Genomic DNA, 53,379 nt, shown 5'->3' with positions numbered 1-53,379 from the left:
CTTGAGACTGGGCCACGAGGTGACCGTGCGCCCGCGGACCGCGTCCGCCTCGATGAGCGTCCACGGCGCGTGGCAGATGGCGGCGACCGGTTTGCCCGCGTCGAAGAAGCCGCGCACGAAGCTGACGGCGGCCGGGACGGTGCGCAGGAAGTCGGGGTTCGCGACGCCGCCGGGAAGCACGAGTCCGTCGAAGTCCTCGACCGAGACCTCCGGCAGCGTGGCGTCCACCGCGAACGTGTCCCCCTTGTCGAGGTGGTTGAAGGCCTGGATTCGCCCTGGCGAGGTGGAGATGAGCCGGGGGGTGCCGCCTGCCTGCTTGACGGCCTTCCACGGTTCGGTGAGTTCGATCTGCTCGACGCCCTCGGGGGCGACGAGGAAGGCGATGGTATCCATGGTCGTCGCGTGCCCTGAGGGAGCGGATCTATGCCCAATAAACCCCTAGGGGGTATATAGTGAGGGCACGAGTTCCCGAGCTGTGAGGAGAGTTCGATGACCGTCACCACGTATCAGGTCGAGGGTATGACCTGTGGCCACTGCGTCAGCTCGGTGACCGCCGAGGTGGGCAAGGTGGCAGGCGTGAGCGAGGTGCGGGTGGACCTGGCGAGCAAGGCCGTCACCGTGACGAGCGCGTCGCCGCTCGATGACGCCGTCGTGGGCGCGGCCGTCACGGAGGCGGGCTACGAGCTCGCCGGTCGCCAGGACACCATCATGCTGGCCCAGGCCGGCGGCTCGTGCTGCGGCTCGGGCGGCTGCCACTAGCGGTCCTCCCCGGGACACGGCCTGAAGCGGGGGCGGTCCTCTCCAGGAGCGGAGGGGCCGCCCGCGGCCCACGCGCGGTGCGTCAGGCGGTCGGGGCGTCCGGTGTCCCGCGGCGGCGCAGGACGTGGTCGAAGGCGCACACCGCCGCCGCGCCCACGGCGTACCAGAACAGGTCGGGCGGGTTGAACGTGCTGCCGAGGACCGGCGCCAGCACCCGCGGCAGGTCCAGCAGCTGCGCGAACTCGATCGCCCAGCTCGCCCCCAGCGCGACCCCCGCCGCCCACACCGGCCGCACCCGTGGCGCGACGAAAACCACGATCCAGTACAGCAGCACCGTGTAGAACGCGTCCCCCGCGTACTTCGACAACGGCCTGGTGGCCAGCCCGAGGATGATCGTCAGGGCGGCGAAAATCGCGATGCGGGTCCGTGGCATGCGATTACGCTAACGGTTGTTATGAGCGCAACACTTGTCGCAAAAGATCTCGTCGCGGGTCACGGTGAGCGGGTCCTGTTCTCCGGTCTGGACCTCGTGGTCGCCCCTGGCGACGTCATCGGACTCGTCGGTGTCAACGGAGCGGGCAAGTCGACACTGCTTCGCCTCCTTGCCGCGATCGACCGGCCGGAGCACGGTTCGATCAGGCTGAACCCGCCCACGGCCGTCGTCGGCTTCCTGCCCCAGGAGCCCGAGCGGCGCCAGGGCGAGACGGTCAGGCAGTTCCTCGCCCGCCGTACCGGTGTCACCAAGGCGCAGCAGGATCTCGACGCGTCCACGCAGGCCCTCGTGGAGGCCGCGCAGGGCGCCGACGACGCCTACAGCGTCGCGCTGGAGCGCTGGCTGTCGCTCGGCGGCGCGGACCTGGAGGAACGCGCGGACGAGGTGGCCGCCGAGCTCGGGCTGATGATCGATCTCGATCTGCCCATGACGTCGCTGTCCGGCGGGCAGGCCGCCCGTGCGGGTCTGGCGTCGCTGCTGCTCAGCCGGTACGACCTGTTCCTGCTCGACGAGCCCACCAACGACCTCGACCTGGACGGGCTCGACCGGCTGGAGCGGTTCGTGAAGGGGCTGCGCGCGGGAACCGTCGTGGTCAGCCACGACCGCGAGTTCCTGGCCAGGACGGTGACCTCGGTGCTGGAGCTCGACCTGGCCCAGCAGCAGGTCCACCTGTACGGCGGCGGCTACCAGGCCTACCTGGACGAGCGCGAGGTGGCCCGCAGGCACGCCCGCGAGCGTTACGAGGAGTACGCCGAGACGCGCTCCGGACTGGAGCTGCGCGCCCGCACCCAGCGCGCCTGGATGGAGAAGGGCGTCAAGAACGCCCGCAGGAAGCAGAAGGACAACGACAAGATCGGCCGCAACGCCCGCGTCGAGACCACGGAGAAGCAGGCGGCGAAGGCCCGGCAGACCGAGAAGCTGATCGAACGCCTCGAGGTGGTGGAGGAGCCGCGCAAGGAGTGGGAGCTCCGGATGGAGATCGCGGCCGCGCCTCGCGCGGGCGCGGTGGTGTCCACGGTGCGCGGCGCCGTGGTCAGGCGAGGCACGTTCACGCTCGGCCCCGTCGACCTGGAGATCGGCTGGGCGGAGCGCGTGGCGATCACCGGCGCGAACGGCTCGGGCAAGACGACGCTGCTGGCCGCCATGCTCGGCAGGCTGAAGCTCGACGAGGGCCACGCGGCGCTGGGGCCCGGCGTGGTGGTCGGCGAGGTCGACCAGGCCCGCAGGCTGTTCGAGGGGTCGGCGCCGCTGGCGGAATCGTTCTCCGACGAGATGCCGCCAGGAGAGGTGCGGACGCTGCTGGCCAAGTTCGGGCTCAGGGCCGACCACGTGCTGCGGCCGGCCTCCACCCTCTCACCCGGCGAGCGGACCCGCGCCGCGCTGGCGCTGCTGCAGGCCAGGGGCGTCAACCTGCTGGTGCTCGACGAGCCGACCAACCACCTCGACCTGCCCGCGATCGAGCAACTGGAGTCGGCGCTCGCCTCCTACCCTGGCACGCTGCTGCTCGTCACCCACGACCGCAGGATGCTCGACGCCGTCCAGGTGGATCGGCGGCTGAGGGTGGACGGAGGTCACGTTTCCGAAGAGGGGTGAAAAATAACATCGCTGATGGAAACGAGAGTGAAACAATTTTCCGTCTCTCGTTGACACACGATGTTGCGATGGTGTGCCTTTCTCTACAACAGGTCTCCCCCTTGCCTGAGAGTGAGGCACCAATGGGTAAATGGCTCGCGCGCCTGACGGCGCTCGGGGTGGCTCTAGCACTGGCGGCACCGGTCACCGCCGCGCAGGCGGATCCCGCCACGACGGGCAAGAAGACCGTCAGGATCGGCTCGATCCAGTCGGTCGACTCGATGAACCCGTTCCTGGCGGTACGGCTGATCGCGGGCCAGCTCCAGCGGTGGACGTACATGTTCCTCACCACCCCCGACCCCAAGACCCTGCAGCCCAGCCCGGACCTGGCGGAGTCGTGGGAATCGTCCGCCGACGGGCTCACCTGGACGTTCAAGATCCGGCAGGCCAAGTGGTCGGACGGCCAGCCGGTCACCGCCCAGGACGCCGCCTGGACCTTCAACAAGATCATGACGGATGACGCGGCCAAGACCGGCAACGGTCCCGCCGTGGAGAACTTCGCCTCGGTCACCGCCACCGACGACAGGACCCTGGTCATCAAGACCAAGGCGCCCCAGGCGTCGATGCTGTCGAACCCGATCCCGATCGTGCCCAAGCACATCTGGGAGAAGGTCGGCGACATGGCCACGTTCGAGAACGAGACCTACCCCGCCGTCACCAACGGCGCGTACATCCCGATCGAGCACAAGAAGGACAGCTACGTCAAGCTCAAGGCCAACCCTGACTACTGGCAGGGCAAGCCCAAGATCGACGAGCTGCAGGTCATCTTCTACGAGAACCCCGAGGCCGCCATCGCCGGCCTCAAGAAGGGCGACATCGACCTGATCGGCCGCCTGGCGGCGCCGCAGTTCGAGGCGGGCGCCGGCGACCCGAACATCACGCAGTGGAACACCCCCGGCCGCCGCGCCGCGTACCTGCAGATCAACCACGGCGCCACCACGTCCGACGACAAGCCGGTCGGTGACGGCCACCCGGCGCTGAAGGACCCGAAGGTCCGCCAGGCCATCCACTACGCGATCGACAAGAAGGCGCTCGTCGACCAGGTCCAGAACGGCCTGGCGGTGCCGGCCGACGGCTCGATCGTGCCCCCGATGTACACCGACTTCTTCTGGCAGGCCACCGGTGACGAGAAGGTCACCTTCGACCTGGCCAAGGCCAACCAGATCCTCGACGAGGCCGGTTACAAGAAGGGCGCCGACGGCGTCCGCACGATGCCCGACGGCAAGCGGAAGCTGGAGATGCGCTTCAGCATCCACACCGACACCCCGACCGAGGACAAGCTCGCCCAGTTCCTCACCGGGTGGTTCAAGGAGATCGGCATCACGCTGACCACGCGCAAGCTCGACTCCAACAAGTTCACCGAGGAGACCGGCAGCACCGCCCTGTTCGACATCGCGATCAGCGGCTGGTCGGTCAACCCCGACCCCGAGGAGGTCCTGGCCACGCACCTGTGCAGCAGGCGGCCCACCCCGTCGGGCGAGGGCGGCGGCACCGAGTCCTTCTACTGCGACAAGCAGTACGAGGAGCTCTACCAGTCGCAGCTCAAGGAGCTCGACACCACCAAGCGCGCTGACATGATCAAGCAGATGCAGCAGCGCCTCTACACCGACGCGCCGGTCATCGCGCTCTACTACCCGAACAACCTGGAGCTGTACCGCAAGGACCGGATCACCAGCATCACCCCGATCCCGGCGGGCAGGCAGGGCGAGGGCATCCTGTACGGCGGCGCCAGCGGCTACCCGATGGTGACCCTGGACGCCAAGGCCGTGGCCTCCGGCGGTTCGGGCGGCAGCGGTGGCGGCGGCTCCAACACCGGCCTGATCATCGGTGTCGTGGCGGCCGTGGTCGTCGTGGGCGCCGGCGGCTTCTTCCTGGCCAGGCGGCGTAAGAGCACCTCGGACGAACGCGAATAATGGCCACTCCGCTCGAAACCGAGCCCGCCGCCGTCCAGACGGCGGCGGGCCCCGGCGAGGATCGGCCCGCCTACAGGGGCACGCTCAGGTACGCCACCACCAAGCTCGGCGGGGCACTGCTCAGCATCGCGATGGTGATCGTCGCGACGTTCTTCCTGTTCCGCCTCATCCCCGGGGACCCGGTCATCGCCTACACGCGCGACGTGCCGCTCAGCCCCGAGCAGATCGACCTGCTGCGCAGGCAGATGGGCCTCGACAAGCCGCTGCTGCAGCAGTTCGTCGACTTCGTGCTGCGGACGCTCCAGTTCGACCTCGGCACCTCCTACGAGTACAAGCGGCCGGTCACCGACCTGATCGGCGAGCGGTTCGGCCCCACGCTGCTGCTGACCGGCGTCGGCCTGCTCATCGCGGTCAGCCTCGGCCTGTGGCAGGGCACGCGTGCCGCATGGAACCACGGCGGCCGCCTCGACCGCTTCTCCACCGGCGTCTCGCTCGTGCTGTGGTCGGTGCCGACGTTCTGGCTCGGCCTGCTGCTGCTCATGGTCCTCGGCGCGGGCATCGGGCCGATTCCCGGGCTGTTCCCCACGCGTGGCATGGAGAGCGTCGACGCGCCCGACGGCTTCGCCTACCTGCTCGACGTCGGCCACCACATGGTCCTGCCGTGCCTCACGCTGGTCGCCGTCGTCTACGCGCAGTACCTGCTGGTCATGCGCTCCTCGCTGCTCGACGAGATCGGCCAGGACTACGTGACCACCGCGCGCGCCAAGGGGCTGCGCGACGACATGGTACGGCGGCGGCACGCCGTGCCGAACGCGCTTCTTCCGACCGTGACGCTCGTCTTCATCCACATCGGCTTCGTGGTGGGCGGCGCGGTCTCCGTCGAGACCGTGTACTCATGGCCCGGCCTCGGCCTGCTGTTCTACGAGGCGATCAAGGGGCCTGACTTCGCGGTCATGCAGGGCACGTTCATGGTCGTCTGCGTCGCGGTGATCATCATGAACACGCTGGCCGACGTGGCCTACCACGTCCTTGACCCGAGGGTGAGGTCGGCATGAGCTCCGTGACGTGGGCGCGCAGGCGCTCCTCGCTCGCCCGGTTCTGGCAGCAGTACCGCCGGCACAGGGCAGGCGTGATCGGCGCCGCCGTCCTGGCGGTCTTCGTCGTGCTCGCGCTGATCACGCCGCTGGTCACCGACCCTTCGGGCATGGACGTCACCAAGGCGACCGGCGCCAAGATGGCCCCGCCGAGCCTCGACTTCCTGCTCGGCACCGACGAGTCGGGGCGCTCGATCCTGCTCATGATCCTGTGGGGCTCGCGCGTCTCGCTGCTCATCGGGTTCATGTCCGCGCTGCTCAGCATGGTGATCGGCACGGTCGTCGGCATCGCGGCGGGACACTTCAGGGGCTGGGCGTCGGCCGCGCTGATGCGGGTCACCGACTGGTTCCTCGTCCTGCCCTCGCTGGTGCTGGCGCTGGTCCTGTCGGCGATCCTCGGCGGCAGCACCTCGACGATCATCCTGGCGATCGGCATCACCTCGTGGGCCTCCACGGCCAGGCTGATCAGGGCCCAGACGCTGGCCGTCGAGGCCAGGCCGTACATCGAGAGATCGCGCGCGCTCGGTGCCGGGCACTGGCACGTGATGAGCCGCCACGTCCTGCCGAACGTCGCGCCGCTCGTCCTGGCCAACACCACCCTGCAGGTGGCCAGCGCGATCGTCGCCGAGTCGACGCTCGCCTTCCTCGGCGCCGACTCGGGTCAGGCGTCGTGGGGTCAGCTGCTGCGCGGATCCTACGACTGGGGCGCGGCCACGGCCGGCGCCTGGTGGTACATCCTCGCTCCCGGTCTCTGCATCGTCGCGGTCGTGCTGGCGTTCACGCTGTGCGGGCGGGCGATGGAGGCCGTGCTCAACCCACGCCTCCGGGGGGTCAGCCGATGAACGTGTTGTCACTCGAGGACGTCTCGGTGACGTACTCCATCGCCTCGGGCGAGGTGCCCGCGGTCCGCGGGGTCTCGCTGTCGCTGGCAGCCGGTGAGGCGCTGGGGATCGCCGGCGAGTCGGGTTCCGGCAAGTCGACGCTGGCCATGGCGTTGCTGCGGCTGTTGCCGCGCGACGCCCGCGTCGACGGCAGGATCCTGCTCGACGGCGAGGACGTGCTGGCCATGAAGTGGGGGCGGCTGCGCGCGGTGCGCTGGGCCGAGGCCTCCATCGTGTTCCAGGGGGCCCAGCACGGGCTCAACCCGGTGCGGCGCATCGGCGAGCAGATCGCTGAACCGCTGCTGGTGCACGGGCTCGCCCAGCCGTCCCAGGCGCGGACGCGGGTGGCCGAGCTCCTGGAGCAGGTCGGGCTGCCGGGCTGGCGGGCGCGAAGCTATCCGCACGAGCTGTCCGGCGGGCAGCGGCAGCGGGTGATGATCGCGATGGCGCTGGCGTGCTCGCCACGACTGATCATCGCCGACGAGCCGACGACGGCACTGGACGTGATGGTCCAGGCCCAGGTCCTGACGCTGATCAAGGAGCTGATCGCGTCACACGGCATCTCCCTGGTCATGATTTCTCACGACTTGTCGGTCCTGGCGGACATGTGTGATCGCCTGGCGGTCATGTACGCGGGCCGGATCGTCGAGAACGGGCCCTCGCACGAGGTGTTCCACGCCGCCAGCCACCCTTACAGCAAGGCGCTGGCCGCCGCCTTCCCCACTGTCGGCGACCCCGTCTCCCGGATGGCGCCCAAGGGGCTCGGCGGCGACCCGCCCGACCCGATGGACCTGCCGTCGGGGTGCTCGTTCCACCCCCGCTGCCCTGTCGCGCTGGACGTGTGCTCGTCGCTGGACGTCGAGCTGTGGCCGGCGGGCGACGCGGACGCGGGCCCGCACACCGCCGCCTGCGTCCACGTCCGCCCCGACCTGACCGCGGGCGCGACCCCCGCCGCTCCGCCGTCCCCCGAGCGGACCGAGGAGGAGGCGGCTCACCCGTCCCCCGAGCAGGTGGAGGAGGCCGCTCCGTCGTCCCCCGAGCAGGCGGCTCACCCGTCCGAGGAGACCGGCGAGGAGGCCGTCCCGGCAGCCCCCGAAACGGCGGTGGCCCGTGATGACGAGCGGGTTCCGTCCAGCCGCGCCAAGGAGATCCCATGACCACGACGCTCCTGGAAGCGCGGGACCTGCGTGTCGAGTTCGCCTCGAGGGGGCGGCGCGCCCGCGCCGTCGACGGTGTCAACCTGGCCGTCGGCGAGGGCGAGATCGTGGCCCTGGTCGGCGAGTCCGGATGCGGCAAGACCACGCTCGCCCGCACCCTGCTCGGCCTCGAACGCCCCACCAGCGGCACCGTCCTTTACGGCGGGCAGCCCCTCACCTACGGCTCCAAGGCGCTCAAGGCCTACCGCCGCGAGGCCCAGCTCGTCCTGCAGGACCCGATGGGCTCGCTGAACCCCAGGCACACCGTCTACGAGGCGGTCGCCGAGGGCCCGCGCATCCACGGTCTGGCCAACGAGGAGCAGGTCGTCTCCGACGCGTTGGCCAGGGCGGGCCTCAGACCACCCGAGCGGTTCTTCCTCCGCTACCCGCACGAGCTGTCCGGCGGCCAGCGCCAGCGCGTGGTCATCGCGGGCGCGCTCGCGCTGAACCCCCGCCTGCTGGTCGCCGACGAGCCCGTCGCCTCCCTGGACGCCAGCGTCCGCGGCGAGATCCTCGCGCTGCTGCTCAAGCTGCGCGCCGACCTCGGGCTCTCCGCGCTGGTCGTCACCCACGACCTCGGGCTGGCCTGGAACATCGCCGACCGGGTCGCGGTGATGTACCTGGGCAGGATCGTCGAGTCGGGACCTGTCGAAGAGGTGCTGAAGGCGCCCAAGCACCCCTACACGCAGGCACTGCTCTCGGTGCTGCCGGAATCGCCCGAGAGGGTGGTGCTGACCGGCGAGCCCCCGGACCCGACGCGCATCCCTGGCGGGTGCCGCTTCCACGCGCGCTGCCAGGTGCTGGCGTCGGGCGCGGCGGCGTCGGCCGGCGTGGACGGCCTGTGCAGGTCGGAGCCGCTGCAGGTGCTGCCTGCCGTAGCCGAGGCTCAGGCGGCCTGCTACTTCGCGAACAGGTCGATCCCTGACGAGGTCGCCCTCGGATGAACCGGACGGCGTGACGCACAGGGCCGGCGTGGCGGCGCTCGCCCGCCGGCGTCGGGCATGGCCGCGTCAACACAAGGGATGACGTCCGGCTGGTTCCACGGCAGGAGGAATCGGGCCGGAGCCGGGACAATCATGAAACACATGTCGAGAACCGGCCTCTTGACGGGGGCGGGCCTGGCGGTGTTCGTCCTGGCCTACGCGTCGCTGATCCTCACCGGCACCACCGTGATCCGCCAGTCGGCCGATCCCGGCGCCACGGGCGCCACCCTGTGGGCGGCGCTGCTGCCACCGCTGGCCGCGGTGATCCTGGCCATGCTCGTGGCGCCGCGCGCGGCGGTGCCGCAGCCGCTGGCCGGCCTGCCGCGGCCCCGCCTGGTCAGGGAGACGTGGCTGCTGCTCGCGGCGGCGGTCGCCTTCCCCGTCGCGGTGGCGCTGGTCGGCCGCGGCCTGCTCTACCCTGTCGCCAAGATCGCGATCCTGCTGGTCGTGCCGCTGGTCGGCTTCAGGCTGATCAGGGGGGACGGCCCGGCGGCCAGGTCCGTCCCCAGACCGGTGACCTGGCTGGCGCCGCTGCCCGCCGTCGTCGCGTGGTTCCTGCTGGCGGAGGTCAGCCCGCTGTCGCCGCCGCTGACGCAGCACCTGCCCGACCCGGTCACGCTCGCGATCGGCTCGCTGATCACGCTGCTGACGGCAGGCGTGCTGGAGGAGGTCTTCTACCGGGCGTGGCTGCAGACCAGGCTGGAGGTCCTGTACGGCAGATGGCCCGCGATCCTCGCCTCCGCGCTGCTGTTCGCCGCGATGCACGTCAGCCACATCGACCCCGAGGCCGTCGGCATCGGCATCGCCTCCGTCGTGGCGGCGCAGGGCATGTTCGGGCTCATGCAGGGCTACCTGTGGGCGCGCTACCGCAACATCTGGGTGATCATCCTCGTCCACGCCATCGTCAACCTGATCTACGTCGACATGCTGATCTAGTGGTCGAGCATGATGGGTTCATGTTGGTCGAACATCTGGGCAAGAGCCCGTCCGTCGATCCGACCGCCTACGTCGCCCCCACCGCCACGCTCTGCGGGGACGTGCGCGTCGGGCCGGGATGCCGGGTCCTGTTCGGCGCCGTCCTCACCGCCGAGGGAGGGCCCGTGGAGCTGGGCGAGGGCTGCATCGTGATGGAGAACGCCGTGCTGCGCGGCACCAGGCAGGACCCGCTGACGCTCGGCAGGCACGTCCTGGTCGGCCCCCTGGCCTACCTCACCGGATGCGCGGTCGAGGACGACGCCTTCCTCGCCACCGGGTCCAGGGTGTTCAACGGGGCGCGGATCAGGACACGGGCGGAGGTGCGCGTCAACGCCGTCGTCCACCTGCGCACCACCGTGGCCGAGGGCACGACGGTGCCGATCGGCTGGGTGGCGGTGGGCGATCCGGCCGAGCTGTTCCCGCCCGACCGGCACGACGCGATCTGGGCGGTGCAGCGGGAGCTCGACTTCCCCGGGTACGTCTTCGGGCTGCCGCGCGCCGCCGACGGCGAGTCGATCATGCCAGAGGTGTCCCGCCGCTACGGCCGCGCCCTCGGCCGCCACGGCGACGACACGATCCTCTGACCCGTCAGTGCGTGCGCCTGCCCTCCAGCCAGGTGCCGCGGATCTCGATGTGGCGAAGCTCCAGCGGGGGCGCCTCGCGCGGATCGGCCGACAGCCACACCAGGTCGGCGGCCTTCCCGACCTCCAGCGTCCCCCTGTCGCCCTCGCCGAACGCCTGGTAGGCCACGCCCGAGGTGTAGGCGCCGAGCGCGTCCTCCAGTGAGAGCCGCTCGCCGGGGGTCCACGGGGGCGTGCCGTCCACGGTCTGCCTGGTGGTCGCGATCTGGATGCCCAGCAGGGGCTGCTGCGAGCTGACCGGCCAGTCGCTGCCGAAGGACAGCGGCGTTCCGAGGACGCGCAGGGTCTCCATCGGGTACTGCAGATCTGCCCGGTCGGGGCCGAGCCTGGGCACGGTCAGCTCGGTCTGGAGCGGGTCGAGCTGGGCCCACAGCGGTTCGAAGTTCGCGATGACACCCAGCTCGGCGAAGCGCGGCAGGTCGGCGGCGGCGACGAGCTGCGTGTGGGCGATGACGGGGCGGCGGTCCCATGCGGGGTTCTCCCGCACGGCCCGCTCGATCGCGTCGAGGGCGGCGCGGATGCCGCTGTCGCCGATCGCGTGGATGTGCACCTGGAAGCCGTCGGCGTCGAACGCGGCCACCGCCTCGGCCAGCGCGGCCGGGTCCCAGACGGGCATGCCGCAGGAGTGCGGGGCGTCGACGTACGGCTCCAGCATGGCGGCGGTGCCGCCCTCGATGACGCCGTCGGCGAAGAATTTGACGGTGTTCGCGGTGACGAGCCTGGGGCCCGCCTGCCGTACCTGGTGGTCTTCCACGCGGGCGCGTAGCGCGGGGAAGAGCGCGCGCTGGGACGTCCAGCCGTCGGGGTCGGCGCGCAAGCCCAGGTTGGCGCGGAACCCGAGCCGTCCGCGCCGTGCCGCTTCCAGATAGGCCTCCACCATGTACGGCTCGACCCACGCGTCCTGCACCCAGGTGATGCCCGCGGAGGCCATGGCCTCGCCGGCGGCCGCCAGCCCCTCGACCAGCTCGTCCAGCGACTTGGCCGGGACCAGGTCCAGTACGAGGTCGCACGCGTGCCATTCCCTGAGAGTCCCGCGTGGGGTGCCGTCGGGGCGGCGGACGATCCAGCCGAGCCTGGGGTCGGGGGTCGACGGACCGATCCCCGCGCGCTCCAGCGCCGCGGTGTTGCACCAGACCGTGTGGTAGTCGTAGGCCCGCAGCACCACGGGCCGGTCGGACACCACCGCGTCCAGCCAGCGGGCGTCGAACTCGCCACCGGGCACGATCGTCGGGTCGTAACTGCCGCCGACGATCCACTCCAGCGCAGGGTTGTCCGCCGCGTAGCGGGCGACCTCCGCGACGATCTCCTCCACCGTGGTCCTGCCCTTGATCTGCGGACCCTGCGCCTCCAGCCCGCCGAACAGCGGATGGGCGTGGCCGTCGCCGAAGGACGGCATGAGGAAGCCGCCCTCCAGGTCGATCACCGTGGCGTCCGTGACGCGGTCCGCGATCCGCCCGCCGGAGACGGCGAGCTCGCCTGTGAAACCCGAACCGGTCCAGACGGTGCCGTTGGTGAAGAGCAGATCAGGCACGAGTGGCTTCCTCCGTGGTGAGAACGACGTAGCGAGAGGGGTCGCGGCGGCGGATGCGCAGCGGGAGCAGCGCGCTGAGCGCGAAGACGAGCGGGACGGGCAGGATGAGCAGGGCGTTCACGGTGCCGGTCGCGCCGGTGATGAGCTCGAAGTTCGCCACCACGAGCACGATGATCACCGCGAGCAGGACGAAGGCGGACAGCGGCGCGGCCGGCACCCGTCCCGCGCCGAATCCGCGCCTGTCCCTCCAGAAGAACGCGACCACCGACAGGGCGGCCAGCGCCTGCAGCACCATGACTCCGATGATGCCGGTGCCGTTCGTCCACAGGAAGATCACGGTGTAGGGGTCCGAGCCTGCCATGATCTGGCCGCCTTCGCCCGCCATCCCAACACCGCGAAGTTGCTGTCCACGACCACGATCAGGTCGCCGAGGACGCTGGAGATGTACGAGAGGGCGGTGGCCCTGCTCGAACGGGCGGGCTGGCCGAGCGATCAGGTGGTGGCGGTGTTCACCGCGATCGAGTCGTTCGCGATCGGCTCCGCGCTCGACCTGGCCGCGCCCGATGTCATGATCGACCCGTCGTCGCAGGAGGTGCCGCTGCTGTCCGTGGCGCTGAAGGGCGCGCGTCCCGAGCGGGCCATGCAGGCCTTCGAGCTCGGGCTCGAGGCCATCATCCACGGCTTGGATGAACGTCTTAGACGTTTGTGCTAAATTCTGGGGATGGGACGAAATCGTGAGGACCTGCTGGCCGGAGCGAAGCGCTGCCTGATCGAGAAGGGCTACACGCGCACCACCGCCCGCGACATCGCCAACGCCGCCGGAGTCAGCCTGGCCGCGATCGGCTACCACTTCGGGTCGAAGGAGACCCTGCTCAACGAGGCGCTGTTCGAGTCGATGAAGGAGTGGGGCGAGTCGCTGGAGGTGGCGCTGACCAGCGAGACGGACCAGGACGCGACCCCCATGGAGCGGTTCGAGACGGTGTGGCGGCGCGTCATGGACACCTTCGAGGAGCTCAGGCCGCTGTGGGTCACTCAGTTCGAGATCGTCGGGCAGATCGACCACCTGCCGGAGATACGGGCGCACCTCGCGGCCGGACTGCAGGCCGCCAGGCTCGGGCTCGCCGAGGTCTTCAGCCAGATCGACCCCGCGGCGGAGCCTGAGCGGGCACGCGTGCTCGGCTCCTTCTACCAGGCGATGTTGTCGGGACTGCTGATGCAGTGGCTGGTCGACCCGGCCAGCGCGCCGACGGCACGGGACGTGGCCGACGCGATGAGCATGATCGCCGGCTCCTGAGGCGGATCTCCGTGCCGCCGAGCCGGCGGGATCGACTCAGCCGGCAGGACGTAGGCGACCAGGTCGGCGTCCAGATCCGCGATCTCCGCGGCGTCGGAGGCGTGTCGCAGCTCGTCGGCGATGAGGCGGCGCCGTTCTTCCTGGTGACGGAAATGCTGATCGCGGTGGCAGGGCGCGGCCCTCACCGGGGTCCGGGCCGCGGCCGGGTCAGAAGGCGCTTATCGTCGCCGGTGCGCGCTCGGCCCTGCTCAGCGCGCGGATCACGGCCGTCGGGCCGTGCCGGTGTACGGCGAGCCGCGCCAGCAGGTCGACCACCGGGTCGACGACGTCCTGCGGGAGTTCGGGTGTGGGGATGCCGATGCTCGCGGCCAGGTCGTCGGAGTGGACGACCAGCTCGACGAGCCTGGTGAGCAGGAAGTCGTCGAGCGTCAGCGACCACTGCGCCCACGGCAGGCCGAGCGCCCTGTCGCCGGATTCGTCGCGCAGGGCGGCGGTGAGCTGGTCGAGATTGGCCTGGGCGCGGGCGACCAGCGCCTCGGGCCCCTCGGCCGCCGCGTCCTCGCCGCCGCGCCTGATGCTGACGTTCGACTCGTGCCCGAGGCCCGCGGTGACCCAGGCGGAGCGGGAGTAGTGCTCTCCCAGGGGGATGACCGCGTTCGTCACCTCGGCGCCGAGAGCCGCTTCGACCCTGAAGAGCTGCTGGGCGAGGTGTCCCGCCAGACCGGCGACGGTGAACTCGGTGAGCGCGCTGGGCTTCCTCCAGGCCACCGCCACCGCCGGGTCACGCAGCAACGCGACCGCTGAGGCCGCTGCCGTCAGATACAGCTCCCTGATATCAGCCACGTCCGCGATCCTACTAACGGGCTCCGACAAATCGCCGGACGGGCCTTCTCTTGACCCACTCGCTCCCGGGGCCCGGCTGAGCGGGTGGTTGTCGGTGATCGTTCGGGTGTGCCGGTCGCGTGGTCCGGATGGAGGCGGGCTTTCGGGTGGCGGACGTTCAGCGGACGGAGGATTCGGCGGACGGGGGATTCGGCGCACGGGGGAGTGGCGGGGTTCGGGTGCGACGCCCGCCTGGTCGGGTGGGGGTCCTTCCAGGGGCGAGCAGGCCTCGCGGAGGATCCGGGAGAACTGGACGAAGATCTCGTGGTCTTTCCAGGGGCGAGCAGGCCTCGCCCCCGTGGGTGCCTGGCCGGGCCCCGGAAATTCCGCCCGGCCGCGACCGGGGCCTCGAGGGGGCAGTCGAACGAGGTCAGGCGGTGACGCGGGCCAGGACGATGCCGCCGACGATCAGCGCCAGCGCCGCCAGCCGTCCCACGCTCACCGGGTCGTCGTTCAGCACGATTCCCAGCGTGATCGCCCCGACCGCGCCGATCCCCGTGAACACCGCGTAGGCCGTGCCGACGGGAAGCGTGTCCATCGCCTTCGACAGCAGCCACACCGCCGCCGACATCAGCACCAGGGAGATGATCGTCGGGATGGGGCGGGTGAAGTTCTGGGTCGGTTTGATGCTCTGCGACCACGCCACCTCCACCAGCCCCGCCAGCGCGAGTATGGCCCAGTTCATCGTGCCGCCTCCTTCCTCGCCTGTTCCACCGACTCGACGTGTGCCTCGCGCAGGTGGGCGAGGCGGGGGTCGATCAGCGCGTTCACCAGCTCGGCGTTGATGAAGGTCACGTCGGTGACCGCGAAGTGTCCCGCGAAGAAGTCGCGCAGGTACCGCTCCTGGTGGTCGACGGGCTCGCGGGGCGTGCCGGGGCCGTACGCGCCGCCGCGCGCGCTGGTCACCACGAACGAGCGCCCCTTGAGCGACATCTTCGGGAACGTGATCTGGTCGAGCCAGGCCTTCAACGACGAGGGGATCGAGAAGTTGTACATCGGGGTGCCGATCAGGATCACGTCCGCCGCCACGACCTCGGCCAGCAGCGGCTCCAGGATGTCCCACGCCTGCCTCTGCGCGGGCGTGCGCACGGCCTCCTCGTACCGTCCGATGTCGGTGATCTCGTGAGCGAGCACGTAGTCGCACAGTTCCGTCCACGCCTCGCCGATGTGCGGCACGGGCGAGGCGGCCAGGTCCCTGTAGACGTAGCCGTCGTCCGGGTGCGCCGCCCGCCACGTGTCGGCGTAGATCTTCGACAGCTCGCGGGAGAAGGACGCTCGCCTGGCGCTCGCGTCCAGGTGCAACAGGTTCATGAAGGCTCCTCAGATAAGTGGACACCATGTCCGCTTGCAAGCTACCGCATAACCGGACACCATGTCCATATGGAACGAGCAGACGCCGCCCGCAACCGCGCGAGGATCCTGGAGGCCGCCGCCGATCTGTTCAGGACCAAGGGCGCGCCGAACGTCACCATGGACGACATCGCGAAGGCGGCGGGCGTCGGCAGGGGCACCCTCTACCGCCGCTATCCGGACAGGGCGTCGATCGCCGTGGCGCTGCTCGACGAGCACGAGCGCGCCCTGCAGGAGAAGCTGATCCGCGGCGAGCCCCCGCTCGGCCCCGGCGCTCCCGCCCCCGAACGGCTGGCCGCGTTCTACGCCGCCATGGTCGACCTGCTGGAGGAGCACGCCCCGCTGATCCTCGGCTCCGAGGTGGGCCGCTCCCGCTTCGAGACCGGCGCGTACGGGTTCTGGCGCGTCCACGTGCGGTCGCTGCTGGGCGACGTGCGGGAGGCGGACGCGCTCGTCGACGCGCTCCTGGCGCCGCTGGCGCCGGACGTCTACACCTACCAGCGGGAGGTCAGAGGGCTCACACCCGCCCAGATCGTGGCGGGGCTGACCAGGCTGGCCAGGACGCTGGGCTGACGCGGCCGAGCCGGTGGGCTGACGAGGCCGTCGTCGCTCAGCGGGGTCGTAACGACGGGGGCGGGTTCACCGGCGGCGAGGGCGGTGATCGTACGGCTGCGCGCGGCGGGTCGACGGGCGGTGGGAGGCGCTGGTGGCCGCGGGGTTCACGGGCGGCGTGACGGCGGGAGGCGGAGTCCCGCTGGAGTGCGCGTGATGGACGGGCGGCCACCGGTGACCACGGTGGCCATGACCCGCGTGCCGTACAGGAACAGGAAGAGGTCAGCCGAACAGCGCGGAGACCGACTCGCCCTCGTGGATGCGGCGCATCGCCTCGGCGAGCGCGGGCGCGATCGACAGGACCCGCAGCTTGCCGTCGGGCTTCACGTCCGGGATGGGCACGGTGTTCGTGCAGACGATCTCCAGCACGTCCGGCTGGTCGCTGAGCCGCTCGACCGCGCCCGCCGAGAACAGGCCGTGCGTGCAGGCGATCCTGACCGAGTTGACCTGGCGCTCGCGCAGCCGGTCGAGGAGCTCGATCACCGTGGTGCCGCGGGCGATCTCGTCATCGAGCACGATGACGTCCTTGCCGCGCACGTCGCCGATCACCGAGCTGATCGTCACCTTGTCGTCGCTCAGGCGCTGCTTGGCGCCCATGGCCACCTCGACGCCCAGCAGCCTGGCGAAGGCGGCGGCCTCCTTCGCGTTGCCCAGGTCGGGGGAGACGACGACGGCGTTGGACAGGTCGTACCGCCGGAAGTGCGAGGCCAGCTCGCGCAGCGCGTGCAGATGGTCGACGGGGACGCTGAAGAAGCCGTGCACCTGCGGCGAGTGCAGGGTCATGGCGAGCACCCTGTCGGCCCCCGCGGCGACCAGGAGGTCGGCGACGAGCCGGCCGCCGATGGAGATGCGCGGGGCGTCCTTCTTGTCCGAGCGGGCGTAGGCGTAGTGCGGCATCACGACGGTGGTGCGGGCCGCCGAGGCCCCACGGGCCGCGTCGATCATGAGGAGCAGCTCGACGAGGTGCTCCTGAACGGGCGGCACGAGGGGCTGGATGAGGAAGACGTCGCGTTCGCGGCAGTTGGCCTGCAGTTGCACGCCGAGGCAGTCGTTGGCGAACCGGTGCAGTTGGACGGGGTGGAGGGGGGTGCCGAGGTGGGCGCAGATCTCCGCGGCCAGCTCGGGGTGGGCGCTGCCGCTGAAAACAGTGATGTCTCGCACGTCAGGCCACCCTATCGAGGCAGTCTCCGCAGCGCCTCGTCGGTCAGCCTGAACACGGTCCACTCGTCCATCGGGATCGCGCCGATCGACTTGTAGAAGGCGATGGCGGGCTCGTTCCAGTCGAGGACCGACCATTCCAGACGGTGGTAGCCGCGCTCGACGCAGATCCTGGCAAGCTCGGCCATCAGCGCCTTGCCGTGGCCGCCGCCTCTGGCCTCGGGGCGGACGTACAGGTCCTCCAGGTAGATGCCGTGGGTGCCGCGCCAGGTGGAGAAGTTCAGGAACCACAGCGCGTAGCCGACGACCTGGCCGTCCTGTTCGGCCACGTGCGCGTGCAGCGCCGGTTCTTGCCCGAAGAGGGCGCTTTCAAGCTGCTCGTGCGTGACGCGCACCTCGTGGAGAGACTTCTCGTAGTCGGCGAGCTCGCGAATCATGCCGATGATGGCAGGAACGTCATGAATGGTGGCTGTGCGTATCACGCGCGCAGCCTACCCGCACACGTGTTAGCGTCGCCGCTCGTGACGGAGCACATCTACGTCGGCAACGCCGCCGCCGACGCGATCGGTGACCGTGGCTGGTTGCTGGGGCACTTCAGGCCCGAGGGCGAGGTACGGCGCAGCGAGGACGTCGAGATCAAATGGGGCGTCCATCCCAAGGGCGACGAGCGGGCCCAATGGGTGCGCGGCGAGAAGCGGACCGCCCTGCTGGTCCTGATCAGCGGCAGGTTCAGGATGGAGTTCCCCGGCCGCAGCGTCGTGCTCGACCGGCAGGGCGACTACGTCGTGTGGGGCGTCGGGGTCGACCACTCCTGGGTGGCGGAGGAGGAGTCGGTGGTCATGACCGTCCGCTGGCCCTCGGTTCCCGGCTACGCCGTCACCTGAAACCTCACGTATTCATGCGATGCCCTTGACCCTCCATGGGGCAAAAATGAGCATATGGGGATCATCTCGCGCGGTTTCCGCGGCCGGCCCAGGGACGACCACGGCCGCCTGCCGCCCGGTCAGTACCAGGTCCACGACTTTCCCGTGCTCTCCGCGGGGCCGACGCCGCGGATCCCGCTGGAGCGGTGGGAGTTCGCCATCGACACCGAGGCCGAGCAGACTCACCGGTGGACCTGGCAGGAGTTGATGGCGCTGCCGCAGGAGACCCCCACGGTCGACATCCACTGCGTCACCAAATGGTCGAAGTTCGACACGAACTGGCAGGGCGTCTCCCTCGACGTGCTCTTCGAGGACGTCGAGACCGCGGCGGAGTACGCGCTCGTCTACTCCTACGGCGGCTACACCACCAACCTGCCGCTCGAGGACCTGCTCGACGGCAAAGCGTGGATCGCGCACCGATTCGACGGCGAGGAACTGGAGCCCGTGCACGGCGGCCCCGCCCGGCTGGTCGTCCCGCACCTGTACTTCTGGAAGTCGGCCAAGTGGGTGCGTGGCATCAGGCTCATGAACGAGGACTGGCCGGGCTTCTGGGAGACGGCTGGCTACCACAACTACGGCGACCCGTGGCGCGAGCAGCGCTACGAAGGTGATTAGGTGGCGGCGCGCGCGGCTGGCCGCCGCGCGCGAGGAGACCCCGACGGCGCGCACGCTGATCTTCGACGTGGAGGACTGGCCGGGTCACCTGGCAGGCCAGCACGTCGACGTACGGCTGACCGCCCCCGACGGCTACACCGCCCAACGCAGCTACTCCCTCGCCACGCCTGAAGGCGTCGAGCTCACCGTGGAGGGGCTGCCCGACGGCGAGGTCTCGCCGTACCTCGTCGAGGAGCTGGCCGTAGGCGACGAGATCGAGCTGCGCGGGCCCGTCGGCGGCTGGTTCGTGTGGCGCCCCGGCACCGCGCCTGTGCTGCTGGTGGCGGGCGGCTCCGGGATCGTGCCGCTGATGGCGATGATCAGAACCCGCCGTAAGGCAGGCAGCGCGGCCCCCTTCCAGCTGGTTTACTCGGTGCGGACCCCGGACGCCCGCTACTACGGCGACGAGCTGGACCGGCCCGAGCAGGGGCTGAGCGTCACCCACCTCTACACCCGGGTCGAGCCGCGCCGCAGGATAGGCAAGGAGGACCTGCCGGGGCCGGGACCCGACGTGTTCGTGTGCGGGCCGACCGGCTTCGTCGAGGCCGTCGCCGACCTGCTGCTCGACCTCGGCCACGACCCGGCACGGATCAGGACCGAGCGCTTTGGAGGCTGACATGCACCTCGACGGCAACGCCCTCGCGGGACCGCTGGGCGAGATCTTCGCCGTGGACCTCACCGCCGCCGTCGGCCGATGTGCCAACTGCGGCCTGCAGGGTCCCGTCGCCGCGCTGCGGGTCTACGAGGGGGCGGGCCTCGTCGCCCGCTGCCCCGGCTGCGAGGAGGTCGTGCTGCGCCTGGTCAGAGGGCCTCAGGAGGCGTGGCTCGACCTGCGGGGGACAGTGTCGCTGCGGATCCCGCTCCAGTAGTACTCCAGCACGTCCACCTCGAAGCCCTCGGGGAAGCGCTCCACGAACTCCCTGGCCCTCGTGCCGCCGTGGCGTTCGTAGAAGGCGATGGCGGTCGTGTTCCGCTTCAGGACCTCCAGGTAGAGCTCCCGCGTTCCCGCCCGGTCGAGCGCGTGCCGCAGGAGGGCGCCGCCGATGCCGGAGCGCTTGAGCCCTGGTTCGACATGGAGGTTGTCCAGCAGGACCCTGTCCTCCTGGGGGACCAGGTACGCGAACCCCGCCACACCTTCACCGGCGTCGGCGATCAGCAGGTGCCCGGCGCCGCCGCCTGCCAGCCTGTCCCGCCACAGGTCGGCCTGCCGGTCGGCGAGCGAGCCGTTCAGGTACCCGTCGGGAAGGATGCCGGTGTAGGCGGTCTGCCAGCTCCTGGTGTGCAACGCGGCGACCGCCGCGGCGTCGGCCGTCGTGCCCTGTCTGATGTCCACCAGAGAATTGTCCGGGCTCGTCCCGCGTGCCGGTGACCGCTCCACACTTCGGCGCATGGACCTGCGGCGGCTGACCGAGGAATTCGAGGCGGTGTCGAAGATCTACGCCGCCAGGCACGGCATCGACCGCGCCGGCACCTGGCGGGGGTGCTCGGTCGCTGAGGTGGTTCAGGGCGCCGCGTCAGTCGAAGTCGGTGCAGGTGACATACCAGTCGCCGGTCAGGTGATCGACCGACGTGACGTCGGAGATCTTCGCGGGTCCGCCTGGAGAGTGCGCGAGACCGCACCGGATGAGGAACCCGGCGCCCTCGGAGGCGAATTCCGTGACCCCTTCGGACCGCCGGATGGAGGAGACCGGGCTCGTCGCCCAGCCGATCGCTGCCAGGATCCACCCCAGCATCGCCATCCCCAGCAGGAGGAAGTCGCCGCCGGGGGTGAGGCAGGACAGGAAGGCGAGGATCGCGCTGACGATCGCGGGGGTGAGGAGGGCGAGCTGCCACCAGGCTCGGAAATCGTCCACGATCACCGACCCTAGCCGAAATGGAGCTCCAAATAGAAAGCGCTTTTGGGCTTGACGCCGAATGCCAATCATTGCGGCCGGAATGCCGATTCCTGGTGTTCTCGTCGATAAGGCGGCTACCATGCGGTGACTCTGGCCAATCGTCCGGTGAGGGAAAACCATGGCGGCGGAATCGGAGAGCGGATCCATTCGGCACCTGGACGACGTGGCCCGCGCCATTGTCGCCGAAGTCGCCCCGCGAGAGGCGGAATACTTTCCCGCGGTGGCTCGCGCCGCCCGGCGGAATCCGCGGCGCGCATTTCGCGGCGGCGGTGACGACCTTCTCGGGTTCTCGCTCGCCGACGCGGTGACACTGTTGACCCCCGTCGTGATGACCGTCCTCACCGGCGCGGTGACCAACACGCTGACCCAGGCCGTCGAACGCACCTCGAAGCAGGTCTCCAAGAGCCTGTGGGACAGGCTCTTCCCGCCGCGCCCCGCGCCCATCGCCGGCCCCGAGACCGCCGTTCCCGTGTTCGAGCCCGCCCAGGCGAAGGAGACGGCACAGGCGATCGAGGACATCGCGCTCGCGCTGGGCGTGGACAGGACCACCGCGCTCCGCCTGCGCCAGGCCACCTACGGGCACCTGTCGGGCGAGAGGTGACGGCGGCGGGGGAGACGGTGCCCGGGCGTCGGCTGAACCCGTTCGTGCTGCCTTCGTCGACGACGTCCCGCTTCCTGATCCTGATCGCCGCGACGGTCGCCGGCTGCCTCTACCTCAACGGCTTCCTCGTCACGCTCTGGCGAGAGCTCGCCCATCTCCCCGAGCACGCGCGGCACGCGGAGTGCCTGTCCGCGCTGCGTTCAGGCGTGCGCTCGATCGAGCCGATCCTGCTCCTCGACCGGTACGGCAAGTGCGCCGCGGGGGTGGCGACGATGAGCTCTCTCCTCGTCATCGCGTCGCTCGCCGTTCCTGTGGCTTTCGCCCTGCTCCTCTACGCGCTCCACCCGCTGCGAGCGCTCCGCTACGACCCCCTGGCGACGGTCGGCGACGGCGACGCCCACGCGGACCTGGTCCGCAGGTTCGGCGTCATCGCGGAGCAGGAGCTCCCTGGCAGGAACATCCGGATGCTGGTGGACTCCGGCAGGCCGGGCATCACCGGGCGTGCCTTCGGGCTGCCGCGACGTCACGTGGTGGCACTGAGCATGGGGCTGGTCATCGCCCACTCCACCAAGCCCGCCGCCGTCGAGGCGGTCCTCCGCCACGAGCTGGCGCACATCCGCAACCGTGACGTCGGCATCGCGCACATCACGGTGGCGATCTGGTGGTCGTTCCTGCTGACGGCCTGCGTGCCGATGGTGGCCGCCATGGCGATCGGGCGTCCCGCCGAGCTGCCCGCGTGGTGCGCCAGGCTGTCCGTCCTCGTCCTGGTGCTGTGGCTGGCGCGAACCGCGGTGCTGCGCGCCCGTGAGCACCACGCCGACGTCCGGGCGGGCGACACCGCCGAACGGCAGGACGCCATGGCCAGGGCCATCGAGACCGACCGGCCGACCTGGTGGAGCCGGGGGCCGCTCCGCCACTTCGGCAACCACCCCGGCAAGCGGTACCGCTTGGCCGTCCTCGAGGATCCCGGCAGGCTCCTGCGCCTGGACCAGTGGGAGATGGCCACCGCCGGGTTGCTCGCGGGCCTCGGCTTCGCCCCCGTCTACACCGTCTACTCCTATCTCGACTCAGAGGCGGTGCTCGACCTCCGCTTCTTCGTGCCGGGGGTGATGTTCGGGCTTCTCGTCTCCGGCATCGTCGTCGTCGCCGTCTGGCGGGCGGGCATCGAGCGGCCAACAGAGCGTGGCTCGGGCGCGGCTCTGTGGTGGGCGGCGACCAGCTTCACGCTGGGCGTCGTCGCCGGCCAGTTCGTGACCAGGGTGAGTTCAGAGCAGTGGATCTGGACCATCGCCTTCGCGAATCCGCTCCTCGGACTCACCTACTGTCTCGTGCTCCTGCTGATCGTCCGCGTGTTCCTCGGCTGGGCCAAGGCCTGCTTCTCCGCCTGGACGGCCGTCTCCGTCCGGCCCCGGACGATCGCGCTGGCGACCGTGGCGCTCTCCGGGCTGGTGGTCGGGCCGTGGCTGGGCTTCTGGTTCCACGGCATCACGGTCATCGCCCTGGCCGGCAGCACCTGGGACCTACTGGCCGTGACCTTGGTCACCATGGCCAGGTACTCCCCGCTGGTGCTCACCATCGCGCTGGCCTGCGCCTACCTGCTGGCCGCCGGGACGTGGGGGCGATCGGTGCCAGGGCGGAGCCTGCGGCTCCACCTCGACGGCGGCGCGCCCGTCCTGCTCCAGCGGTCCTACGTCCGCGTGGCCCGCGCCGCGGCCCCGGCGGCGATCGCCTGCGTTGCCGTGGCGGTGTCGGGTTTCGCCCTCCACCCCATGCTCACGGAGGGCAGCCGGCACAAGGAGACGGGGCAGTTCCTCGCCGCCGTCTACGTGACCATGGGCGTGGCCGTCGGCCTGCTGGTTCTCGCGGCGCTGGTGATCGGCGTCATGATCGGCGGACGCGGCATGGGCGGGTGGTCCATGGCTCACGCGGGCACCGTGCTCCTGGCGGCGGCAGTACCGATGAGCCTGGTGATCCTCGGGCATGTCGCCGTCGCGGAATGCGGGTGGGAGCGGGCGGGAGCGTGCCTGGGGCAGGGGGCCCCGCTGCCGCTCACGATCGGCAACTACGCCACGCTGACGTACGCCTACGCCGTCTACCCCGGACTCGTGCTCGCCGGCTGCGGCAGCCTCATGCGAGCCAGGAGACACAGGGCTGCTCCCGAGCCGCGCCGAGGCGCCCTCCGCGTGGTCGCGGCGGTCGTGACCGTCGTCGTGACGCTCGCCCTGGCGGCCGGCGGGTACGGCATCCTGCGCAACTGGCAGCTGACCGTCGGCGCGAGTCCGTATGCGCGCATGACCTGGCAGAAGTCCGTCATCGACGCGGCCAACCGGCCGATCGAACCGGGCACCGTCCCGGGACTCGACTCCTGCCGCTACGCGCTGGGCGTGTTCGCCAGCCCCGAACTGGGCGACGTCCTGAACGTCGACCAGCGCTACTACGTGCTCGCTGCCACGCTCATCAACCGTGTCGCCTCGTCCGACGACCCCGTTCTGCAGGAGACGGCCAAGGCCGGTTTCGTCTGGCTGGGCCGAGGGCGGGCGGACATGGTCACCAAGGTGGTCGACAGACTCCTGCACTACTGCGCGCTGGTCCGTGGCGAGCACCAGGCGAATGCCGGCGCGAGCTAGACGAGACAGGCCCGCATGCCGGACCGCAGGCCCGTGTTGAACGCGTCGATCCGTTCGGCGGCGCTGCCGTGATCCGCCGGGTTCGTCCACGGCGTGTCACCCGACAGCCCCCGCAGCGTCGCCGCGATCTCCTGGCTGTCGCCTCGCTCCCAGACCAGCGTGCCGTCCCTCGCCGCTCCCGCGAGCGCCGCCGCGCCCATGCAGTCGGCCTGCAGCTCGATCTGCCACGCCAGATGCCTGTACGGCATGCGGTTCTGGACGGCGTGACTCCACTCGTGCGAGATGACCTGGTAGACGAGGCCGTCGCCGTAGGAGTGGCTCAACCTCATCAGGTTGACGTCCCAGGCGATGAAGTGCTGGGTGGCGCAGTAGGAGGCGTTGTACGGCAGCAGCCTGTACCCCGAACACGTCGGCCGGTTCGGGCTGCGCCCGTCGTAGCCGCCCACGACCCGAGGCGGCCGGTATTGACCCGGGAAGTAATCCGACCAGTGATCTGACCAGAACCGGTTGACCGCGTAGACGGCCGTCCTTATGTCCTGCTGGAGTTCGTCGGCTTTCACCGTCGCCGCGGCCGCCTTCGCTCCGCCACCGACCCACGCGACGACGAGAATGGCGACGACGGTCAGCCGGGAAAGCGATGACATGGAGCCTCCCAATTTCTCGGGTATCGCGCCGCTTGGCAGGATCCGAACGATAGGCGCGCCGATTGGCCGCGGGTAGTCACCACTGCGGCGATATAACCGTCGCCCCCGCGAAACGAGGGCGACGGTGAAAAGGAGAAATTACGCGGCGGTGCCGAAAGGGTTGTCGATGACGTATCGCCAGAGGCCGTCGGGGCCGCGCCTGGCGACGTCGGTGGCGGTGCCCTCCATGTGGACGTCCCTGCCGTCGGGCGTGGTGCCGCGGATCGCCCAGTCGACGATGAGGAGCGCGATGTCGTCGGCGACGTAGACGTGGCGGGGGCGGGCCTGGATGGGAAGCCCCAGGCTGAGGAGGTGTTCGGTGGCGGCGGCGCGGTCCTGACCGGTCATCGGCCGGCCGGGCGCGGGGACGAGGACGGCGAGGTCCTCGTAGGCCTGCTCGACGGCGCTGACGTCGCCGGTGTTGAAGGCGGTGACGTAGACCTCGTGGTGCCGTGCCGGATCGTCGGTGAGCGTCACGGAAGGACGGCCTGAGCCATGAATATTCATGACAAAAGGATCATAACATTTTCGCCCGGACCGACGTGGGGAAACGTCAGATCCAGCCGTCGAGCGAGGCCATGAAGCCGTCGAGGTCGTCGCGGTGGACGCAGTGTCCCGTGTTCGGCACGAACGTGACCTGGTAGCCGAGCTGCTCCAACTGCCTGCCGTACTCCCTGGAGACCAGGAAGCTCGGGTCGGCCGCCTGGACCAGGGAGGGGACCGCGGGTGCCTTGAGGTCGAGGTCGCCGAAGGCGCCGACGCCGTCCATCACCTTGAGGTCCCAGGCGGCGAAGCCTTCCAGCTCGGCGGCCACGTCCTCGGGCGCCCAGCGGGGGTTCATCTGGGCGATCTGCTCGGCCGTCACGGTCTTGGTGGAGCGGGCGAACCCGGCCATCATCTCCACGTCGGCCTTCGCGCCGGACAGCAGCCACGCGGGGTCGCTGTAGACGGCCCTGGCGGGGCGAAGCTCGTCGACGGCGAGCGCCAGCGTGCGGCCGCCGAGCGAGTGGCCGATCACGATGTCGGCTCCGGTGGGGAGCGACTCCACCACGTCGGCGGCGAAGTCCTCGCCACGGTAGGAGTCGGCGTGCGCGCTCTCCCCGTGGCCGCGCAGGTCGGGGGCCAGGACGTGGTAGCCGCGCTCGACCAGCAGCGGAACGACGCGGCACCAGGTGCCCGCCGAGGACATGACGCCGTGGACGAGGATGGCGAGCCTGCCGGCCCCCGCCGACCCCCATGTGTGGACTTTCAGCTGCATGGCATCCCTCTGCACACTCGTGCTTATACGTATAACCAGCTTTCTATCACGCTCGCATGTGACATCCAACACTTCAGATCCTGAAAGTTTGCAGATTGTGAAATTTCCTCTCTGAGGTTGATGTTGAGATGAGCGTGGACAGCAGTAGCGAACTCGGGCGGCGAGACAGGAAGAAGCTCGAGACCCGCGAGGCGCTGGAGCGCGCCGCGCTCTCGCTCGTCGCCGAACGCGGACTGGCGGGCGTCACCGTTGAGGACATCGCCGAGGCGGTGGACGTCTCCTCCAGGACGTTCTTCAACTACTTCCCCTCCAAGGAAGACGCGCTCATCGGCAGAGACCCGGCCGCGGAGGTGGCGCTGCGCGAGCGCCTGGCCGCCACGCCTCCCGGCGTGCCCGTCCTCCAGGCCCTGCGCACGGTCCTGCTCGCCGAGGCCGAGCGAGCCCAGCGGCACCGCGAGCAGTGGCTGCTCAGGCTGAAGGTGTTCGAGCAGAACCCGTCACTGCTGCCACGCCTGCTCGCGACGGGAGCGGAGGCCGAACGCGCTCTCACGGCGGTGGTCGCCGCGAGAATCGGCGACCACGCGGCCGCCGCGGGCTATCCGGAGCTCGTCATCGCCGTGGCGCTGACCGCCTTCCGCGTGGCCATGCTGCGCTGGAGCTCCGCCTCCGGTGCGCCCGTGCTCGCGGACCTGGTCGACGAGGCGTTCGCCCAGGTGGCCGCAGGGCTGCCGGACCCCACCCCATGAACCACCCCGGACGTCGAGAAACCGAGGAAGCATGACGACCACCAGCGCGCAGCCCGAGGCCGCGCCCCCGACCACCTCCCGCAGAAAGGTCCTGCAAGCGCTGTCCGGGCTGATGGTGGGCATGTTCGTGTCCATCCTGGCCTCGACCGTCGTGGCGAACGCGCTCCCGCGCATCATCACCGACCTGCACGGCTCGCAGACCGTCTACACCTGGATCGTCACCTCAGAGCTGCTGGCCATGACGGCCACCGTGCCGCTGTGGGGCAAGATGGCCGACCTCTACAGCAAGAAGCTGCTGATCCAGCTGTCGCTCGGCATGTTCGTGGTCGGCTCGCTGATCGCCGGCCTCACGCCGAACGTCGAGATCCTCATCGTCAGCCGCGTCGTCCAGGGCGTCGGCGCGGGCGGCATGAGCGCGCTTTCCATGATCGTGATGGCGGCCATGATCCCGCCGCGTGAGCTCGGCCGGTACGCCGGCATCTTCGGCGCCGTGTTCGGCGTCGGCACCGTCGCGGGGCCGCTCATCGGCGGGCTGCTCGTCGACACCTCGTGGCTCGGCTGGCGCTGGTGCTTCCTGTTCGGCGTGCCGTTCACGATCGTCGCCATCGTCCTGCTCCAGCGCACGCTCCACCTCCCGGTGGTGCGCAAGGAGGTCAAGGTCGACTACCTGGGCGCCTTCCTGATCACCCTCGGCGTCTGCACGCTGCTGGTGTGGTCCTCCCTGGCAGGCAACCAGTTCCCGTGGGCCTCCTGGTGGACGGCGGGCCTCGTGGCCGGCGGCGTCGCCGTGCTCGCGCTGGCCGTCTGGGTGGAGTCGCGGGCCGCCGAGCCGATCATCCCGCTGTCGCTGTTCAGGAACCGCACGGTCGCCCTGGCCACCATCGCCAGCGTGCTGGTCGGCGTCGCGATGTTCGGCGGCACGGTGTTCCTGTCGCAGTACTTCCAGGTGGCGCTCGGCAAGTCGCCGACGGTCGCGGGGCTGATGAGCCTGCCCATGGTGTTCGGCCTGCTGATCTCCTCGACCGTCGCCGGCCAGCTCATCACCAGGTCGGGCCGATGGAAGGGCTTCCTCGTGGCGGGCGGCGTCGTCATGCTCGCCGGCATGGGCCTGCTCGCCACCATCGACGGTGGGACCAGCACGCTGCTGCTGTCGGTCTACATGGCGGTGCTCGGCATCGGCGTCGGCATGCTGATGCAGAACCTGGTGCTCGCCGCGCAGAACGACGTGCCCGCTCACGACCTGGGCGCCACCACCTCCGCGCTCACCTTCTTCCGCAGCATGGGCGGCGCGGTCGGCGTCAGCGCCCTCGGCGCCGTGCTGGCCAACCGCATCACCACGCTGATGACCGAGAAGCTGGGCCCGCTCGCCGCCGGCGGCGGCTCGGGAGGCGAGGGCGCGTCCGTCCCCGACATCTCCAAGCTGCCCGCGCCCGTGGTCCGCGTCATCCAGGACGTGTACGCCACGGCCACCGCCGACCTGTTCCTCATCGGCGTGCCGCTGACGGCGCTCGCCCTGCTGGCCGTGCTGTTCATCAAGGAGAAGCCGCTCAACACCCTCTCAGGAGAGGAGCGACTGGCACAGGAACGTGCCGCCGCGGGTCACTGATAGATCGCTATGGTGGAAGTCACGGGGCACGGTCGATCCGGCGGGAGATGACATGAGCGAATCCGTGACGTTGCCGCTCCACATGCGCAGGGCCGGGTTCGACCCGGCCCCCGAGCTGTCCGCGCTGCGCGACGACGAAGGCGTGCGGAAGGTCAGCACTCCCTTCGGCATCGAGGCCTGGATGGTCACCCGGTTCTCCGACGTCCGCGAGGTGCTGGGCGACGCCACGCGCTTCAGCAACGCCAGGACGGCGAGCTTCCGCCCGCCGGGCCAGATCGACCTGAGCGACGAGCAGATCGCCGCGATGCGGGCGGGCAACATGCTCTCCTTCGACCCGCCCGAGCACACCAGGCTGCGGCGCATGCTGACGCCCGAGTTCACCGTCCGCAGGATGCGCAGGCTCGAGCCCCGCATCACCGACATCGTCGAGCAGCACCTCGACGCCATGGAGCGAAACGGCTCGCCCGCCGACCTCGTCGCGGACTTCGCGCTGCCGGTCCCCTCTCTGGTGATCTGCGAGCTGCTCGGCGTGCCGTACGCCGACAGGGCCGACTTCCAGCGGCGCACCAACGGGATGCTCGACCTGTCAGCGCCCCTGGAGCAGCGGGTGGCGCTGCAGCTCGAATCGCGCGCCTACATGGGCGAGCTCGTCGCCAGGACGCAGGCCGACCCCGGCGACGAACTGCTCGGCATGCTGGTGCGCGAGCATGGCGACGACCTGACGACCGACGAGCTGATCGGTATCGGCAGCCTGCTCCTGCTGGCCGGCCACGAGACCACCTCCAACATGCTGTCGCTCGGCACGCTCGCCCTGCTGCGTCACCCCGACCAGCTGGAGCTGCTCAGGAAGGAGCCGTCACGGATCGACGCGGCCGTGGAGGAGCTGCTGCGCTGGCTCAGCATCGTCCACTCGGGGACGGCCAAGCTGACCACGACCGAGGTCGAGCTGGCCGGCCGGCGCATCCCCGCGGGCGAGCTGGTGATGTGCGTGCTGCCGTCCGCGAACAGGGACCCCGCGCTGCTGTCGGACCCCGACCGGTTCGACATCGAACGCGGCGCGCTGGGGCACGTCGCCTTCGGCCACGGCGTGCACCACTGCCTGGGTGCGCCGTTGGCGCGCATGGAGATGCGGATCGCCTTCCCCGCCCTGCTGCGGCGCTTTCCCGAGCTGAGGGAGGTCGGCGGGCCCGCCGACTTCCGCTCCTTCCACGTCGTGTACGGCCTGCGCACCCTCGAGATCGCCTGGTGATCCGGGCGTGGTGACCGGCCGGCCGTGGTGACCGGCCGGCTGTCTTGACCTGCTAGCGGTCCTGATCCGCGGCGCGCAGGAGCTCGGAGAGGCGTCGCGCGCTCGCGGGCGGGTCCTCGCCGTCGGTGTGGAGGATGACGGTGGCGAGGTCGGCGTTCCCTCGATCGCGCACCCACTCGGCGAGGAAGTCGTGCCCGTCCTCCGTCACCCAGCCGGTCTGTTTGGTGGCGAGGCTCCGCTCGCGGAGGACCGCCACCGATCGGTCCTGGTCAGGCGACGGCAGGACGAGGACCACGTGCTCGACCACGCCGAGCGCCTTCCTGACCTCGTCGAACAGCGCGGGGTCCGTGTAGTTGCTGTGGCCCGCGCCGAGGGACAGGACCGCGCCGGGGTGGTCGGCCACCGCGCGCCGTACCGCGTGGGCGCGGGCAGGTTCCCACTCCCGTTCGGCCCTGACCCTGCCGACCGCCTCGACGTGCGCGCGGAGCCGGTCCATCGACCAGCCCGCCTCGGCGTAGTAGGCGGCACCGATCTCGTCGATGTCGACGAAGGGGCGGCCCGTCGACGCCGCGACGATCGCGCCCAGCGTGCTCTTGCCCGTGGCCGCCGGTCCGATGAGCACCATCCAGGGGGAACTCGTCACCTGGTCATTCTGCCGGTCCCGGAGCGCCTGCCGCCCGGGACGGCTCGGGCCCGCGCCAGGGGGTTGCATCCTGTACCGGGGTACAGGGTTACCTTCGGAAGGTAGGCGGACCTGGGAGGACTGATGTGGGCACCTGACGCGTGCACGCTACCGACCGAAGAGCGGCCGTTGCGCGTGGCGGAGTTCGACGACCTGTTCGCGTCCGCGTTGCGCGGGCTCGACCGCGTGGACCCGACCCACCTGCGGCTCACGCTGGACGGCGGGGCTCAGGTGGAGGAGACCGCGCGCGACCTGACGGCGAGGGAGACGGCCTGCTGCTCGTTCTTCGCGTTCGCCTTCACGTCCGGCGACGAGGAACTGGTCCTGGACGTCGAGGTGCCCGCCGTCCACGCGAGGGTCCTCGACGGGCTGGCGGCCAGGGCGCTCGAGGCCGCGCCGCGGGCCGCGTCATGAGCGGGACCTGGCTGCGCACGGGACAGGTCGCCGAGGCGGCGGGGGTCAACGCGCAGACGCTGCGCTACTACCACCGGCGGGGCCTGCTGGAGGAGCCCCGGCGCAGCAACGGGGGGCACCGGCTGTACCCCGAGGAGACCGTGACGCGCCTGCGGATGATCAAGGCGGCGCAACGGCTGGGCTTCACGCTGGAGGAGGTCGCCGACCTGGTCGAGGCGACGGCCCGCCCGCGCCTGCGCGCCCGGACGAGCGCGAAGCTCGCCGAGGTGGAGCGGAAGATCGCCGACCTGCGGGCGGTCCGCGAGACGCTGATCCAGGCGGTGGACGCGGGCTGCGACGACCTCATGACCTGTACGACAAGCCCGCGCTGCCCGCTGCCGTTCTAGCCGCCCCCTACAGTCACGCTCATGACTGTCGCGCGTTCCCTCCTGCTCTTCGTGGTGGCCGCCCTCGCCGAGATCGGCGGGGCCTGGCTGGTCTGGCAAGGGGTGCGAGAGCATCGCGGGCTGCTGTGGGTCGGGGCGGGATGCGTGGCGCTCGGCGTGTACGGCCTCGTGGCCACCCTCCAGCCCGACGCCCACTTCGGGCGGATCCTGGCCGCCTACGGCGGGGTGTTCGTGGCAGGCTCGCTGGTGTGGGGCATGGTGGTCGACCGGTTCCACCCCGACCGCTGGGACATCATCGGAGCGGCCATCTGCCTGCTCGGCGTCCTGGTCATCATGTACGCGCCCCGCGGCTAGCCGGACGCGCTCACCCCGGTGAGCCCACCCGAGAGCTCCCACAGACGGCAGGCGGCCTCATCGGCACGTCGATCGTGAACGAGGGCCCATGGCTGACGTCCCGACCGAAAGATGACCAAGAGTGTTAGATTGTCGGGGCCATTGAGACTGGTGTGACACGGGAGGCGAAGCTCACGTGGCAGGTTTGGAGATCTACTTCGACGCACTCGAGGAATGCGCGAGCAAGGCCAAGGGCGTGGGAAACCAGTTCAAGGCCATGGCCGACGAGGCTCCCGCGAGCGTCGGCGCCTCCGTGTTCGGCTCGCTCGAGGGCTTCTCGGCAAAGCTCAGCAAGGCCGTCAACGACCTCGAGGCGAAGATCGACACTGAGACGCGCCACGCCGAGAACAACCTGACCAAGGTCGAGGCCGCCGTCCACAAGGTCATCGAGAACGTCCGCAAGGCCGACCTGCCCGTTCCCCGGGCGGAGCAAGTGTGACGGACATCTGGGACACCTATCTCAGCCGCATCCAGAACGTGATCGACGACCTCAGCGGCAACCAGGAAGAGATCTCGAACATCTCCAAGCGCTGGCGGGCGCTGGCCACCAGCCTCACCACGGAGACCGGCGCCCTCAAACGCGCGGTCAAATCGGTGAACGACGCGTGGAACGGCGACTCCGCCCAGGACTTCGCCGACCACATGGCCAAGTACCCCGCGTCCGGTACGTCGCTGAGCACCGCGCTGACCAGCTGCGCAGGAAAGCTGGACACGGCAGGGACGGAACTGGCGACCGCCAAGGGCGAGGTCCAGGCCCTGTACCGCGAGAAGCGCGCCTGGCTGGACGAGCAGCGCAACGACCCGGACACCACCACGATCTCGATGACGAGCATCAGGTCCCAGGTGGACGACGCCATCGAGCGGGCCAAGGGGCCGAAGGGCCGGGCGTCCGACGCGGTCAAGCAGGCGACCGACGAGATCAACAAGTACCTCGGCGACGTGCGGTTCTTCACCGGCATCACCGCCCCTGGCGATCACGACTTCGTCCCCGCGAAGGGAAAGGGCTGGGTCCCCGACCCGGAGTTCACGCCGAAGGGCACGACCCAGCTCGCGTCGTACGACGGCAACGGCGCCACGCCCGTCGGCAACGCCTACAACGGCGCGCCCCACGGCGGCGACGGTGGCGGCGGTGGCGGCGGTGGCGGTGGCGGTGGCAAGCCCTCGCTCGCCGTGCCTCCGAACGCCCACAGCCTCGCCCCGAACCCCCGCGCGCAGGCGGTCGTCGACTACGCCCTCAAGCAGCTCGGCGACCCCTACGTCTGGGGTGCCACGGGGCCCAACTCCTTCGACTGCTCCGGGTTGACGCTGCGCGCGTACCAGTCGGCGGGGACCGACATCCCGCGTGTCGCCAATGACCAGTGGCTGCGCGGGCCGCGCATCCCGGACGGCAAGGCGCAGGCGGGAGACCTCATCTTCTTCGACAACAACGGGGACGGCACGGCCGACCATGTGGGCATCGTGCTCGACCCCGAGAAGCAGACGATGATCCACGCCCCCAACTCGCGCTCGGTGGTCCGCATCGAGAGCTACGCCACCTACCCCGGCCGCCTGGGCATGACCAGGCCGGGAATGGGCTGACGAGCATGGGCGCGCGCTATCTCTACCTCGCCCGGCATGGCGAGGCCTCACCGGACGAGAGCGGGCTGACGGAGAACGGCCGTCGTCAGGCCGAGCTGCTGGGCAGGCGACTGCGGGGAGTTCCCTTCGCGGCGGTCCACCACAGCCCGCTGCAGCGGGCGGCCGACACCGCCCGCCTGATCGGCGAGCAGCTGGGCGGCGCGCTCCCGCGGGTCTCGCAGGCCGCGGGGGACTACGTCCCGTACTTTCCCGAACGGGACGAGCTGCCGCCGGACTCCGCCGACTCCCTGCTCGGGTTCCTGGCCCGGTTCCCTCCTGAGGAACGTGAGCGAGGACCCCTGCTCGCTCGCGAGGCGATGGAGAGCTTCACCGGCCCTGTCGACGGCGCCGAGCCGCGGCACGAGCTGGTCGTCACGCACAATTTCCTGATCGGATGGCTCGTCCGGGCGGCACAGGACGCGCCCGCATGGCGCTGGCTCGGCTTGAACCACTGCAACGCGGCGCTGACGGTCATCCGCTACGCGCCAGGCCGGTTGTCGTCCGTGCTCGTCTACAACGACATGACGCACCTGCCTCCCGAACTGCGGTGGACCGGCTTCCCTCCCGAACTCCGCGTCTGAAGATCCGGCGGCCGGTCATGACGACCTTCGCCGGTGGGGCCCGGTCGATTCGGTTGGGCGGAAATATGTCCGCCACCGGGTCCAACGGGCGCATACTAGGGGTAATGAAGCCCACAAGAGCCGCGGCCCGGCGTCCCCTGCCCGGAAGTCCCTTCAACGTCCCTGCTGCCCCCTCGCCCCCTGTCGAGCATTTCGAACTGCAGGACTGGGTGAGCCATGACAAGTACGGCCTAGGCTCGGTCATCGGTGTCGAGGAAGACGTCGCCGTGATCGTCGATTTCGGCTCGGAGAAGCTCCGCATCGCCGCGCCGTACCCCAGGCTTTTCAAGCTCTGAGACCTCCTTCGACAGGTCTCCCGCCAACGGCCCGCGATCACGAGGAGGATCCCGGGTCCGCGACGCCCCGGCCGGCTGCGAGCCGGTCGATCAGCGGCCGTGAAGGCCGTTCTGGACGTCGGGGCTCACGTAGGAGTGGACGAGGGCGTGCTCGCCCGCCGAGTTCAGCCACCGTGCGCGGGCGCTGGCCACGCGCCGCCACCCGGCTCGCTCGTAGAGGGCCACGGCGGCCTGCCCCTCGTCGGAGACGTCGAGCACGAGCGGCAGCCCACGGGCGACGGCGTCCTTCCGCACCGTGTCGAGCAGGTCCCTCGCGAGCCCGTGGCCTCGCCCGCGCGGCGTCACGAAGAGCCGGGTCACCGCGCCGACGAGCTCGCCCGAGGCTCCAACGGCCTGCGCGAGTGCCGGCCCCAGGCTCGCGAGCGGGATCCGCGACAGGCCCACGTGTCCCACGACGCCTTCGTCGTCCAGGGCCACCCATGCGGAGACCAGGTCGGCCGGCGTGAGCCATCGCGCCGGATCGGCCGGCCAGTCGACCGGATACCGATCGGCACGCTGTACGGCAGCGAGCGCTTCGACGCACCCGTCCATGTCGTGCGGCGTTCGTGATCGAATCGATGGCTTCATCCGGACAATCCTCCCAGAGGCTCCTTGCACGGCTCTCCTTGGCGGTGTGTCGGGCGCCGGACGCGCGAGCGACTGGCGATACGGTGATTTTTCATGAGATTGATCCGCGTCCTGCCCGCCGTAACCCTGACGGTCAGCCTCGCAGGCTGCGGCGGCACGGCTGCCGGGTCAGCGGTTCTCGAACTCCCCTCGCCCAGCGCCACCCAGGCGGCCACCCCGGTACCCGCGGCCGCGCCCGATCCAGAGACACGCATCCCCGCCGACCCGGCCAAGCTGGCCGTCGCCCTGCAGAAGACGACCGCCGCCCTCCGCAAGGGGATCGACGAGTGGACCAAGGGCGGGCAGGAACAGCCGCCGCCCGACGTCGTCCTGCTCGCCCTGCACCAGCAGCGCGTCTACCGTGCGATGGCCCGCAGCACGTCCCTGGCTCAGGGGGTCGTCCGGCGGCTGCCCAAGCCGCTGGCCGCCGAGGCGCGCGACAACGCGACCGCCGTCGGCAAGCTGCTGGCCATGGCGCACCCGATCACCGCGGCGCAGCGCAAGAAGATCCGCCTGAGCGAGCCGCAGCCCGCCAAGCGCCTGCGCGGCTACCTGCTCCAGGCGGACAGGCGCTTCGGCGTCGACTGGGAGGTGCTCGCGGCGATCATGCTGGTGGAGACGAGGTTCGGCAGGGTCAGGTCGGCCAGCTCCACAGGGGCGCAGGGGCCGATGCAGTTCATGCCGGGCACGTGGCGGCAGTACGGCATGGGCGGCGACGTCCACGACGCCCGCGACGCGGTCCTCGCCGCCGCCAACTACCTCAAGGCGACAGGGGCGCCCCGCGACTACCGGCGCGCGGTGTTCGCCTACAACCACGACACCCGCTACGTGGACGCCGTGCTGGCCCACGCGCGGCAGATCAAGCGCGATCCCCGCAGCTTCTACGCCTACTACAACTGGCAGGTCTTCGTCCTGTCCGCCAAGGGCGACGTGCGCCTCACCGGTCCCTGACGAGCCGGAGGATCTCGGCGACGACCAGCTCGGGCTCGTCCTGGGAACTACGCTCCGCTGCCGCATCCGCACGCTCGCCGCCCGGAGCCTGGACCTGTCCGACCCCGGCACGCGGCTCGTCACCTGGCTGCGATCGCGGCTGCGAGCTCCGGGATAGGTCATGCGCCCGATGCCGAGGGAGACGCCTTAGACGCACCCTTGATCCATGCGAGCGGAACACGAGCACACAGTCACCAGGAGCCCCCTCGGCGGGACGCTGCGCCTCGCCGACGACCTGGTCCTCACCCGGATCGGCTACGGCGCGATGCAACTGGCGGGCCCGAAGGTCTGGGGGCCGCCCCGCGACAGGGACGAGGCCCTGGCCGTCCTGCGCGCCGCCGTCGGCGCGGGGATCACCCACATCGACACCAGCGACTACTACGGCCCGCACATCGTCAACGACCTCGTCCGCGAGGCCCTGCACCCCTACCCCGAGCACCTGCGCATCGCCACCAAGGTCGGCGCCCGCCGTACCCCCGACCGCGCCTGGCCCGCCGCCCTGTCACGCGGCGAGCTGGTCCAGGCCGTCCACGACAACCTCAAGCGCCTCGACGTGCCGGTGCTCGACCTGGTCAACCTGCGCATGACCGACACCCTGGCCGCCGCCGACATCGTCGAGCCCTTCACCGTGCTCGCCGAACTACGCGACCAAGGCCTGATCCGGCACCTCGGCGTCAGCAACGTCAGCGCCGAGCAGGTCAGGGTCGCCCGGACGATCGCCCCGGTGGTCGCCGTCCAGAACTACTACAACGTCGCCTTCCGCTCCGACGACGCGCTCGTCGACTGGTGCGCCGAACAGGGCATCGCCTACGTGCCGTACTACCCGCTGGGAGGCTTCCGCCCCCTGCAGGCGGACGCCCTCGACGGGGTCGCCCGCGACCTGGGCATCACGGCCCGGCAGGCGGCGCTGGCCTGGCTGCTGCACCGCTCCCCGGCGATCCTGCTCATCCCCGGCACCTCGTCGGTCGCCCACCTCCACGAGAACATCGCGACGGCCGCCATCGAACTGCCCGAGCAGGCGCTGCGCACGCTCGACGCGGTCGCCGCCCACTGACCTCCGCCCCCTCGACCGCCGGGTGTCCCGCGACTTCCGCCACGCACCCGGCCCGTTGGAGAGATCCCTGTCGGGATGACACGATTCATGCGACAGTCCGCGTATGAACATGGCGAGGTATCGGCGGTCCGCCTGGTACAAGGCGTCTCGAACATCCTTGTTCCTCTGTATCGGCTGGTTCGCATCGGGCTGCTACTTCGTCCTCATCGTCGACGCCAACAGGCATCCGTGGCCCATGTTCCACGTGTACGTGTGGCTTGCCCTCCAGATGCTCGCAACGGTGTGTAGTGCGATCGGCCGTACGCGGTATCGGGCGTGGTACGAGCCGCGGGACGAGTCCCCGCCGACCGGAGGCGCTGCCGATCCCAGGGACGCCACGCGCGCCGCCCCCTATTCGCGGTAGCTGGATTCGAGATTGCCGGTGAGATAGGTCAACGACGCGGTGATGTCCGCACCGGTGCCATGCGGCCGGCGCAGTTCGTCGACGTAGACGGCGATGTCGGCGAGCTTCCACCAGAGGGGATAGAGGGCCAGGCCGTCCGGCGAGACGGTCCGGCCGGTGGCCCTGGCGTAGCGGTCGAGCACCTCCTCGACACCTGAGGCCGGGCTCTCGCCGAGCATGTCCGCCAGGCCGCCGGTCAGCATCCACAGGTCCCGTTCCGGCGGGGCGATCCGCACGGTGTCCCAGTCGATGAGGCGCAGCCCGGCAGGAGTGCGCATCAGGTTGCCCGGGTGCGGCTCGCCATGCGTGACCACCCAGTCCGCCGGGGCCTCCCGTACCCGGTCCACCCGCCGGTCGAAGTCGGCGAGCCACCGCTCGACGTGCCCGGCGTGGACGGACAGCAGCTTGCGGGCCCGCTCGCCGTACGGGCCGCCTGTCCACTCCCTGTCGAGGTCCCGCAGCGCCGCATCCAGCCGGTCCCTGCCAGGCAGCACCAGGTCGGCCCGCGGCGCGGTGCCCGCCACGACCGGCGTCGCCTCGTGCAGCGCGGCCAGCAGGTCCACCACCTCGACCTGGTCCTCGGGCCGGTGCGCGCCGAACTCCCCTGCGACACCCGCCACCATCGGGAACACCGAGAGGGCGTACCGCGAGCCGAGCCGCCGCACCACCGTGCCCGTCGCGGTCGGGACGGGTGCGAGAACGAAGTCGAGCCCGGCGTCCTCGCGCAGGGCCAGCGCGGCGCCGTACGACCGGCCGAGCCGGTCGAACTCCTCCTCGCGCCCGGAGTCCTCGACGCCGAGGTCGTCGATCTTGACGAACCACGCCGTCCCGCGCTGATCGGCCACCGACCAGTGGTAGCTGCCCGCGCCCACAGGGAGGTACTCCGCCGACCGAACCTCGATGCCCCAGCCTTCGGCCAGTGCCGCGAACAGCTCGACCTCCGCCAGGCCCGCCGGTCTGTCCCTCATGGGTCGGCATTCTGCCCCACCCGCCCGCGGAAGAGTGGGACGGTCTTTCAGTGTGATCTATCCCACGCAACACGATGGCCGTTTCCGGCATCTACACCTTTGGCATGTTGATCAATTCGCCATCGGCATCGTCTGTCGCACGAGAGGATCACACCTGACATGAACAAGATCAAAAAGTCGGCTGTCGTAACGCTCGGCCTGGTCGCGGCGTTGACCGGCATGATCGCCACCAGCGGCCCCGCCGCGGCGGCGTCTTCCCCCATCGAAGCCTGCGGTGGCGGTTCGTACCACGTCATCGACAGCCACGACTTCGGCTCCAGCGCAACCATCTACCTGCTCTACAACGGCACCACCAACTGCGTGGTGACCTGGAAGACGGGAGCCACGGGCAACACCGCGTACGTGGAAGCCCGGCTGCGTCACAGCAGCATGTATTTCAGGGTCGACCCCGGCAACTACAAGTACTACGCGGGGCCGGTGAAGGTCGACGCCCAAGGCCGTTGCATTCAGTGGGGCGGCGCGTACGGCGACAGCTCCTGGATCAGTGACTGGGGGCACTGCGGCTGATCAAAGGACCAGTGGCCGAATGATCCTGTGGCGGTGGACGCCGTGGCTGACTCTGGTCCGCCGCCCAGGCGCAGATCGCCGACAGCGGCTCCTGCAGCGTGGCGCCGAGGGGAGTCAGGGCGTACTCGACATGCTGGGGAGCGGTGTCCTTGAGCACTCTCCGTTCGACCAGCCCGTCGCCTTCCATGCCCCGAAGAGTCTCGGTCAGGACCTTCTGCGTGATGCCGGGCAGCCTGCGGCGCAGCTCGGCATGGCGCTGCGGCCCCGCCAGCAGCGCGTAGATCAGCAGGACCCGCCACTTGGCGGCCAACCGCTCCAGCGCCTGCCGGGTCGTGCAGCCTTCTTCCAGCACGTCCGGTATCACCAGTGCCATGGGTCTCCCGCTCGCAGGGGCACCTCAAAGTGCCTTCTGGCCGACAAAGATCGGGGTGCCTAGTGTCCCGTTCGTGACAAAGCTTATGGTTCACAGGTACACGGCGGCAGAGCCCGGAATCTTCGTCAACAGCTACCTCCTGGAGACGGCGGACGGCGTCGTGCTCGTCGAATCCGACGGCGAGCGGATCGCCTTCAACGGGGACCTGGCCTTCGACGGCGTGCACCCCCTACACCGCGGACGGTCACTCGGGCGCGTGGCCGACCGCACTCGATCGCCTGACGGGCGAGCTGGCAGGAGTCCCGCCGTACCCCGGTCACGGCGCGCCCGGCGATGTCGGCATGCTCATCCGGCAGCGACAGTACCTGCGCATGTACCGCGAGGCGGTCCGGCGCCTGGCCGCGGGGGCGCCGCGTCGCCGCCGAACTCGCCGCGTCACCACGATGATCGCCATGTCGGCACCTGGAGAGAGTTCATGACATCCGTCAAAGCCCAGCGGATCACGTTCCGCAGCGAAGACATCGAGCTGGTAGGCGAGCTCCGGATTCCGGAAGGGGCAGGCGCTGTGCCGGCAGTGGCGCTCACCGGCCCCTTCACCGGAGTGAAGGAACAGGTCGTCGGCACCTACGCCGAGCTGCTCGCCCGGGCAGGGCTGGCCACCCTCGCCTTCGACCACCGGGGATTCGGGGAGAGCGGCGGACGCCGCCGGCATGAGGACAGCCAGGGCAAACTGGCCGACCTGAGAGCCGCGGTGGGTGCGCTGGCCGGCCGGCCCGAGGTCGACCCGGACCGGATCGGTGTCGTCGGAGTATGCCTCGGCGCCGGCTACGCGGTGCGGGCCGCCGCCACCGACCCCCGGATCAGGGCGGTGGCCGGAATCGCGGGCGCCTACAACAGCCCGGTTCACATGGCGCGGAGCATGGGCGTCGACGCCTACAGGTCCGCGCTCTCCGGCTTCCTGGATCGCTACGACGAGTGCCTGCCCGCCGTGGCGCCCGACAACGGTGAGGCCGCCATGGGAGGCGACGAGCCGTACGCCTACTACGGCACCGCCCGGTCCGCCTCGCCGTACTGGCGCAACGAAGTCACCAGAGGATCTCTCCACTCGCTGATGACCTTCGACGCCATGGGCGCGGCGGACCTCCTGGCCGCCACCCCGCTCCTGGTCGTCCACGGCAGGACCGACGCCTACTGCTCGCCTGACCTGGCCAGGGAGCTTCACGAGCGCGCACCTGGTGACAAGGAGATCGTCTGGCTGGACACCGACCGGCACATCGATCTGTACGACGTGGAACCGTACGTCACCCAGGCCGCTCAGGCCACCGCCGACTTCCTCCACCGCAACCTCGGCTCCTGAAGCCCGCCGGCGGGGGTCTGTTTCCCGCATGCGATCGTCGACGGTATGACATTCACCAGAAAGACGCCCCTCCGAGGTCCGCCCACAGGGGTGGCGGTGTGAAACCCCTCAGCCACCAACCGAAGACGGGTGGCGCACCATGAAGATGTCGATCTCGTCCTCGGTTTCGACCGTGAACCCGTGCCGCTCGTACAGCCGGCGGGCCGAACTGCCCTGCAGCACGTTCAGGCGAACCACGGCGTCTTCGTGGTCGCACCGTTCCAGCAACCTGCTCAGCACAGCAGAACCGATGCCCAGGCCCTGCGAATCCGGGTCCAGGTAGAAGTGCTCCAGCCAGTAGGTGTCCTGCGCCGGCCGCAGCGCCACGCAGCCCGCCGAGGCTCCACCCACCTGGATCATCCAGGTGTGCGCCGGTGCGAACCCGTCACGCAGCCGCTGTCGCACACGCAGCTCGTCGTACCGCCCGAGCCGCTCGAGATCCGGTCTGAGCACGACGGCCCGCAACTCGGCCACCGCCTCGACGTCCGCCGCCGAAGCCGGTCGAAGCTCCCAGTCCGCCACGATCGCGATGTTATCGCCCCGGGTTCCCGTCACCCGGGGAGCCCCCTGCCACGCGAACCGCACAGTTGATCATCCGGTCCGCGCTCATGGCCGCCGAAGGTACGGCAGCCTCTTTCATGGGTTTCCGTTCCCCTGGCCGTGCTGGTCCCGGTACGTCTCGAGCAGCCGCAGCCACACCTCGCTGATGGTGGGAAAGGGCGGTACGGCGTGCCAGAGGCGTTCGATGGGGGTTTCGCCGATGATCGACACGGTGGCGGAGTGGAGGAGCTCGGCGACGCCCGGTCCGGCGAAGGTGGCGCCGACGACGGTGCGGCGCTCGGGGTCGATGAGGGCGCGGGCTCTGCCGCGGTAGTCCGGGTCGTGCTGGAGGGCGCCGGCGACGTGGCCGAGATCGTAGTCGACGACGTGCACGCGGCGGCCGGTGCGCCGGGCCTCGATGCTGGTGAGGCCGACACTGGCGATCTCGGGGTCGGTGAAGACGACCTGAGGGACGGCCGCGACGTCGGCGGTGCCGGCGTGGGGGCCCCAGCGTCCGGTGTCGAGCGGGATGCCGAGGGCTCGGGCGGCGATGACGGCGCCGGCGATGCGGGCCTGGTACTTGCCCTGGTGGGTGAGCAGGGCCCGCCGGTTGACGTCGCCGGCGGCGTAGAGCCAGTCGCCGGGGGCGGCGGTGACGGTGAGGGTGTCGTCGGTGGTGAGCCAGCCCCCGGGGGTCAGGCCGACGGTTTCGAGGCCGATGTCGCCGGTTCGGGGTGCGCGGCCGGTGGCGAAGAGAACCTCGTCCGCGGTGAGCCTGCCGCCGTCGGAAAGGGTGAGGCGGACCTCGCCGCCCGTACGGGCAGCGGTGGCGACGGTCACCCCGAACCGCAGGTCGGTACCCGCTTCGCGCAGGCGGTCGGCGACGAGTTCGCCGGCGAAGGGTTCCATCTGCGGCAGCAGGCGGGCGCCGCGGGCGAGGAGCGTGACCTCGGTGCCGAGGGCCTGCCAGGCGGTGGCCATCTCGGTGGCCACGACGCCTGCGCCGACGATGACGAGTCGTCCGGGCGGCTGCGGGGCGCTGGCGGCTTCGCGGCTGGTCCAGGGGCGCAGGGCGGCGAGCCAGGGCAGGTCGGGGAGGGCGGCGCCGCTGCCGGTGCACACGGCCACGGCGTGCCTGGCCCGCAGGTGGACGGTGCCGCCGTCGGGGGTGGCCACGGCCACGCGTCGCGGCCCGTCGAGCCGTCCATGGCCGCGTTGGAGGTCGATGCCGGCCGTCTTGAGCCATTCGACCTGGCCGTCGTCGTTCCAGTGGGCGGCCATGCGGTCGCGATGGGCCAGTACGGCGGCGGCGTCCAGGCGTCCGGCGGCGGCCGGGTTCAGGCCAGGTACCCGGCCGGCGTCGGCACGCAGGAGCGCGGGCCGCAGCAGGGCCTTGCTCGGTTCGCACGCCCAGTATGAGCATTCGCCGCCGACGAGCTCGCTTTCCACGATGACGGTGCTCAGCCCGGCGGCGGTGGTCCGGTCGGCGACGTTCTCGCCGACCGGGCCGGCCCCGATCACGACCACGTCATAGGTGCGGGTGTCTTCGGTGGTCACTGGTCCTCCATGGTGTGGCCGTGTCTCGGGGATGCCGCTGGTCAGCGGCCGGGCAGCCGTTGGGTGATCTCCTGCAGGAACCAGCGGTTGCCGTCGGGGTCGGCGAACGAGGCGAAGGAGCCGTAGCTGGCACGCTGCGGGTGCGGGCCCATGACGCGGCCGGTCTCGCCGGCCTGGTGGAAGGCGCCGGTGGCGTCGTGGAACGGGCCGGTGACGTCGACGCCGCGGCCGGCCAGTTCCTTGTGGGCCTGCTCGATGTCGGACACGATCAGGTGCAGTCCCTGGGCCGTTCCGGGTTCGGCGTCGGTGAGCCCGTCGCCGAAGATGATCGAGCAGGCGGAGCCGGGGGGAGTGACCTGAATGATCCGGTAACTGTCGTTGATGGGGAAGTCCGCGTCGAGACGGAAGTTCAGCTGCCGGGTGTAGAAGTCCTTGGCACGGTCGACGTCGGACACGGGCAGGACGACGACTTCGAGCTTCATGTCCATGGTGATGATCTCTCTTTCGGTTCGGTGCTATCGGGTGGCTCGTGCGGCCTTCTCGATGACGCCGGCCACGGTCTTGGGCTGGGAGACGGCGACGGAGTGGGAGGCGCGTACCTCGATGGAGTGCGCGTGGGCGCGTTTGGCCATGTAGCGCTGGACTTCGACGGGGATGTTGAGGTCCTGGGTCGTGATGACGGCCCAGGTGGGCTTGTCCTTCCAGGCGGCGGCCCCGGTCTTCTCCTCCAGGGCGGACTGGGCGATGGGCCGCTGGGTGGCGGCCATGAGGGCCGCGGTGCCGGCCGGTACGTCGGCGGCGAACTGCCGGTGGAACGTGCCGGGCTTGATGTACAGGTCGGTTCCGGCGGTGCCGTCCGGGAGGGTGAAGGGGGTGGGGTCGAGGGCGCCGGGCAGCGTGGAACCGGGGTACTTGTTCGTCAGCTCCAGGGCGGTCTCGCCGAGGGCGGGCAGGAAGGCTGCGACGTACACGAGGGCCTTGACCTGGGGGTCGTTCGCACCGGCGACGCTGATGACCGAGCCGCCGTAGGAGTGCCCGACGAGGATCTTGGGTCCGGCGACGTGGTCGAGGACGCTGCGGAGTGCGGCCGCGTCATTGGCCGGTCCGCGCAGCGGGTTGGCCGCGGCGACGACGGGGTAGCCGTTCGCGCGCAGCTCTTCGATCACCGCGTTCCAGCTGGAGGCGTCGGCGAACGCGCCGTGCTCCAGCACGATGGTCGGCTTGGCGGCCTTGTCGGCGCCGAAGGCGGGCGTGGCGGCGGTGGCGAGGAGGCCGATCGCGAGCGTCGACAGGGCGCCCATCGCTAGCCGTCGGCGGCGCACACCCTTGATGCTGACCACGACATTCCCCTTTCAGAAGGCTTCAGAGATCTGGCGCCATCACTGTTGTCCGGGAAGGACCGCGGTCACATCCGTCACTTGACGGTCAGTCACGGCGGGTCGGCCTGGCCGTGGTTCGGTGCCACAACGGTGCTGGTCGGCGGGACGCCCGGCCTTGCGCGGCGGTCGTGTACGGGTGTGCGCGCCCCAGCGCATTAAGCCATTCGACTCTTCAGTCTGTGACGTGAGCACGGGCGGCACCGCTCAGCCGTGGGCCGCGAGCTGCGCGCATGTCTCCGCATGCGGCCCGCTGACCTGCGCCGCGACGTCCGTGACGTTGCGCCCGGAGCGGCTCGCCGGTGCTGACCGTCAACTGACTGATGTGCCGGCGTCGGCCGCGAACGACAGTGAGACGCACCGCAACAGCTGACGACCCGGGAGAGGAACGTCATGAAACGCCTTCTGATCATCTTCGCGGCCGGAGTGCCGCTGGCGGCGGCGGTGTGCCTGCCGGCCGCGGCCTCGGCCGGTACCGCGAGCGCCGCCGCCGCCCCGTTCACGTGCTCGTCCATCTCCGTGAACGCCCCGGCCGGCACCTCGGTGGAGTCCGTGACGGCGGTGAGCCGGGAGGCGGGCACCGTGACCGTCCAGCCCGTGCCGCCGTTCACCGAAGTGGTGAAGATCCCGGACGTGCCGGCCTACTGCGATGTCACTGTCACGCTCACCCACCCGGGCGTCGGCGACCACGCCAAGGTGCGGGTCTGGCTGCCCGAGACGGGTTGGACCGGCCGTTTCCAGGCGGTGGGCGGCAGCGCCTTCGCCGCCGGCGACTACGGCGCGGGCCTGGCCGGCGCGATCAAGAGCGGCTACGCCGCCGCGACCACCGACGCCGGTGTCAGCACGTACCTGGACACCAGCTGGGCCCTGAACAGTGACGGCGAGGTCGACACGGCGCTGCTGAAGAACTTCGCCGACCGCTCCCAGCACGAGATGGCGGTCGTCGGCAAGCAGGTCGTCAACGAGGTCTACGGCAGGCCTGTCTCCTACTCGTACTGGAACGGCTGCTCGACCGGCGGCCGCCAGGGCTACATGGAGGCCCAGCGCCACCCTGGCGACTTCGACGGCATCCTGGCCACCGCTCCGGCGATCAACTGGGACGAGTTCGAGGCCGCGACCCTGTGGCCGCAGGTGGTGATGAACGAGGAGAACACCTTCCCCTCCCCTTGTGAGTTCAACGCCTTCAAGGAGGCCGCCGTCAAGGCCTGCGACCCGCTCGACGGCGCCCCCGACGGGCTGATCGGCGACCCCGCCACGTGCGCGTTCGACCCGCGGCAGCTCATCGGCAAGAGCGTCGAATGCGGCGGCGAGCAGGAGACCATCACCGCGGCCGACGCCGCCGTCGTACGCAAGATCTGGGCCGGTCCGCGCACCCCGTCCGGTACGAAGTTGTGGTCCGGCATCCCGATCGGAGCCGGCTTCGACCTCGCCGGCACCCGCATCGACGCGGACGGCAAGCGCGTGGGCGCGCCGTTCCCCGTCCCGGCCATCTGGGTCTCGACCTTCCTGAAGCGGCAGCCCTCCTACGACCTCTCGACGATCACCTACGCCGAGTTCGCCAAGCTGTTCGAGCAGTCCCAGACCGAGTACGACACGATCATCGGCACCGACGACCCCGGCCTGTCGGCGTTCCGCAGGTCCGGCGGCAAGCTCCTCACCTGGCACGGGCAGGCCGACCAGCTGATTCCCGCCCAGGGCACCGTGGACTACCGCCGGCGCGTGGAGCGGGCCATGGGCGGTGCGGGCAAGGTCGACGACTTCTACCGGCTGTTCCTGGCGCCGGGCGTCGACCACTGCGCCGGTGACACGAGCACCGGCCCGAAGCCCACCGACGCCCTCGGCGCTCTGACGGCCTGGGTCGAACAGGGCAAAGCCCCGCAGACGCTGAGCGCCGCCATCAAGGACTCCTCCGGCAAGACGGTGACGCGCGAGTTGTGCCGGTACCCGTACGTCTCCCGCTACACCGGCCATGGCGACCCGGCCGACGCCGGCAGCTACTCCTGCGTCACAGCCCGGCACTGAATTCTCGAAAGGCCCCATCATGAATGCGTCATCCCTGCTGAAGCTGTACCTGGGCCGTGGAGTGCTGGCCGTGGCGTGGGCCGCCGCGTTCGCCGTGGCGCACGACCCCATTGACGCCCTCGCGATCACCCTGCTGGTCGTCTACCCGCTGATCGACGCGGTGTCGTCGCTGATCGAGCTGCGTGCGCTGCCGGACGGATCGGAGCGTCGCCTGACGCTGTTCAACGGGGTGCTCAGCACCCTGGCCGCCGTCGGCGTCGGCCTGGCGGGGGCGGGCGGGGTGGCGGCGGTGCTGCACGTGTTCGGCGCCTGGGCCGTCGTCTCCGGTGCGGCGCAGGTGCTGGTCGGGCTGCGGCGGCGCGGCCCGGAGCTGGGCCGGCAGTGGCCGATGCTGATCGCGGGCGGTCTGTCGTTCCTCGTGGGCGTCTTCTACAACATCCAGGCCGCCGGGGACGACGCCTCGCTCGACGTGCTGTCGGTCTACGCCACAGGCGGCGGCGTGTTCTTCATCATCCAGGCCGGGCTGCTGGCCTGGCGTGCCCGCCGGCCGCGGACGCAGACCGTCTGACGGCACTCCGAGCTCGACACGAGCACGAACACACCGACAGCCTGCCGGATCGCATCCGGCAGGCTGTCTCGGTGTCGCAGGTTCGTCAGAAATGGTCCACGTCGACGACGGCCTGGGCGAAGGCCGTGGGCGCCTCCTGCGGCAGGTTGTGGCCGATGCCCTCCAGGGTGCGGTGTTCGTAGGCGCCGGTGAACATGCTGCGGTACGACGAGCCGTCGCCCGGCGGTGCCGTGAAGGGGTCGCGCTCGGCGTCCAGGGTGATGGTCGGCACCGTGATGGCCGGCCGTACGGCGAGCCGCTTCTCCAGCCCGTCGTAACGGCGCTCCCCGTCGGCCAGGCTCAGCCGCCACCGGTAGTTGTGGATCACGATGGCGGCGTAGTCGGGGTTGTCGAAGGCCGCGGCCGTGCGCTCGAAGGTGGCGTCGTCGAAGTCCCACGTCGGGGAGACGGTGTCCCAGACGAGCCGGGTCAGGTCGTGGCGCTTGTCCTTGTTCTCCATGGCCTTCCGGCCCCGCTCGGTGGCGAAGTAGTACTGGTACCACCAGGCGTATTCGGCCTTCGGCGGCAGCGGCTCGAGGTTGGCCTCGCGGTTCGTGATGAGGTAGCCGCTCACCGACACCAGGGCCTTGCACCGCTGCGGCCACAGGGCCGCGATGATGTCGGCGGTCCTCGACCCCCAGTCGAAGCCGGCGAGAACCGCCTTGTCGATCTTGAGGGCGTCCATCAGAGCGATGATGTCGAGTGCGATCGCCGACTGCTGGGCATTGCGGAACGTCTTCGAGGACAGGAACCGCGTCGTGCCGTGACCGCGCAGGTAGGGAACGATCACCCGGTAGCCCTGCGCCGCCAGCAGTGGAGCGACGTCGACGAAGCTGTGGATGTCGTACGGCCAGCCGTGCAGGCAGATGACCGCGGGCCCGCGGGCCGGTCCCGCCTCGGCGTAACCGATGTCCAGCGGTCCGGCCTTGACCTGCTTCAGCGAGGCGAAGGACGTGTGCGTGCCGGGGGTGACCGCCGGCAACGTCGGGGCGGCCCCACGCGTGGTGGCGGATGCGGCGGGGAACGCCTGCAAGCCCGCCAGCGAGGCGACGGTCGCGCCGGCGGCCAAACCGACGGCCTTGCCGAAGGTGCGCCTGTTGATCATGTGGAGTCCTCCATGTCGTGTCACAAGAAATGCGGCATTTCTTACTGTTTCGGGCGGGGGAATCCGACACATCAGTCAGATGACGGCGAGACACGGCGAACGGCAGCCGTGCCGGCCTCGCGAAACCCACGGCGTCCCGGCAGGCCGCGCCGGACCAGGGACGCGGTGCGGACAGGAACATTGAGTCATTCGACTGTTCCCGCTCAGGCGCATCCGGACAATCCTTGATCAGACCTGGCTCTGAGCCTTTCCGGAGGATCCGTGAACCCCACTCCCGTCGTCTTCATCCATGGCGCGTGGCTCCACGCGTCGTCGTGGGAGTCATGGAACGAGCGCTTCTCCCGTCTCGGTTTCGCCGTCTGCGCGCCGGGCTGGCCGGGAGAGCCCGCCACGGTGGGCGAGGCCCGCCGGCGTCCCGAGACGCTTCACGAGCTGGGGCTCGACGCGCTCACGGATCACTACGCGCGCATCGTCCGTTCCTTCGACACGCCACCCGTGATCGTCGGCCACTCGGTGGGCGGGCTCATCGCGCAGCACCTCCTCGGCACGAACGCGGGCCGTGCCGCGGTCGCCATCGCTCCCGCCCCGGTCGAGCACCCGACCTCCCCGGAGCTTGGAGAGCCGTGGCCGGTGTCGATGGACGCCGGGAGGTTCCGGCGGCTGTTCGCCAACGCGGTCACCGAGCAGGAGTCGGCTGAGCTGTTCGAACGTCACGTCGTTCCCGGGCCGCGCCGGCTGCTGGCCGAGCTGGGACACGGCGGCGCCGTACGGCACCCGCGGGCGGTCGTGGACCATGGCAACACCGGCCGCGGCCCGCTGCTGCTGATCTCGGGGCAGGAGGACCGGCTGGTGCCCGACCAGGTCACCCGGGCCGTGTACAAGTTGTACGGCGACTCGACGGCCACCAGCAGCCTCAAGCAGTTCCCTGACCGGGCCCATTCGCTGGTCGTCGACAGCGGGTGGCGGGCGGTCGCCGACCACGTGCTGGTCTGGCTCGCCGAGCGAGGGGTGCGCGCCGACCCGTCGACGTGGTGAAGGGGCTCACGCGTCGCCGCCGTCGCCGGCCTTGCCCAGCGCGTCGCGCAGTGCGGCGCGCGAGGTGATGCCCAGTTTCGGGAAGACGCGGTAGAGGTGGGAGCTGACGGTGCGCGGGGACAGGTGCATGCGTTCGCCGATCTCCTTGTTCGTCAGACCGCTTGCGGCCAGCTCGGCGATGCGGCGCTCCTGCCAGGTCAGCGCGGTCAGGTATGACAGCGAGGCCCGGGCGGGCGCCCCTGAGGCGCGCAGCTCGGCCTGGGCGCGTTCGCCCCAGCCTGTTGCGCCGAGCCGTTCGAAGGACTCGGCGGCCCGGACCAGGACGGGCCGCGCGGGCTTGGGCCCCTGGGTGTGCCTGAGCCGGACGCCGTGGGCCAGGCGGATGCGCGCCAGCTCGAACGGGAAGGAGGCTCCGGCCGGGTGGGCCTCGGCCCGCGCGTACATGTACTCGGCCTCCTTCTCGTCGGTGGTCGTCATCGCCAGGGCGCCGTACGTGATGAGGGCCAGCCGGGGGGAGACGCCGGGCAGGCCGGCGTCGGAGGCGGCCTGGGCGTGCCGTCGGGCCTGCTCCATGCGCCCGGTGTGCACGGCGGCCTCGACCAGGTCGAGCAGTGTGCGTGAGGCCTGGTGGGCGCAGCGCTCGAACGATCCCGGCGGCGTGATGCCGATGGCGTACAGGTAGGCGGCTTCGTAGTCGCCCTCGCTCAGGGCCGCCGCCGTGCCGATGGCGTCGGCGATCTGGGTCAGAAATCCCACGCCGCGCGGGCGGGCCCAGGCGTCCAGAACGGCCTGCGACTCCCGGGCCCGTTCGACCTGTCCGCGCATGGCGGCCAGGAGCCCCAGGTAGGCGCGGGTGTGGTGGGTGAACAGCGCGTTTCCGTGTGAGGTGGTCAGCTCCAGCGCGCGTTGCCCCGTCCGTTCGGCGTCGTCCCACTCGCCGGCGGCAAGCTGGTCGAGCATGATCAGGTGCAGCATGGTCATGCCGCTGGCCACGGCGCCGGTCTCCACCTCGCGGTCGACGGCCCGCTGCAGGTAGGGGCGGTACTGGCTCAGCGTGTCGATGTGGTAGGCGGCGACGGCCAGGCGCGAGACGTCCCACGGTTCCAGCTCCGAGACATCGGCGAAGGCGCGCTCGACGCGCTCGTGCACGCCCGCGCCGTGCCGGACGACGTCGCTCCACGCGTCGCGGTAGATCGCCGAGCGGGTGTCGACCCGGTCCCCCAGAGAGTCCATGAGCTGCTCGGTGCGATCCCACAGCGCGGCGTCGCCGGCGTACTGGCTGATGGCCAGCAGCACGTTCACCAGCCGGGTGAGTACTTCGGCCGGCTCGTGGGCGCTGCCCTTTCGCAGGCTCTCGATCGCCGTCGCGACGTGGCGATGCGCGGAGCGTACGTCGCCGTCTTCGTACAGGGCCACGTAGGCGGAGGTGACGACCGTGGCGGGGGACTCGCTCGCGCCCGGCAGCAGGTCCGAGCGGACGAGTTTCTGCGCCTGGTCCAGGAGCGCGGCCTGCCCGGCGATGAAGGCGGCGTCGCCGAGCCGCCTGGAGCGGTCAGCGGGGCTCTCGCTCAGTTCGGCCGCGCGGGTCAGCCAGGCCACGGCCGCGACCGCGCCGCCGCGCCGGGTCGCCGAGTCGGCCGCGGCCTCCAGCGCGGCCGCCACCTCCTCGTCGGGATCCACGATCGAGGCCGCCAGGTGGCGGGCGCGCCGCTCGACGTCGTGGCGATGCACCCCTGCGAGCTCGGCGTGTGCCGCGCGGCGCTGGTTGGGAGTCGCCAGCTGAACGACGGTCGTGCGGATCAGCGGGTGCCGGAAGACGAGGTCGCCGGTGGCGGGGTCGATGTCCAGGAGGCCCGCCGCGACCGCTTCGTCGGCCTGGCGCATGCGGTAGCGGGCGCCGGGAGCGCGGTTGCCGCCCGGTCCGGCCCCGACGCCGTCGAGGGCGCCGCGCAGCAGTTCCTCGCGTACGGGCCCGGCCATGCGCTCGATGCGGATGCCGTAGACGTGCTGCAGACGGCGCGAGAGCGGGATGTTGCCGAATCCGAGGAGTTCCTCGGCCGTGCGACCGTTGTGGCCGCCGTTCAGGTAGGCGGGCAGCTCCAAAAGCGCCAGGGGGTTGCCCATGGCGTGCTCCAGGACGATGCGCCGGGCCTGCGTGTCGAGCTGCGGATGGCGCAGGTCCAGCAGGTGCCCGGCGGCCTCCTCCGACAGGGCCGCCACCGGGAGCTCGGGAAGCGCGGCCGTGTCGAACCGCGAGCCGACGTCGGACCGTACGGCGATGAGCATCTTCACGGAGCTGCCGGTGAGCCGGCGCCCCACGAACCCGCACACCTCGGCGCTGGAGGCGTCCATCCACTGGCCGTCGTCGAGCAACAGCAGCAGCGGTTTCTCCGACGCCGCCAAGGACAGCAGGTCGAGGACGGCGATGCCGAGGGACATGACCGACGGCGCCTTGCCCTCGCGCAGCCCGAAGACGACGTCGAAGACGGCACGGTGGCCCTCGTCGAGCTCGGCCGAGCGGGGCAGCAGCGAGTACAGCAGCTGGTGCAGGCCGGCGAAGGGCAGCTCCGCCTCCGCCTCGACCCCGGCGGCGCGGATCACCCGGTGGTTCTCCGGGGCCGCGAGGCCGGCCACGTGGTCGAGCAGGGCGCTCTTGCCGACCCCGGTCTCGCCCTTGAGGATGAGGGCCTGCCCTCCGGTGGCCGTCATGAACGCGGACAGTTCTTCATGGACGCCATCCCGGCCCACCATTGTCGAGACGAGCGACTCCACGCTTCCCTCACTTCCTCAGGTATGGCGATCAGGCCGGAGCCGTTGTCCGCCAAGCTCACGGTAGAAAAATGGACCAGCGGTGTGCCCGGATCCCGGTTGGACACCGATGTACGGTGCGGCCGGGCGGGTCCGGCCTCAGGCAAGCCCGCCCCGGTGCGACCCTAGACACCGCCCGCATACGAACGGTCGACGACGCGTATACATGTCCGGCCACGGCGCATACGCGTCGTCAACGTTTCGCAGGAGGGCGGCCCCTATGGTCGTGCGCCATGTCGAGTCACCCGATATCCCTCGAAACGCCGAAGACACCGGCACTTCCGGATGACCACACCCCCGTGTCGCGGGAGGACGGTGGCGGTGTCCTGGAACTGCTCGAACGCATCGGATCCGTCGTCGTGCCGATCGCGGTGGCGCTCTACGCGGTCCTCTACATCGGCATCGAGCAGATGTACGCCGTCTTCGGTGTCAACCCGCAGCAGGTGGGCGTCGATCAGGCGGTGCTGCTCGGCCGTATGACGAGCACCCTGGTTCTGCTCCTGCTGGTCGCCCTCCCGCTGCTCGGCGTCGTCGTCTGCCTGTGCTGGCTGGCCGACAGGATGACCCGGGGGGCGGGAAGCAGGCTCGTACGGAGGATCCGGGAACGGCCTTGGATCGTCGCGGCGCTGGCGGCGCTGTGGTGCGGGGCGACGTACTGGGGCATTTTTCGCCTTTTCGGAGAGCTGGATCTGTTCTTCATGGTGGTCGTCGCGGTGGGGCTCGGCGTGCTGGCCTTCCTGGTTCCGTTCCGGCTGTTGCGTCGCAAGCCGGTCGGGCGCGCAGGGACGAAGGTGATCGTTGGTGGCATGACCGGGGTCGGCCTGGGCTTCCTGCTCATCCTGGGGCTCGTCGAGGGCGCGATCGAGGTCCAGAACAGCGGCCAGGCCAACGAGCTGCTGAACGCCGTCGGCTTCCAGGACCAGTGGGCGGTGATCAAAAGCGCCGAGGACGACAAGCCGCTCTACGACGGCCGCTGGATGATGCTGCTGGGCGAGAGCGACGGCACGTACGTCCTGTACGACTGCGACAAGCTGGAGACCCTCCGAAGGCCGATGGAGACCACCAACCTCGGTCAGATCGAGCTCGATCCCGAGCGTGAAGCAGGCTTCACCTGCGGCGGCCTGGCACAGCAGAACACCCCGTAACAGGCATCCAGCGGAGATCAGGACCCTCAACGTGCTCCGATCATCGACTGTACGCAAGGGAGACACATGAACACCGCCGTCACGACCCCACTGTCGCCGGGCACGCACACCGTCGACGTCGGGCGCGTCGCCCAGCGCTACCACGTCGCAGGGACCGGGCCGGTCTGCCTGGCCCACCCCGGCGGCCCGGGGCTGTCGTGGGAGTACCTGCGGATGCCTGCGGCAGAGGAGCTCCTGACCCTGGTGTACGTCGAGCCGATCGGGACGGGCGCCTCCGGCCGGCTGCCTGCGCATCCGCACGGCTACACGCGCGAACGCTACGCGCAGGCCCTGGACGGGCTGATCCGGCACCTCGGCGTGGCCCGGGTCCACCTGCTCGGCCACTCCCACGGCGGCTTCGTCGCACAGCACTACGCCCTGACGCGCCCCGACCGGCTCGCCGGCGTCGTCCGATCTCGGTCACGTCGAGGAGCCGGACGCCTTCGCCCGTGCCGTGACGACCTTCGTGGCAGCCACGGTCGAGTGACGGACCACCCGCACGACCAGCATGCAACGTCCGTCAACCGCTGCTTTCGGGTGCCCAGTTCCGTACGGCAGGGGCGTACCCGGCCGGCTTGTCCCCGACCTTGACGCCCGGACTGACCAGCCGGCTCTGGTAGCCAGGCGTGAACATCCGGTAGACCG

Annotated in this window: 60 protein-coding genes and 2 pseudogenes (2 of these 62 only partly in view); 37 read left to right on the top strand and 25 right to left on the bottom strand. The window is 70.5% G+C overall.

The window, feature by feature from the left end; translation table 11 throughout:
• A protein-coding gene (locus ACFSKW_RS04965; protein WP_379569584.1) for a type 1 glutamine amidotransferase domain-containing protein crosses the window boundary here: on the bottom strand, positions 1 to 393 show its 5' portion. It extends 141 nt beyond the left edge of the window; 393 of the gene's 534 nt are visible here — the first part of the coding sequence; its start codon is at positions 391 to 393; the stop codon falls past the left edge of the window.
• A gap of 96 nt (positions 394 to 489) precedes the next feature.
• Here ACFSKW_RS04965 and ACFSKW_RS04960 point away from each other — a divergent pair.
• Positions 490 to 693: pseudogene (locus tag ACFSKW_RS04960) on the top strand (heavy-metal-associated domain-containing protein); the annotation flags it as partial.
• A 148-nt stretch (positions 694 to 841) separates the two neighbouring features.
• Here the strand turns inward: ACFSKW_RS04960 and ACFSKW_RS04955 are convergent.
• A complete protein-coding gene (locus tag ACFSKW_RS04955) occupies positions 842 to 1,192 on the bottom strand; it encodes a ribosomal maturation YjgA family protein (protein WP_379569582.1) in 351 nt (116 codons plus the stop codon).
• A gap of 21 nt (positions 1,193 to 1,213) precedes the next feature.
• Here ACFSKW_RS04955 and ACFSKW_RS04950 point away from each other — a divergent pair, with 21 nt between their 5' ends.
• The 8 genes and pseudogenes from ACFSKW_RS04950 (at position 1,214) to ACFSKW_RS04915 (ending at position 10,510) form a co-directional block, all read left to right on the top strand.
• On the top strand, positions 1,214 to 2,845 hold the full coding sequence (locus ACFSKW_RS04950; RefSeq protein WP_379569580.1) for an ABC-F family ATP-binding cassette domain-containing protein: 1,632 nt from the start codon (positions 1,214 to 1,216) through the stop codon (positions 2,843 to 2,845).
• Positions 2,846 to 2,967: 122 nt separating this feature from the next.
• Positions 2,968 to 4,797 carry an ABC transporter substrate-binding protein gene (locus tag ACFSKW_RS04945; RefSeq protein WP_379569578.1) on the top strand — a complete coding sequence of 610 codons (1,830 nt, stop codon included), beginning with the start codon at positions 2,968 to 2,970 and terminating at the stop codon, positions 4,795 to 4,797.
• Positions 4,794 to 5,852 (top strand): ABC transporter permease, encoded by a 1,059-nt coding sequence (locus ACFSKW_RS04940; protein ID WP_379569737.1) that lies wholly within the window; start codon positions 4,794 to 4,796, stop codon positions 5,850 to 5,852. The genes ACFSKW_RS04945 and ACFSKW_RS04940 overlap by 4 nt, the downstream gene beginning before the upstream one ends.
• Complete coding sequence (locus ACFSKW_RS04935) at positions 5,849 to 6,733, top strand: ABC transporter permease (RefSeq protein WP_379569576.1); 885 nt, start codon at positions 5,849 to 5,851, stop codon at positions 6,731 to 6,733. Before ACFSKW_RS04940 ends, ACFSKW_RS04935 begins: the two co-directional genes overlap by 4 nt.
• A pseudogene (locus tag ACFSKW_RS04930) lies at positions 6,730 to 7,719 on the top strand (ABC transporter ATP-binding protein); the annotation flags it as partial. The gene ACFSKW_RS04935 and the pseudogene ACFSKW_RS04930, both read left to right, overlap by 4 nt.
• A 206-nt stretch (positions 7,720 to 7,925) precedes the next feature.
• Positions 7,926 to 8,912: an ABC transporter ATP-binding protein gene (locus ACFSKW_RS04925; RefSeq protein WP_379569574.1), complete on the top strand. Its 987-nt coding sequence runs from the start codon at positions 7,926 to 7,928 to the stop codon at positions 8,910 to 8,912.
• 141 nt (positions 8,913 to 9,053) lie between these two features.
• Positions 9,054 to 9,887, top strand: coding sequence for a CPBP family intramembrane glutamic endopeptidase (locus ACFSKW_RS04920; RefSeq protein WP_379569572.1), 834 nt, complete (start codon positions 9,054 to 9,056; stop codon positions 9,885 to 9,887).
• 20 nt (positions 9,888 to 9,907) lie between these two features.
• Positions 9,908 to 10,510 (top strand): gamma carbonic anhydrase family protein, encoded by a 603-nt coding sequence (locus ACFSKW_RS04915; protein WP_379569570.1) that lies wholly within the window; start codon positions 9,908 to 9,910, stop codon positions 10,508 to 10,510.
• A 4-nt stretch (positions 10,511 to 10,514) separates the two neighbouring features.
• On the opposite strand, the gene ACFSKW_RS04910 is transcribed toward ACFSKW_RS04915, so the two are convergent.
• Both ACFSKW_RS04910 and ACFSKW_RS04905 read right to left on the bottom strand, forming a co-directional pair.
• The gene (locus ACFSKW_RS04910) at positions 10,515 to 12,098 is read right to left on the bottom strand and encodes an amidohydrolase (protein ID WP_379569568.1); all 1,584 of its coding nucleotides are present in this window, start codon (positions 12,096 to 12,098) and stop codon (positions 10,515 to 10,517) included.
• A complete protein-coding gene (locus tag ACFSKW_RS04905) occupies positions 12,091 to 12,483 on the bottom strand; it encodes a hypothetical protein (protein ID WP_379569566.1) in 393 nt (130 codons plus the stop codon). Before ACFSKW_RS04905 ends, ACFSKW_RS04910 begins: the two co-directional genes overlap by 8 nt.
• Positions 12,484 to 12,498: 15 nt before the next feature.
• On the opposite strand from ACFSKW_RS04905, the gene ACFSKW_RS04900 reads away from it, so the two are divergent.
• Complete coding sequence (locus ACFSKW_RS04900) at positions 12,499 to 12,810, top strand: TetR/AcrR family transcriptional regulator C-terminal domain-containing protein (protein ID WP_379569564.1); 312 nt, start codon at positions 12,499 to 12,501, stop codon at positions 12,808 to 12,810.
• Positions 12,811 to 12,819: 9 nt separating this feature from the next.
• Positions 12,820 to 13,392 carry a TetR/AcrR family transcriptional regulator gene (locus ACFSKW_RS04895; RefSeq protein ID WP_379569562.1) on the top strand — a complete coding sequence of 191 codons (573 nt, stop codon included), beginning with the start codon at positions 12,820 to 12,822 and terminating at the stop codon, positions 13,390 to 13,392.
• A gap of 207 nt (positions 13,393 to 13,599) precedes the next feature.
• Here ACFSKW_RS04895 and ACFSKW_RS04890 read toward each other — a convergent pair whose 3' ends face one another.
• The 3 genes from ACFSKW_RS04890 to ACFSKW_RS04880 form a co-directional block, all read right to left on the bottom strand.
• Positions 13,600 to 14,235, bottom strand: coding sequence for a maleylpyruvate isomerase N-terminal domain-containing protein (locus ACFSKW_RS04890; protein WP_379569560.1), 636 nt, complete (start codon positions 14,233 to 14,235; stop codon positions 13,600 to 13,602).
• A 409-nt stretch (positions 14,236 to 14,644) separates the two neighbouring features.
• Positions 14,645 to 14,959, bottom strand: a complete 315-nt coding sequence (locus tag ACFSKW_RS04885; protein WP_379569558.1) for a DMT family transporter — start codon at positions 14,957 to 14,959, stop codon at positions 14,645 to 14,647.
• Positions 14,956 to 15,585, bottom strand: a complete 630-nt coding sequence (locus ACFSKW_RS04880; protein ID WP_379569556.1) for an FMN-dependent NADH-azoreductase — start codon at positions 15,583 to 15,585, stop codon at positions 14,956 to 14,958. The genes ACFSKW_RS04885 and ACFSKW_RS04880 overlap by 4 nt, the downstream gene beginning before the upstream one ends.
• A gap of 69 nt (positions 15,586 to 15,654) precedes the next feature.
• Here ACFSKW_RS04880 and ACFSKW_RS04875 point away from each other — a divergent pair, with 69 nt between their 5' ends.
• Positions 15,655 to 16,197: a TetR/AcrR family transcriptional regulator gene (locus ACFSKW_RS04875; RefSeq protein WP_379569554.1), complete on the top strand. Its 543-nt coding sequence runs from the start codon at positions 15,655 to 15,657 to the stop codon at positions 16,195 to 16,197.
• 261 nt (positions 16,198 to 16,458) lie between these two features.
• Here the strand turns inward: ACFSKW_RS04875 and ACFSKW_RS04870 are convergent, their stop codons facing one another.
• On the bottom strand, positions 16,459 to 17,397 hold the full coding sequence (locus ACFSKW_RS04870; protein WP_379569552.1) for a ribose-phosphate diphosphokinase: 939 nt from the start codon (positions 17,395 to 17,397) through the stop codon (positions 16,459 to 16,461).
• Positions 17,398 to 17,408: 11 nt separating this feature from the next.
• Positions 17,409 to 17,876 (bottom strand): GNAT family N-acetyltransferase, encoded by a 468-nt coding sequence (locus ACFSKW_RS04865; RefSeq protein ID WP_379569550.1) that lies wholly within the window; start codon positions 17,874 to 17,876, stop codon positions 17,409 to 17,411.
• A gap of 39 nt (positions 17,877 to 17,915) precedes the next feature.
• Between ACFSKW_RS04865 and ACFSKW_RS04860 the strand changes: the two genes are divergently transcribed.
• Genes ACFSKW_RS04860 through ACFSKW_RS04845 form a run of 4 tightly spaced genes read left to right on the top strand, consistent with a single transcriptional unit; the run spans position 17,916 to position 19,840 of the window.
• On the top strand, positions 17,916 to 18,278 hold the full coding sequence (locus tag ACFSKW_RS04860; RefSeq protein WP_379569548.1) for a cupin domain-containing protein: 363 nt from the start codon (positions 17,916 to 17,918) through the stop codon (positions 18,276 to 18,278).
• Positions 18,279 to 18,332: 54 nt separating this feature from the next.
• Entirely contained in the window at positions 18,333 to 18,932 is a 600-nt protein-coding gene (locus ACFSKW_RS04855) for a sulfite oxidase-like oxidoreductase (protein ID WP_379569546.1), read from the top strand.
• Entirely contained in the window at positions 18,925 to 19,587 is a 663-nt protein-coding gene (locus ACFSKW_RS04850) for a ferredoxin reductase (protein WP_379569544.1), read from the top strand. The genes ACFSKW_RS04855 and ACFSKW_RS04850 overlap by 8 nt, the downstream gene beginning before the upstream one ends.
• 1 nt (position 19,588) lies before the next feature.
• Positions 19,589 to 19,840: a DUF6510 family protein gene (locus tag ACFSKW_RS04845; protein WP_379569542.1), complete on the top strand. Its 252-nt coding sequence runs from the start codon at positions 19,589 to 19,591 to the stop codon at positions 19,838 to 19,840.
• On the opposite strand, the gene ACFSKW_RS04840 is transcribed toward ACFSKW_RS04845, so the two are convergent.
• Both ACFSKW_RS04840 and ACFSKW_RS04835 read right to left on the bottom strand, forming a co-directional pair.
• A complete protein-coding gene (locus ACFSKW_RS04840; protein WP_465264722.1) occupies positions 19,783 to 20,304 on the bottom strand; it encodes a GNAT family N-acetyltransferase in 522 nt (173 codons plus the stop codon). The genes ACFSKW_RS04845 and ACFSKW_RS04840 overlap by 58 nt on opposite strands.
• A gap of 181 nt (positions 20,305 to 20,485) precedes the next feature.
• Positions 20,486 to 20,824, bottom strand: coding sequence for a hypothetical protein (locus ACFSKW_RS04835; protein WP_379569538.1), 339 nt, complete (start codon positions 20,822 to 20,824; stop codon positions 20,486 to 20,488).
• Positions 20,825 to 20,984: 160 nt separating this feature from the next.
• Here ACFSKW_RS04835 and ACFSKW_RS04830 point away from each other — a divergent pair, with 160 nt between their 5' ends.
• On the top strand, positions 20,985 to 21,467 hold the full coding sequence (locus ACFSKW_RS04830) for a hypothetical protein (protein ID WP_379569536.1): 483 nt from the start codon (positions 20,985 to 20,987) through the stop codon (positions 21,465 to 21,467).
• 17 nt (positions 21,468 to 21,484) lie between these two features.
• Positions 21,485 to 24,094, top strand: a complete 2,610-nt coding sequence (locus ACFSKW_RS04825; protein ID WP_379569534.1) for a M48 family metalloprotease — start codon at positions 21,485 to 21,487, stop codon at positions 24,092 to 24,094.
• On the opposite strand, the gene ACFSKW_RS04820 is transcribed toward ACFSKW_RS04825, so the two are convergent.
• The 3 genes from ACFSKW_RS04820 to ACFSKW_RS04810 form a co-directional block, all read right to left on the bottom strand.
• Positions 24,091 to 24,738, bottom strand: coding sequence for a neutral zinc metallopeptidase (locus ACFSKW_RS04820; RefSeq protein ID WP_379569532.1), 648 nt, complete (start codon positions 24,736 to 24,738; stop codon positions 24,091 to 24,093). The genes ACFSKW_RS04825 and ACFSKW_RS04820 overlap by 4 nt on opposite strands.
• Positions 24,739 to 24,876: 138 nt before the next feature.
• Complete coding sequence (locus ACFSKW_RS04815) at positions 24,877 to 25,284, bottom strand: YybH family protein (RefSeq protein ID WP_379569530.1); 408 nt, start codon at positions 25,282 to 25,284, stop codon at positions 24,877 to 24,879.
• A 46-nt stretch (positions 25,285 to 25,330) separates the two neighbouring features.
• Positions 25,331 to 26,035, bottom strand: coding sequence for an alpha/beta fold hydrolase (locus tag ACFSKW_RS04810; RefSeq protein ID WP_379569529.1), 705 nt, complete (start codon positions 26,033 to 26,035; stop codon positions 25,331 to 25,333).
• Positions 26,036 to 26,169: 134 nt separating this feature from the next.
• On the opposite strand from ACFSKW_RS04810, the gene ACFSKW_RS04805 reads away from it, so the two are divergent.
• The 3 genes from ACFSKW_RS04805 to ACFSKW_RS04795 are packed head-to-tail and all read left to right on the top strand — an operon-like array spanning position 26,170 to position 29,636.
• Positions 26,170 to 26,781, top strand: coding sequence for an acyl-CoA-like ligand-binding transcription factor (locus ACFSKW_RS04805; protein ID WP_379569527.1), 612 nt, complete (start codon positions 26,170 to 26,172; stop codon positions 26,779 to 26,781).
• 31 nt (positions 26,782 to 26,812) lie between these two features.
• Positions 26,813 to 28,387, top strand: coding sequence for an MDR family MFS transporter (locus ACFSKW_RS04800; protein ID WP_379569525.1), 1,575 nt, complete (start codon positions 26,813 to 26,815; stop codon positions 28,385 to 28,387).
• Positions 28,388 to 28,439: 52 nt separating this feature from the next.
• Positions 28,440 to 29,636, top strand: a complete 1,197-nt coding sequence (locus ACFSKW_RS04795) for a cytochrome P450 (protein WP_379569523.1) — start codon at positions 28,440 to 28,442, stop codon at positions 29,634 to 29,636.
• Between the two features lie 52 nt (positions 29,637 to 29,688).
• Here ACFSKW_RS04795 and ACFSKW_RS04790 read toward each other — a convergent pair whose 3' ends face one another.
• Positions 29,689 to 30,279 carry a shikimate kinase gene (locus ACFSKW_RS04790; protein WP_379569521.1) on the bottom strand — a complete coding sequence of 197 codons (591 nt, stop codon included), beginning with the start codon at positions 30,277 to 30,279 and terminating at the stop codon, positions 29,689 to 29,691.
• Positions 30,280 to 30,402: 123 nt separating this feature from the next.
• Between ACFSKW_RS04790 and ACFSKW_RS04785 the strand changes: the two genes are divergently transcribed.
• From ACFSKW_RS04785 to ACFSKW_RS04755, 7 genes are all read left to right on the top strand, one after another.
• Positions 30,403 to 30,732, top strand: coding sequence for a hypothetical protein (locus ACFSKW_RS04785; protein WP_379569519.1), 330 nt, complete (start codon positions 30,403 to 30,405; stop codon positions 30,730 to 30,732).
• The gene (locus tag ACFSKW_RS04780; RefSeq protein ID WP_379569517.1) at positions 30,729 to 31,118 is read left to right on the top strand and encodes a MerR family transcriptional regulator; all 390 of its coding nucleotides are present in this window, start codon (positions 30,729 to 30,731) and stop codon (positions 31,116 to 31,118) included. Before ACFSKW_RS04785 ends, ACFSKW_RS04780 begins: the two co-directional genes overlap by 4 nt.
• Before the next feature lie 21 nt (positions 31,119 to 31,139).
• A complete protein-coding gene (locus ACFSKW_RS04775) occupies positions 31,140 to 31,472 on the top strand; it encodes a YnfA family protein (RefSeq protein WP_379569516.1) in 333 nt (110 codons plus the stop codon).
• 175 nt (positions 31,473 to 31,647) lie between these two features.
• Positions 31,648 to 31,950 carry a hypothetical protein gene (locus ACFSKW_RS04770; protein WP_379569514.1) on the top strand — a complete coding sequence of 101 codons (303 nt, stop codon included), beginning with the start codon at positions 31,648 to 31,650 and terminating at the stop codon, positions 31,948 to 31,950.
• The gene (locus ACFSKW_RS04765; protein ID WP_379569512.1) at positions 31,947 to 33,089 is read left to right on the top strand and encodes a bifunctional WXG100 family type VII secretion target/C40 family peptidase; all 1,143 of its coding nucleotides are present in this window, start codon (positions 31,947 to 31,949) and stop codon (positions 33,087 to 33,089) included. The genes ACFSKW_RS04770 and ACFSKW_RS04765 overlap by 4 nt, the downstream gene beginning before the upstream one ends.
• Before the next feature lie 5 nt (positions 33,090 to 33,094).
• Complete coding sequence (locus tag ACFSKW_RS04760) at positions 33,095 to 33,709, top strand: histidine phosphatase family protein (RefSeq protein ID WP_379569510.1); 615 nt, start codon at positions 33,095 to 33,097, stop codon at positions 33,707 to 33,709.
• 104 nt (positions 33,710 to 33,813) lie between these two features.
• Positions 33,814 to 34,044 carry a hypothetical protein gene (locus tag ACFSKW_RS04755; protein WP_379569508.1) on the top strand — a complete coding sequence of 77 codons (231 nt, stop codon included), beginning with the start codon at positions 33,814 to 33,816 and terminating at the stop codon, positions 34,042 to 34,044.
• Between the two features lie 90 nt (positions 34,045 to 34,134).
• Here ACFSKW_RS04755 and ACFSKW_RS04750 read toward each other — a convergent pair whose 3' ends face one another.
• Entirely contained in the window at positions 34,135 to 34,671 is a 537-nt protein-coding gene (locus ACFSKW_RS04750; protein ID WP_379569506.1) for a GNAT family N-acetyltransferase, read from the bottom strand.
• A 93-nt stretch (positions 34,672 to 34,764) separates the two neighbouring features.
• On the opposite strand from ACFSKW_RS04750, the gene ACFSKW_RS04745 reads away from it, so the two are divergent.
• Entirely contained in the window at positions 34,765 to 35,661 is an 897-nt protein-coding gene (locus ACFSKW_RS04745; protein WP_379569504.1) for a lytic transglycosylase domain-containing protein, read from the top strand.
• Between the two features lie 205 nt (positions 35,662 to 35,866).
• The gene (locus ACFSKW_RS04740; protein WP_379569502.1) at positions 35,867 to 36,754 is read left to right on the top strand and encodes an oxidoreductase; all 888 of its coding nucleotides are present in this window, start codon (positions 35,867 to 35,869) and stop codon (positions 36,752 to 36,754) included.
• A 390-nt stretch (positions 36,755 to 37,144) separates the two neighbouring features.
• Here ACFSKW_RS04740 and ACFSKW_RS04735 read toward each other — a convergent pair whose 3' ends face one another.
• On the bottom strand, positions 37,145 to 38,164 hold the full coding sequence (locus ACFSKW_RS04735; RefSeq protein ID WP_379569500.1) for a phosphotransferase: 1,020 nt from the start codon (positions 38,162 to 38,164) through the stop codon (positions 37,145 to 37,147).
• A gap of 159 nt (positions 38,165 to 38,323) precedes the next feature.
• On the opposite strand from ACFSKW_RS04735, the gene ACFSKW_RS04730 reads away from it, so the two are divergent.
• A complete protein-coding gene (locus ACFSKW_RS04730) occupies positions 38,324 to 38,731 on the top strand; it encodes a spore-associated protein A (RefSeq protein ID WP_379569498.1) in 408 nt (135 codons plus the stop codon).
• On the opposite strand, the gene ACFSKW_RS04725 is transcribed toward ACFSKW_RS04730, so the two are convergent.
• Positions 38,706 to 39,104 carry a winged helix-turn-helix transcriptional regulator gene (locus tag ACFSKW_RS04725; RefSeq protein ID WP_379569496.1) on the bottom strand — a complete coding sequence of 133 codons (399 nt, stop codon included), beginning with the start codon at positions 39,102 to 39,104 and terminating at the stop codon, positions 38,706 to 38,708. The genes ACFSKW_RS04730 and ACFSKW_RS04725 overlap by 26 nt on opposite strands.
• 475 nt (positions 39,105 to 39,579) lie before the next feature.
• On the opposite strand from ACFSKW_RS04725, the gene ACFSKW_RS04720 reads away from it, so the two are divergent.
• Positions 39,580 to 40,461 (top strand): alpha/beta hydrolase, encoded by an 882-nt coding sequence (locus tag ACFSKW_RS04720; protein WP_379569494.1) that lies wholly within the window; start codon positions 39,580 to 39,582, stop codon positions 40,459 to 40,461.
• A 108-nt stretch (positions 40,462 to 40,569) separates the two neighbouring features.
• On the opposite strand, the gene ACFSKW_RS04715 is transcribed toward ACFSKW_RS04720, so the two are convergent.
• The 4 genes from ACFSKW_RS04715 to ACFSKW_RS04700 are packed head-to-tail and all read right to left on the bottom strand — an operon-like array spanning position 40,570 to position 43,937.
• Positions 40,570 to 41,085, bottom strand: coding sequence for a GNAT family N-acetyltransferase (locus ACFSKW_RS04715; protein ID WP_379569492.1), 516 nt, complete (start codon positions 41,083 to 41,085; stop codon positions 40,570 to 40,572).
• A gap of 51 nt (positions 41,086 to 41,136) precedes the next feature.
• Complete coding sequence (locus tag ACFSKW_RS04710) at positions 41,137 to 42,597, bottom strand: dihydrolipoyl dehydrogenase family protein (RefSeq protein ID WP_379569490.1); 1,461 nt, start codon at positions 42,595 to 42,597, stop codon at positions 41,137 to 41,139.
• Positions 42,598 to 42,638: 41 nt separating this feature from the next.
• Positions 42,639 to 43,079, bottom strand: a complete 441-nt coding sequence (locus tag ACFSKW_RS04705) for a VOC family protein (protein WP_379569488.1) — start codon at positions 43,077 to 43,079, stop codon at positions 42,639 to 42,641.
• A gap of 33 nt (positions 43,080 to 43,112) precedes the next feature.
• Positions 43,113 to 43,937 (bottom strand): alpha/beta fold hydrolase, encoded by an 825-nt coding sequence (locus ACFSKW_RS04700; protein ID WP_379569486.1) that lies wholly within the window; start codon positions 43,935 to 43,937, stop codon positions 43,113 to 43,115.
• Between the two features lie 429 nt (positions 43,938 to 44,366).
• Between ACFSKW_RS04700 and ACFSKW_RS04695 the strand changes: the two genes are divergently transcribed.
• Positions 44,367 to 45,995 carry a tannase/feruloyl esterase family alpha/beta hydrolase gene (locus ACFSKW_RS04695; RefSeq protein WP_379569484.1) on the top strand — a complete coding sequence of 543 codons (1,629 nt, stop codon included), beginning with the start codon at positions 44,367 to 44,369 and terminating at the stop codon, positions 45,993 to 45,995.
• Between the two features lie 19 nt (positions 45,996 to 46,014).
• Positions 46,015 to 46,563 carry a DUF308 domain-containing protein gene (locus tag ACFSKW_RS04690; protein ID WP_379569482.1) on the top strand — a complete coding sequence of 183 codons (549 nt, stop codon included), beginning with the start codon at positions 46,015 to 46,017 and terminating at the stop codon, positions 46,561 to 46,563.
• A gap of 85 nt (positions 46,564 to 46,648) precedes the next feature.
• Here the strand turns inward: ACFSKW_RS04690 and ACFSKW_RS04685 are convergent, their stop codons facing one another.
• Positions 46,649 to 47,707: an alpha/beta fold hydrolase gene (locus ACFSKW_RS04685; protein WP_379569480.1), complete on the bottom strand. Its 1,059-nt coding sequence runs from the start codon at positions 47,705 to 47,707 to the stop codon at positions 46,649 to 46,651.
• 261 nt (positions 47,708 to 47,968) lie between these two features.
• Here ACFSKW_RS04685 and ACFSKW_RS04680 point away from each other — a divergent pair, with 261 nt between their 5' ends.
• Positions 47,969 to 48,742 (top strand): alpha/beta hydrolase, encoded by a 774-nt coding sequence (locus tag ACFSKW_RS04680; RefSeq protein ID WP_379569478.1) that lies wholly within the window; start codon positions 47,969 to 47,971, stop codon positions 48,740 to 48,742.
• A gap of 6 nt (positions 48,743 to 48,748) precedes the next feature.
• Here the strand turns inward: ACFSKW_RS04680 and ACFSKW_RS04675 are convergent, their stop codons facing one another.
• Positions 48,749 to 51,493 carry a helix-turn-helix transcriptional regulator gene (locus tag ACFSKW_RS04675; RefSeq protein ID WP_379569735.1) on the bottom strand — a complete coding sequence of 915 codons (2,745 nt, stop codon included), beginning with the start codon at positions 51,491 to 51,493 and terminating at the stop codon, positions 48,749 to 48,751.
• A gap of 356 nt (positions 51,494 to 51,849) precedes the next feature.
• On the opposite strand from ACFSKW_RS04675, the gene ACFSKW_RS04670 reads away from it, so the two are divergent.
• Together ACFSKW_RS04670 and ACFSKW_RS04665 are read left to right on the top strand one after the other, a co-directional pair.
• Entirely contained in the window at positions 51,850 to 52,695 is an 846-nt protein-coding gene (locus ACFSKW_RS04670) for a hypothetical protein (RefSeq protein WP_379569476.1), read from the top strand.
• A 66-nt stretch (positions 52,696 to 52,761) separates the two neighbouring features.
• On the top strand, positions 52,762 to 53,325 hold the full coding sequence (locus tag ACFSKW_RS04665) for an alpha/beta fold hydrolase (RefSeq protein ID WP_379569474.1): 564 nt from the start codon (positions 52,762 to 52,764) through the stop codon (positions 53,323 to 53,325).
• Here ACFSKW_RS04665 and ACFSKW_RS04660 read toward each other — a convergent pair.
• Positions 53,255 to 53,379, bottom strand: the final stretch of a protein-coding gene (locus ACFSKW_RS04660; RefSeq protein WP_379569472.1) for an aldo/keto reductase. The gene runs 985 nt beyond the window's last position; the window shows 125 of its 1,110 coding nt (coding positions 986–1,110); the start codon falls outside the window, past its right edge — the gene reads right to left on this strand; its stop codon occupies positions 53,255 to 53,257. The genes ACFSKW_RS04665 and ACFSKW_RS04660 overlap by 71 nt on opposite strands.

Origin of the sequence: Nonomuraea mangrovi, from assembly GCF_042681425.1 — a bacterium.
In the GTDB taxonomy this organism is placed as follows: Bacteria; Actinomycetota; Actinomycetes; order Streptosporangiales; family Streptosporangiaceae; genus Nonomuraea; species Nonomuraea mangrovi.
Note: the sequence above shows the minus strand (reverse complement) of the source record. Positions and strands in the feature narration are given on the sequence as shown.

Excerpts from the sequence above, each read along its gene's own strand:
- ACFSKW_RS04955 (WP_379569582.1), bottom strand. The coding sequence starts at position 1,192 with ATGCCACGGACCCGCATCGCGATTTTCGCCGCCCTGACGATCATCCTC.
- ACFSKW_RS04950 (WP_379569580.1), top strand. The coding sequence starts at position 1,214 with ATGAGCGCAACACTTGTCGCAAAAGATCTCGTCGCGGGTCACGGTGAG.
- ACFSKW_RS04945 (WP_379569578.1), top strand. The coding sequence starts at position 2,968 with ATGGGTAAATGGCTCGCGCGCCTGACGGCGCTCGGGGTGGCTCTAGCA.
- ACFSKW_RS04935 (WP_379569576.1), top strand. The coding sequence starts at position 5,849 with ATGAGCTCCGTGACGTGGGCGCGCAGGCGCTCCTCGCTCGCCCGGTTC.
- ACFSKW_RS04925 (WP_379569574.1), top strand. The coding sequence starts at position 7,926 with ATGACCACGACGCTCCTGGAAGCGCGGGACCTGCGTGTCGAGTTCGCC.
- ACFSKW_RS04920 (WP_379569572.1), top strand. The coding sequence starts at position 9,054 with ATGTCGAGAACCGGCCTCTTGACGGGGGCGGGCCTGGCGGTGTTCGTC.
- ACFSKW_RS04915 (WP_379569570.1), top strand. The coding sequence starts at position 9,908 with ATGTTGGTCGAACATCTGGGCAAGAGCCCGTCCGTCGATCCGACCGCC.
- ACFSKW_RS04905 (WP_379569566.1), bottom strand. The coding sequence starts at position 12,483 with ATGGCGGGCGAAGGCGGCCAGATCATGGCAGGCTCGGACCCCTACACC.
- ACFSKW_RS04895 (WP_379569562.1), top strand. The coding sequence starts at position 12,820 with ATGGGACGAAATCGTGAGGACCTGCTGGCCGGAGCGAAGCGCTGCCTG.
- ACFSKW_RS04885 (WP_379569558.1), bottom strand. The coding sequence starts at position 14,959 with ATGAACTGGGCCATACTCGCGCTGGCGGGGCTGGTGGAGGTGGCGTGG.
- ACFSKW_RS04880 (WP_379569556.1), bottom strand. The coding sequence starts at position 15,585 with ATGAACCTGTTGCACCTGGACGCGAGCGCCAGGCGAGCGTCCTTCTCC.
- ACFSKW_RS04875 (WP_379569554.1), top strand. The coding sequence starts at position 15,655 with ATGGAACGAGCAGACGCCGCCCGCAACCGCGCGAGGATCCTGGAGGCC.
- ACFSKW_RS04855 (WP_379569546.1), top strand. The coding sequence starts at position 18,333 with ATGGGGATCATCTCGCGCGGTTTCCGCGGCCGGCCCAGGGACGACCAC.
- ACFSKW_RS04845 (WP_379569542.1), top strand. The coding sequence starts at position 19,589 with ATGCACCTCGACGGCAACGCCCTCGCGGGACCGCTGGGCGAGATCTTC.
- ACFSKW_RS04830 (WP_379569536.1), top strand. The coding sequence starts at position 20,985 with ATGGCGGCGGAATCGGAGAGCGGATCCATTCGGCACCTGGACGACGTG.
- ACFSKW_RS04820 (WP_379569532.1), bottom strand. The coding sequence starts at position 24,738 with ATGTCATCGCTTTCCCGGCTGACCGTCGTCGCCATTCTCGTCGTCGCG.
- ACFSKW_RS04815 (WP_379569530.1), bottom strand. The coding sequence starts at position 25,284 with ATGAATATTCATGGCTCAGGCCGTCCTTCCGTGACGCTCACCGACGAT.
- ACFSKW_RS04810 (WP_379569529.1), bottom strand. The coding sequence starts at position 26,035 with ATGCAGCTGAAAGTCCACACATGGGGGTCGGCGGGGGCCGGCAGGCTC.
- ACFSKW_RS04800 (WP_379569525.1), top strand. The coding sequence starts at position 26,813 with ATGACGACCACCAGCGCGCAGCCCGAGGCCGCGCCCCCGACCACCTCC.
- ACFSKW_RS04795 (WP_379569523.1), top strand. The coding sequence starts at position 28,440 with ATGAGCGAATCCGTGACGTTGCCGCTCCACATGCGCAGGGCCGGGTTC.
- ACFSKW_RS04785 (WP_379569519.1), top strand. The coding sequence starts at position 30,403 with ATGTGGGCACCTGACGCGTGCACGCTACCGACCGAAGAGCGGCCGTTG.
- ACFSKW_RS04780 (WP_379569517.1), top strand. The coding sequence starts at position 30,729 with ATGAGCGGGACCTGGCTGCGCACGGGACAGGTCGCCGAGGCGGCGGGG.
- ACFSKW_RS04775 (WP_379569516.1), top strand. The coding sequence starts at position 31,140 with ATGACTGTCGCGCGTTCCCTCCTGCTCTTCGTGGTGGCCGCCCTCGCC.
- ACFSKW_RS04760 (WP_379569510.1), top strand. The coding sequence starts at position 33,095 with ATGGGCGCGCGCTATCTCTACCTCGCCCGGCATGGCGAGGCCTCACCG.
- ACFSKW_RS04755 (WP_379569508.1), top strand. The coding sequence starts at position 33,814 with ATGAAGCCCACAAGAGCCGCGGCCCGGCGTCCCCTGCCCGGAAGTCCC.
- ACFSKW_RS04750 (WP_379569506.1), bottom strand. The coding sequence starts at position 34,671 with ATGAAGCCATCGATTCGATCACGAACGCCGCACGACATGGACGGGTGC.
- ACFSKW_RS04745 (WP_379569504.1), top strand. The coding sequence starts at position 34,765 with ATGAGATTGATCCGCGTCCTGCCCGCCGTAACCCTGACGGTCAGCCTC.
- ACFSKW_RS04740 (WP_379569502.1), top strand. The coding sequence starts at position 35,867 with ATGCGAGCGGAACACGAGCACACAGTCACCAGGAGCCCCCTCGGCGGG.
- ACFSKW_RS04735 (WP_379569500.1), bottom strand. The coding sequence starts at position 38,164 with ATGAGGGACAGACCGGCGGGCCTGGCGGAGGTCGAGCTGTTCGCGGCA.
- ACFSKW_RS04730 (WP_379569498.1), top strand. The coding sequence starts at position 38,324 with ATGAACAAGATCAAAAAGTCGGCTGTCGTAACGCTCGGCCTGGTCGCG.
- ACFSKW_RS04725 (WP_379569496.1), bottom strand. The coding sequence starts at position 39,104 with ATGGCACTGGTGATACCGGACGTGCTGGAAGAAGGCTGCACGACCCGG.
- ACFSKW_RS04720 (WP_379569494.1), top strand. The coding sequence starts at position 39,580 with ATGACATCCGTCAAAGCCCAGCGGATCACGTTCCGCAGCGAAGACATC.
- ACFSKW_RS04705 (WP_379569488.1), bottom strand. The coding sequence starts at position 43,079 with ATGAAGCTCGAAGTCGTCGTCCTGCCCGTGTCCGACGTCGACCGTGCC.
- ACFSKW_RS04695 (WP_379569484.1), top strand. The coding sequence starts at position 44,367 with ATGAAACGCCTTCTGATCATCTTCGCGGCCGGAGTGCCGCTGGCGGCG.
- ACFSKW_RS04690 (WP_379569482.1), top strand. The coding sequence starts at position 46,015 with ATGAATGCGTCATCCCTGCTGAAGCTGTACCTGGGCCGTGGAGTGCTG.
- ACFSKW_RS04685 (WP_379569480.1), bottom strand. The coding sequence starts at position 47,707 with ATGATCAACAGGCGCACCTTCGGCAAGGCCGTCGGTTTGGCCGCCGGC.
- ACFSKW_RS04675 (WP_379569735.1), bottom strand. The coding sequence starts at position 51,493 with ATGGTGGGCCGGGATGGCGTCCATGAAGAACTGTCCGCGTTCATGACG.
- ACFSKW_RS04665 (WP_379569474.1), top strand. The coding sequence starts at position 52,762 with ATGAACACCGCCGTCACGACCCCACTGTCGCCGGGCACGCACACCGTC.